This is a genomic window from Streptomyces sp. NPDC006529, assembly GCF_040611795.1.
In the GTDB taxonomy this organism is placed as follows: domain Bacteria; phylum Actinomycetota; class Actinomycetes; order Streptomycetales; family Streptomycetaceae; genus Streptomyces.
In genome coordinates, this window is record NZ_JBEXPB010000029.1 from 1 (window position 1) to 56055 (window position 56055).

Annotated in this window: 53 protein-coding genes, 1 rRNA gene, 1 pseudogene and 1 riboswitch; of the genes and pseudogenes, 35 read left to right on the plus strand and 20 right to left on the minus strand. The window is 71.2% G+C overall.

What is annotated here, in order from left to right; genetic code table 11:
* The 11 genes from rrf to ABZY31_RS20365 form a co-directional block, all read left to right on the plus strand.
* A 5S ribosomal RNA gene (gene rrf / locus ABZY31_RS20315) occupies positions 1-93 on the plus strand; the annotation flags it as partial.
* A gap of 127 nt (positions 94-220) precedes the next feature.
* Entirely contained in the window at positions 221-829 is a 609-nt protein-coding gene (locus tag ABZY31_RS20320) for a CDP-alcohol phosphatidyltransferase family protein (protein ID WP_356412305.1), read from the plus strand.
* A gap of 102 nt (positions 830-931) precedes the next feature.
* A complete protein-coding gene (locus ABZY31_RS20325; protein ID WP_356412307.1) occupies positions 932-3427 on the plus strand; it encodes a mannose-1-phosphate guanyltransferase in 2496 nt (831 codons plus the stop codon).
* 86 nt (positions 3428-3513) lie between these two features.
* Positions 3514-4416 carry a DUF881 domain-containing protein gene (locus ABZY31_RS20330; RefSeq protein ID WP_356412309.1) on the plus strand — a complete coding sequence of 301 codons (903 nt, stop codon included), beginning with the start codon at positions 3514-3516 and terminating at the stop codon, positions 4414-4416.
* A complete protein-coding gene (locus tag ABZY31_RS20335) occupies positions 4413-4745 on the plus strand; it encodes a small basic family protein (RefSeq protein ID WP_125651314.1) in 333 nt (110 codons plus the stop codon). Before ABZY31_RS20330 ends, ABZY31_RS20335 begins: the two co-directional genes overlap by 4 nt.
* Positions 4746-4749: 4 nt before the next feature.
* Positions 4750-5589: a DUF881 domain-containing protein gene (locus tag ABZY31_RS20340; RefSeq protein ID WP_356412311.1), complete on the plus strand. Its 840-nt coding sequence runs from the start codon at positions 4750-4752 to the stop codon at positions 5587-5589.
* A gap of 82 nt (positions 5590-5671) precedes the next feature.
* Positions 5672-6610, plus strand: coding sequence for an FHA domain-containing protein (locus ABZY31_RS20345; protein WP_356412439.1), 939 nt, complete (start codon positions 5672-5674; stop codon positions 6608-6610).
* Between the two features lie 44 nt (positions 6611-6654).
* Positions 6655-7422: a MerR family transcriptional regulator gene (locus ABZY31_RS20350; RefSeq protein ID WP_356412312.1), complete on the plus strand. Its 768-nt coding sequence runs from the start codon at positions 6655-6657 to the stop codon at positions 7420-7422.
* A gap of 52 nt (positions 7423-7474) precedes the next feature.
* The gene (locus ABZY31_RS20355; RefSeq protein ID WP_283461037.1) at positions 7475-7948 is read left to right on the plus strand and encodes a bifunctional nuclease family protein; all 474 of its coding nucleotides are present in this window, start codon (positions 7475-7477) and stop codon (positions 7946-7948) included.
* 180 nt (positions 7949-8128) lie between these two features.
* Positions 8129-8767, plus strand: coding sequence for a MerR family transcriptional regulator (locus ABZY31_RS20360; protein ID WP_356412313.1), 639 nt, complete (start codon positions 8129-8131; stop codon positions 8765-8767).
* 145 nt (positions 8768-8912) lie between these two features.
* A complete protein-coding gene (locus ABZY31_RS20365; RefSeq protein ID WP_356412315.1) occupies positions 8913-10424 on the plus strand; it encodes a DNA polymerase IV in 1512 nt (503 codons plus the stop codon).
* On the opposite strand, the gene ABZY31_RS20370 is transcribed toward ABZY31_RS20365, so the two are convergent.
* Positions 10425-10805 (minus strand): PRC-barrel domain-containing protein, encoded by a 381-nt coding sequence (locus tag ABZY31_RS20370; RefSeq protein ID WP_356412317.1) that lies wholly within the window; start codon positions 10803-10805, stop codon positions 10425-10427.
* A gap of 114 nt (positions 10806-10919) precedes the next feature.
* Positions 10920-11018, plus strand: a riboswitch (glycine riboswitch).
* 193 nt (positions 11019-11211) lie between these two features.
* On the opposite strand from ABZY31_RS20370, the gene gcvP reads away from it, so the two are divergent.
* On the plus strand, positions 11212-14097 hold the full coding sequence (gcvP, locus tag ABZY31_RS20375; protein WP_356412319.1) for an aminomethyl-transferring glycine dehydrogenase: 2886 nt from the start codon (positions 11212-11214) through the stop codon (positions 14095-14097).
* Between the two features lie 93 nt (positions 14098-14190).
* Here the strand turns inward: gcvP and ABZY31_RS20380 are convergent, their stop codons facing one another.
* Both ABZY31_RS20380 and ABZY31_RS20385 read right to left on the minus strand, forming a co-directional pair.
* Positions 14191-14397, minus strand: coding sequence for a DUF5999 family protein (locus tag ABZY31_RS20380; protein WP_356412321.1), 207 nt, complete (start codon positions 14395-14397; stop codon positions 14191-14193).
* Between the two features lie 264 nt (positions 14398-14661).
* A complete protein-coding gene (locus ABZY31_RS20385) occupies positions 14662-15297 on the minus strand; it encodes a hypothetical protein (protein WP_356412323.1) in 636 nt (211 codons plus the stop codon).
* A 493-nt stretch (positions 15298-15790) separates the two neighbouring features.
* On the opposite strand from ABZY31_RS20385, the gene ABZY31_RS20390 reads away from it, so the two are divergent.
* Together ABZY31_RS20390 and ABZY31_RS20395 are read left to right on the plus strand one after the other, a co-directional pair.
* Positions 15791-17326 carry a glutamate-cysteine ligase family protein gene (locus tag ABZY31_RS20390; protein ID WP_356412324.1) on the plus strand — a complete coding sequence of 512 codons (1536 nt, stop codon included), beginning with the start codon at positions 15791-15793 and terminating at the stop codon, positions 17324-17326.
* Positions 17327-17491: 165 nt separating this feature from the next.
* Positions 17492-18289, plus strand: coding sequence for a type II CAAX endopeptidase family protein (locus ABZY31_RS20395; protein ID WP_356412326.1), 798 nt, complete (start codon positions 17492-17494; stop codon positions 18287-18289).
* Positions 18290-18325: 36 nt separating this feature from the next.
* Here ABZY31_RS20395 and ABZY31_RS20400 read toward each other — a convergent pair whose 3' ends face one another.
* Positions 18326-19192, minus strand: a complete 867-nt coding sequence (locus ABZY31_RS20400) for a PhzF family phenazine biosynthesis isomerase (RefSeq protein ID WP_356412328.1) — start codon at positions 19190-19192, stop codon at positions 18326-18328.
* Positions 19193-19466: 274 nt separating this feature from the next.
* On the opposite strand from ABZY31_RS20400, the gene ABZY31_RS20405 reads away from it, so the two are divergent.
* The 6 genes and pseudogenes from ABZY31_RS20405 to ABZY31_RS20430 all read left to right on the plus strand — a co-directional run bounded on the left by ABZY31_RS20405 (position 19467) and on the right by ABZY31_RS20430 (position 25900).
* Positions 19467-20192 (plus strand): DUF2625 domain-containing protein, encoded by a 726-nt coding sequence (locus ABZY31_RS20405; RefSeq protein WP_356412330.1) that lies wholly within the window; start codon positions 19467-19469, stop codon positions 20190-20192.
* 99 nt (positions 20193-20291) lie between these two features.
* On the plus strand, positions 20292-20555 hold the full coding sequence (locus ABZY31_RS20410; protein WP_356412331.1) for a hypothetical protein: 264 nt from the start codon (positions 20292-20294) through the stop codon (positions 20553-20555).
* 53 nt (positions 20556-20608) lie between these two features.
* Positions 20609-21476: pseudogene (locus tag ABZY31_RS20415) on the plus strand (transposase); the annotation flags it as partial.
* A 505-nt stretch (positions 21477-21981) separates the two neighbouring features.
* Entirely contained in the window at positions 21982-22743 is a 762-nt protein-coding gene (locus ABZY31_RS20420) for a TnsA-like heteromeric transposase endonuclease subunit (protein WP_356412332.1), read from the plus strand.
* Positions 22731-24839 (plus strand): transposase, encoded by a 2109-nt coding sequence (locus tag ABZY31_RS20425; RefSeq protein ID WP_356412333.1) that lies wholly within the window; start codon positions 22731-22733, stop codon positions 24837-24839. Before ABZY31_RS20420 ends, ABZY31_RS20425 begins: the two co-directional genes overlap by 13 nt.
* Positions 24836-25900 carry an ATP-binding protein gene (locus ABZY31_RS20430; protein ID WP_356412335.1) on the plus strand — a complete coding sequence of 355 codons (1065 nt, stop codon included), beginning with the start codon at positions 24836-24838 and terminating at the stop codon, positions 25898-25900. The genes ABZY31_RS20425 and ABZY31_RS20430 overlap by 4 nt, the downstream gene beginning before the upstream one ends.
* Before the next feature lie 952 nt (positions 25901-26852).
* Here the strand turns inward: ABZY31_RS20430 and ABZY31_RS20435 are convergent.
* Positions 26853-27263 carry an Imm10 family immunity protein gene (locus tag ABZY31_RS20435; RefSeq protein ID WP_356412337.1) on the minus strand — a complete coding sequence of 137 codons (411 nt, stop codon included), beginning with the start codon at positions 27261-27263 and terminating at the stop codon, positions 26853-26855.
* A gap of 402 nt (positions 27264-27665) precedes the next feature.
* Between ABZY31_RS20435 and ABZY31_RS20440 the strand changes: the two genes are divergently transcribed.
* Entirely contained in the window at positions 27666-28280 is a 615-nt protein-coding gene (locus ABZY31_RS20440) for a PadR family transcriptional regulator (protein WP_356412339.1), read from the plus strand.
* Between the two features lie 86 nt (positions 28281-28366).
* On the opposite strand, the gene ABZY31_RS20445 is transcribed toward ABZY31_RS20440, so the two are convergent.
* Positions 28367-28798 carry an SRPBCC family protein gene (locus ABZY31_RS20445; RefSeq protein ID WP_356412341.1) on the minus strand — a complete coding sequence of 144 codons (432 nt, stop codon included), beginning with the start codon at positions 28796-28798 and terminating at the stop codon, positions 28367-28369.
* Between the two features lie 139 nt (positions 28799-28937).
* Between ABZY31_RS20445 and ABZY31_RS20450 the strand changes: the two genes are divergently transcribed.
* Together ABZY31_RS20450 and ABZY31_RS20455 are read left to right on the plus strand one after the other, a co-directional pair.
* Positions 28938-29972 carry a DMT family transporter gene (locus tag ABZY31_RS20450; RefSeq protein WP_356412343.1) on the plus strand — a complete coding sequence of 345 codons (1035 nt, stop codon included), beginning with the start codon at positions 28938-28940 and terminating at the stop codon, positions 29970-29972.
* A 206-nt stretch (positions 29973-30178) separates the two neighbouring features.
* The gene (locus ABZY31_RS20455) at positions 30179-31213 is read left to right on the plus strand and encodes an EamA family transporter (RefSeq protein ID WP_356412345.1); all 1035 of its coding nucleotides are present in this window, start codon (positions 30179-30181) and stop codon (positions 31211-31213) included.
* Here ABZY31_RS20455 and ABZY31_RS20460 read toward each other — a convergent pair.
* Positions 31195-31884, minus strand: coding sequence for a pyridoxamine 5'-phosphate oxidase family protein (locus tag ABZY31_RS20460; RefSeq protein WP_356412347.1), 690 nt, complete (start codon positions 31882-31884; stop codon positions 31195-31197). The two genes, ABZY31_RS20455 and ABZY31_RS20460, sit on opposite strands and share 19 nt — an antisense overlap.
* A 37-nt stretch (positions 31885-31921) precedes the next feature.
* Between ABZY31_RS20460 and ABZY31_RS20465 the strand changes: the two genes are divergently transcribed.
* Positions 31922-33253, plus strand: a complete 1332-nt coding sequence (locus ABZY31_RS20465) for an aminotransferase class I/II-fold pyridoxal phosphate-dependent enzyme (protein ID WP_356412349.1) — start codon at positions 31922-31924, stop codon at positions 33251-33253.
* Between the two features lie 137 nt (positions 33254-33390).
* On the opposite strand, the gene ABZY31_RS20470 is transcribed toward ABZY31_RS20465, so the two are convergent.
* The gene (locus tag ABZY31_RS20470; protein WP_356412351.1) at positions 33391-34371 is read right to left on the minus strand and encodes a DMT family transporter; all 981 of its coding nucleotides are present in this window, start codon (positions 34369-34371) and stop codon (positions 33391-33393) included.
* A 74-nt stretch (positions 34372-34445) separates the two neighbouring features.
* On the opposite strand from ABZY31_RS20470, the gene ABZY31_RS20475 reads away from it, so the two are divergent.
* The gene (locus ABZY31_RS20475; protein WP_356412353.1) at positions 34446-35345 is read left to right on the plus strand and encodes a LysR family transcriptional regulator; all 900 of its coding nucleotides are present in this window, start codon (positions 34446-34448) and stop codon (positions 35343-35345) included.
* 29 nt (positions 35346-35374) lie between these two features.
* On the opposite strand, the gene ABZY31_RS20480 is transcribed toward ABZY31_RS20475, so the two are convergent.
* Positions 35375-35833: a pyridoxamine 5'-phosphate oxidase family protein gene (locus tag ABZY31_RS20480; protein ID WP_356412355.1), complete on the minus strand. Its 459-nt coding sequence runs from the start codon at positions 35831-35833 to the stop codon at positions 35375-35377.
* Positions 35834-35909: 76 nt separating this feature from the next.
* Between ABZY31_RS20480 and ABZY31_RS20485 the strand changes: the two genes are divergently transcribed.
* Positions 35910-36554 (plus strand): cysteine hydrolase, encoded by a 645-nt coding sequence (locus ABZY31_RS20485; protein WP_356412357.1) that lies wholly within the window; start codon positions 35910-35912, stop codon positions 36552-36554.
* Positions 36555-36605: 51 nt separating this feature from the next.
* Here ABZY31_RS20485 and ABZY31_RS20490 read toward each other — a convergent pair whose 3' ends face one another.
* The 4 genes from ABZY31_RS20490 to ABZY31_RS20505 form a co-directional block, all read right to left on the minus strand.
* On the minus strand, positions 36606-36989 hold the full coding sequence (locus ABZY31_RS20490; RefSeq protein WP_356412359.1) for a hypothetical protein: 384 nt from the start codon (positions 36987-36989) through the stop codon (positions 36606-36608).
* A gap of 358 nt (positions 36990-37347) precedes the next feature.
* The gene (locus tag ABZY31_RS20495; protein WP_356412361.1) at positions 37348-38265 is read right to left on the minus strand and encodes a MurR/RpiR family transcriptional regulator; all 918 of its coding nucleotides are present in this window, start codon (positions 38263-38265) and stop codon (positions 37348-37350) included.
* 87 nt (positions 38266-38352) lie between these two features.
* The gene (locus tag ABZY31_RS20500; protein ID WP_356412363.1) at positions 38353-38715 is read right to left on the minus strand and encodes a DUF4190 domain-containing protein; all 363 of its coding nucleotides are present in this window, start codon (positions 38713-38715) and stop codon (positions 38353-38355) included.
* Positions 38712-38891, minus strand: a complete 180-nt coding sequence (locus ABZY31_RS20505; RefSeq protein ID WP_356412365.1) for a hypothetical protein — start codon at positions 38889-38891, stop codon at positions 38712-38714. The genes ABZY31_RS20500 and ABZY31_RS20505 overlap by 4 nt, the downstream gene beginning before the upstream one ends.
* A 105-nt stretch (positions 38892-38996) precedes the next feature.
* Here ABZY31_RS20505 and ABZY31_RS20510 point away from each other — a divergent pair, with 105 nt between their 5' ends.
* Positions 38997-39632: a TetR family transcriptional regulator gene (locus tag ABZY31_RS20510; protein ID WP_356412366.1), complete on the plus strand. Its 636-nt coding sequence runs from the start codon at positions 38997-38999 to the stop codon at positions 39630-39632.
* Here ABZY31_RS20510 and ABZY31_RS20515 read toward each other — a convergent pair.
* Together ABZY31_RS20515 and ABZY31_RS20520 are read right to left on the minus strand one after the other, a co-directional pair.
* Positions 39619-40815 (minus strand): cytochrome P450, encoded by a 1197-nt coding sequence (locus tag ABZY31_RS20515; RefSeq protein ID WP_356412368.1) that lies wholly within the window; start codon positions 40813-40815, stop codon positions 39619-39621. The two genes, ABZY31_RS20510 and ABZY31_RS20515, sit on opposite strands and share 14 nt — an antisense overlap.
* 174 nt (positions 40816-40989) lie before the next feature.
* Positions 40990-41211 carry a DUF6243 family protein gene (locus tag ABZY31_RS20520; RefSeq protein ID WP_356412370.1) on the minus strand — a complete coding sequence of 74 codons (222 nt, stop codon included), beginning with the start codon at positions 41209-41211 and terminating at the stop codon, positions 40990-40992.
* Positions 41212-41354: 143 nt separating this feature from the next.
* On the opposite strand from ABZY31_RS20520, the gene ABZY31_RS20525 reads away from it, so the two are divergent.
* Entirely contained in the window at positions 41355-42644 is a 1290-nt protein-coding gene (locus ABZY31_RS20525; RefSeq protein ID WP_356412372.1) for a low temperature requirement protein A, read from the plus strand.
* A gap of 57 nt (positions 42645-42701) precedes the next feature.
* Here the strand turns inward: ABZY31_RS20525 and ABZY31_RS20530 are convergent, their stop codons facing one another.
* The 4 genes from ABZY31_RS20530 to ABZY31_RS20545 are packed head-to-tail and all read right to left on the minus strand — an operon-like array spanning position 42702 to position 49150.
* Positions 42702-43433 (minus strand): hypothetical protein, encoded by a 732-nt coding sequence (locus ABZY31_RS20530; protein WP_356412374.1) that lies wholly within the window; start codon positions 43431-43433, stop codon positions 42702-42704.
* Entirely contained in the window at positions 43426-48156 is a 4731-nt protein-coding gene (locus ABZY31_RS20535) for a putative T7SS-secreted protein (RefSeq protein ID WP_356412376.1), read from the minus strand. The genes ABZY31_RS20530 and ABZY31_RS20535 overlap by 8 nt, the downstream gene beginning before the upstream one ends.
* Entirely contained in the window at positions 48156-48713 is a 558-nt protein-coding gene (locus tag ABZY31_RS20540) for a hypothetical protein (RefSeq protein ID WP_356412378.1), read from the minus strand. The genes ABZY31_RS20535 and ABZY31_RS20540 overlap by 1 nt, the downstream gene beginning before the upstream one ends.
* Entirely contained in the window at positions 48713-49150 is a 438-nt protein-coding gene (locus ABZY31_RS20545) for an SseB family protein (RefSeq protein WP_356412380.1), read from the minus strand. The genes ABZY31_RS20540 and ABZY31_RS20545 overlap by 1 nt, the downstream gene beginning before the upstream one ends.
* Positions 49151-49328: 178 nt before the next feature.
* Here ABZY31_RS20545 and ABZY31_RS20550 point away from each other — a divergent pair, with 178 nt between their 5' ends.
* The 7 genes from ABZY31_RS20550 to ABZY31_RS20580 all read left to right on the plus strand — a co-directional run bounded on the left by ABZY31_RS20550 (position 49329) and on the right by ABZY31_RS20580 (position 55399).
* Positions 49329-50168, plus strand: coding sequence for a HipA family kinase (locus ABZY31_RS20550; RefSeq protein ID WP_356412382.1), 840 nt, complete (start codon positions 49329-49331; stop codon positions 50166-50168).
* On the plus strand, positions 50165-50548 hold the full coding sequence (locus tag ABZY31_RS20555; protein WP_356412384.1) for a DUF3037 domain-containing protein: 384 nt from the start codon (positions 50165-50167) through the stop codon (positions 50546-50548). The genes ABZY31_RS20550 and ABZY31_RS20555 overlap by 4 nt, the downstream gene beginning before the upstream one ends.
* 178 nt (positions 50549-50726) lie before the next feature.
* Positions 50727-51488: a 3-oxoacyl-ACP reductase FabG gene (gene fabG, locus ABZY31_RS20560; protein ID WP_356412386.1), complete on the plus strand. Its 762-nt coding sequence runs from the start codon at positions 50727-50729 to the stop codon at positions 51486-51488.
* 20 nt (positions 51489-51508) lie between these two features.
* The gene (locus ABZY31_RS20565) at positions 51509-52270 is read left to right on the plus strand and encodes an SDR family oxidoreductase (protein ID WP_356412388.1); all 762 of its coding nucleotides are present in this window, start codon (positions 51509-51511) and stop codon (positions 52268-52270) included.
* 152 nt (positions 52271-52422) lie between these two features.
* The gene (locus tag ABZY31_RS20570; RefSeq protein ID WP_356412390.1) at positions 52423-54006 is read left to right on the plus strand and encodes an ABC transporter substrate-binding protein; all 1584 of its coding nucleotides are present in this window, start codon (positions 52423-52425) and stop codon (positions 54004-54006) included.
* 87 nt (positions 54007-54093) lie between these two features.
* Entirely contained in the window at positions 54094-54771 is a 678-nt protein-coding gene (locus ABZY31_RS20575) for a uracil-DNA glycosylase (protein ID WP_356412392.1), read from the plus strand.
* Between the two features lie 94 nt (positions 54772-54865).
* Positions 54866-55399 carry a hypothetical protein gene (locus ABZY31_RS20580; RefSeq protein WP_356412394.1) on the plus strand — a complete coding sequence of 178 codons (534 nt, stop codon included), beginning with the start codon at positions 54866-54868 and terminating at the stop codon, positions 55397-55399.
* A gap of 19 nt (positions 55400-55418) precedes the next feature.
* Here the strand turns inward: ABZY31_RS20580 and ABZY31_RS20585 are convergent, their stop codons facing one another.
* A complete protein-coding gene (locus tag ABZY31_RS20585) occupies positions 55419-55973 on the minus strand; it encodes a hypothetical protein (protein ID WP_356412396.1) in 555 nt (184 codons plus the stop codon).
* Positions 55974-56055 lie beyond the last annotated feature (82 nt).

Consider the following 56055-nt stretch of genomic DNA (forward strand, 5'->3'; position numbering starts at 1 on the left):
ACGCCCGGTTACATTTCGAACCCGGAAGCTAAGCCTTTCAGCGCCGATGGTACTGCAGGGGGGACCCTGTGGGAGAGTAGGACGCCGCCGAACAATTATTGTGGGAAAGCCCCGCACCTTATGGTGCGGGGCTTTTCTGCGTTCCGGGTCCGGATGGTCCGGTTGTTCTCCTGTAGGGTCAGGAGGCATCGTTCGTACGTTTCACAGTGGAGGCCCCCGGGTGGAGGTCCAGGAGACTCGGGTTCAGACGGACCGAATCCTCACCATCCCGAACATTCTGAGCATGGCTCGCCTCGTCGGCGTACCCGTGTTCCTCTGGCTCATCCTGATGCCGGTGTTCGGTGGCCCCAAGGCCGACGGGTGGGCGCTGCTGGTGCTCATGTTCAGCGGCGTCAGCGACTATCTCGACGGGAAGCTTGCGCGGCGCTGGAACCAGATCAGCAGTCTGGGCCGGCTTCTGGATCCCGCCGCGGACCGGCTGTACATCCTGTCCACGCTCGTCGGGCTCACCTGGCGCGAAATCCTGCCGTGGTGGGTCTCCGGAGCGCTCCTGGCCCGGGAACTGATGCTGCTGGTCATGGTGTGGATCCTGCGCCGCCACGGCTATCCGCCGCCGCAGGTGAACTTCCTCGGCAAGGCCGCCACCTTCAACCTGATGTACGCCTTCCCCTTGCTGCTGCTCAGCGACGGGACCGGTTGGCTCGCCTGGTTGGGTTCAGTTTTCGGATGGGCGTTCGCAGTTTGGGGTACAACCCTCTATTGGTGGGCAGGAGTGTTGTACGTGGTGCAGGTCCGCCGTCTCGTCAAGGCGGACGCCACGGCCGATTGAGTTCGGCTCGCCGGAAGAGTCACGCGGAAGAGTTGCGTAGCCACCGTCCGAGACGGGCGAGGTCGGCGCAGAACGCCGTCTCTCTAGGAGGACTCTTCCGACATGAAGGCCGTCGTGATGGCTGGTGGTGAGGGCACACGCCTTCGCCCCATGACCTCGAGCATGCCCAAGCCGCTCCTGCCGGTGGCAAACCGGCCGATCATGGAGCACGTGCTGAGGCTGCTCAAGCGGCATGGTCTCAGCGAAACCGTGGTCACCGTGCAGTTCCTGGCGTCACTCGTCAAGAACTATTTCGGTGACGGCGAAGAACTCGGCATGGAGCTGACCTATGCCAATGAGGAGAAGCCGCTCGGGACCGCCGGCAGCGTGAAGAACGCCGAGGAGGCCCTGAAGGACGATGCCTTCGTGGTGATCTCCGGTGACGCGCTCACCGACTTCGACCTCACCGACCTCATCAACTTCCACAAGGAGAAGGGCGCCCTCGTCACGGTGTGCCTGACCCGGGTCCCGAACCCGCTGGAATTCGGCATCACCATCGTGGACGAGGAGGGGAAGGTAGAACGCTTCCTCGAGAAGCCGACGTGGGGGCAGGTGTTCTCGGACACCGTCAACACCGGCATCTACGTGATGGAGCCCGAAGTCTTCAACTACGTGGAGCCGGATGTTCCGGTCGACTGGTCCGGTGATGTCTTCCCGCAGCTGATGAAGGAAGGCCGGCCGATCTACGGCTACATCGCCGAGGGCTACTGGGAGGACGTCGGCACCCACGAGAGCTACGTCAAGGCCCAGGCCGACGTCCTGGAGGGCAAGGTCCAGGTCGACATGGACGGCTTCGAGATCTCCCCCGGGGTGTGGATCGCCGAAGGCGCCGAAGTGCACCCCGACGCGGTGCTGCGCGGGCCGCTGTACATCGGTGACTACGCCAAGGTCGAGGCCGGGGTCGAGATCCGGGAGCACTCGGTCATCGGCTCGAACGTGGTCGTCAAGACCGGGGCGTTCCTGCACAAGGCCGTGATCCACGACAACGTGTACATCGGGCCGCACAGCAACCTGCGCGGCTGTGTCATCGGCAAGAACACCGACATCATGCGGGCCGCCCGGATCGAGGACGGCGCCGTCATCGGCGACGAGTGCCTGATCGGTGAAGAATCGATCGTCCAGGGCAACGTGCGCGTCTATCCCTTCAAGACGATCGAGGCGGGCGCCTTCGTCAACACCTCGGTCATCTGGGAGTCGCGGGGCCAGGCGCACCTCTTCGGTGCGCGCGGGGTCTCCGGGATCCTGAACGTGGAGATCACCCCCGAGCTGTGCGTCCGGCTCGCCGGTGCCTACGCGACCACGCTGAAGAAGGGGGCGATGGTCACCACCGCCCGAGACCACTCCCGCGGCGCGCGTGCGCTGAAACGCGCGATGATCTCGGCGCTGCAGGCCAGTGCCATCGACGTGCGGGACCTGGAGAACGTCCCCCTGCCGGTCGCGCGGCAGCAGACCGCGCGCGGCGGCGCGGGCGGGATCATGCTGCGCACCTCGCCCGGCGTGCCCGACTCGGTGGACATCATCTTCCTCGACGAGCGCGGGGCGGACCTCTCGCAGGGGCAGCAGCGCAAGCTCGACCGGGTGTACGCGCGCCAGGAGTACCGGCGTGCCTTCCCGGGCGAGATCGGCGACCTGCAGTTCCCGTCGAGCGTCTTCGACTCCTACACCGGCTCGCTGCTGCGGCACGTCGACACCTCCGGAGTCGCCGATTCCGGGCTCAAGGTGGTCGTGGATGCGGCCAACGGCAGCGCCGGACTCGTGCTGCCCAGCCTGCTGGGCCGGCTCGGGGTGGACGCGCTCACGGTCAATCCCGGTCTCGACGAGTCCCGGCCGACCGAGACCGCGGAGTCCCGGCGGGCCGGACTGGTGCGGCTGGGGGAGATCGTGGCCTCCTCGCGCGCGGCCTTCGGCGTGCGGTTCGACCCGGTCGGCGAGCGGATCTCGCTCGTCGACGAGCGGGGCCGGATCATCGAGGACGACCGGGCGCTGCTGGTGCTGCTGGACCTGGTCGCCGCGGAGCGGCGCAGTGGCCGGGTGGCGCTGCCGGTGACCACGACCCGCATCGCGGAGCAGGTGGCGGCGTACCACGGCACCCAGGTGGAGTGGACGACGACCTCGCCGGACGACCTGACCCGGGTGGGCCGGGCGGAGACCACGATCTTCGGCGGAGACGGCCGGGGCGGATACATCGTTCCGGAGTTCAGCAGCGTCTTCGACGGGTCGGCGGCCTTCGTCCAGCTGATCGGGCTGGTGGCGCGGACGCAGCTCACGCTGAGTCAGATCGACGCGCGGATCCCGCGGGCGCACGTCCTCAAGCGGGACGTGCCGACGCCGTGGGCGGTCAAGGGCCTGGTCATGCGGCGGGTCGTGGAGGCCGCCGGGGACCGGCAGGTGGACACGACCGACGGCGTCCGCGTGGTCGAGGCGGACGGGCGCTGGGCGCTCGTCCTGCCGGACCCGGCGGAGGCGGTGACGCACCTGTGGGCCGAAGGGCCCGATGACGCGTCGGCGCAGGCCCTGCTCGACGAGTGGGCGGCCGTCCTCGACGGCGCGGGCAACTAGCCCGATCCGCCGGGCCGGGGCCACGTGGCGTGGTTCCCGGCCCGGCGGACGGCAGCATTCGGTGTCGGCCGGTGTGACATGCGACGATGTGCGGCATGTCGCAGCCGCCCACCAACCGGAGTTCGGCGAAACCGCCCGCGCGCCCGGACGCCTCCATGTCGCTGCTGACGCACGTGATGGACCACGGTCTCGACGAGGGCTACGCGGAAGCCGCGGCCCGGCGCGAGGCGGACGGCACGGCGGGTCTGCCGCGCAACCTCAAGGCCAAACTGGCGCTGGCCGCCGGTCTCGTGCTCGCCGCCATGGTCGTGACCCTGGGCGCCGCGCAGGCGCGGATAGCCGCTCCGGTGCTGGCGAAGGAGCGGGAAGAGCTGATCGCCCGCGTCGAGCGGGCCGACGATCACGCGGACAGCCTGGAGAAGGACATCGAGCGGCTGCGCGGCGACGTCGCGGGCCGCCAGCGCGCGGCCCTCAAGCAGCACGGCGGTGAGCAGGGCGAGCTGCTGGCCCTGCTGTCCGGAGCGACCGAGGTCCGCGGCCCCGGCGTCAAGCTGACGGTGGACGACGCCAAGGGCGCCTCCTCGGGCGGCGGCGGGCCACGGGAGAGCGCGGGCTTCTCGGACACGGGCCGGCTGCGCGACCGGGACATGCAGCGGATCGTCAACGGCCTGTGGCAGGCCGGGGCCGAGGCCGTGGCGATCAACGGGCAGCGGCTGACGGCGCTGTCGGCGATCCGGGCCGCGGGTGACGCGATACTGGTCGACAACAGGCCGCTGGTGCCGCCGTACGAGATCCTCGCGATCGGCGACAAGAAGCGGTTGGACACGGACTTCCAGGACAGCGTGGACGGCCAGTACCTGCACGTGCTGCAGGAGAGCTACGGGATCCGCTACACCCTGTCCCCGCAGAACGAGGTATGGCTGCCGGCCGCGTCGAGCCTGACCGTACGGACAGCCACAGCACAAGAGCAGAAGAAGGGTGCATCGTGATCGCGGTCCTGGGCCTGGTGGCCGGAGTGGTGGCCGGACTTCTGGTCCGGCCCGAGGTGCCTGCCGTCGTCGAGCCGTATCTGCCGATCGCCGTCGTGGCGGCGCTCGACGCGGTGTTCGGCGGTCTGCGCGCGATGCTGGACGGCATCTTCGTGGACAAGGTCTTCGTGGTGTCGTTCCTCTCCAACGTGGTGGTCGCCGCGCTGATCGTCTTCCTCGGCGACAAGCTGGGCGTCGGCGCGCAGCTGTCCACCGGTGTCGTCGTGGTCCTGGGCATCCGGATCTTCTCCAACGCCGCGGCCATCCGCCGGCACGTCTTCCGGGCGTGAGGCGATGAGTACGGACGAGAACACGCCGCCCGAGCCCGACCGGCCGGCCGCCCCCGCCCCCACCCCGTCGGCAGAGCCCGGCCGCCCCGTGGAACCGGCGGCCGCCGCACCGGCGTCTGCCGAACAGACGGGACGCCAGCGGCTCGCCGCGGGGCTGTGGCCGCCACGGGTGAGCCGCGCCCAACTGATCGTCGCGCTGCTGCTGTTCGTCCTCGGGCTGGGGCTCGCCATCCAGGTGCGCCACAACAGTGACTCCAGCGCCCTGCGCGGGGCCCGCCAGGAGGACCTGGTGCGCATCCTCGACGAGCTGGACGGGCGCACCAAGCGCCTGGAGGACGAGAAGCAGAAGCTGGTGGACCAGCGCAAGGAGCTGGAGTCCAGTTCCAACCAGGCCGACGAGGCGCGCAAGCAGACGGTGGAGAAGGAACGGCAACTGGGCATCCTCGCGGGTACCGTGGCGGCTCAGGGACCGGGCATCACGCTCAAGGTCACCGACGCCAAGGGCCAGGTGCAGTCGGACAAGCTGCTGGACACCATCCAGGAGCTGCGGGCGGCCGGGGCCGAGGCGATCCAGATCAACGGCGTGCGCGTCGTGGCGGGCTCCTACTTCTCGGACGAGGGCGGAGGGGTTGCGATCGACGGCAAGAAGATCACACAACCCTATGAATTCCAGGTGATCGGCAAGCCGCAGGACCTGGAGCCGGCCCTCAACATCCCCGGCGGCGTCATCCAGACGCTGGAGAAGGAACAGGCCACCGCTACGGTCGTCCGATCGACCAAGATCGTTGTGGACGCCTTGCGGGCAGCGAAGCAGCCTGACTACGCTCGGTCGTCATCGTCATGAGACCGGGCGGGATGTGGAGCGGCTCACGTGGGGGAATGCCTGCGGGGGGTCGGCGCACCGAAGAAGCGGTGCGTGGTGGAAACTGTCTGGTGGTGACGGACGTTGTGAGAATGTCCGGGTCGGCAGGTGTGAGTATTCGGAGTTCGTCCTGCCCCACGGGCGGGTCTGTTTCGGTCAAGGGGAATCGCCCGTGAAGTTGTTTGAGAAGTTGTTCGGCAAGAAGAACCGCGAAGCAAGCGGTGCGCCCAAGCACCGCGCCGGGCACGGCGACGTGGAGGAGCAGGGCGACCGGCCGCTCTTCCGTGACGAGGTGGCGGGAGCGGGTGACCAAACGGGTGCGTACGGCGCGTCGGCTGTTGACCCTGCCGGTTCCGGACGCATAGGTTTCGGTGAACCATCAACCTCAAGTACGGGTGGAGGGTTTGACCCCGACCCGTATGCCACCAATGCCTCCGCGGGGCACCCGCGGCGCGAGGAGCCGTCCATGTCGGCCGAGCAGGTTTGCAGCAGGTGTGGTCACCGCAGCGATGCGGCCAGCCGCTTCTGTTCCAACTGCGGGGCGCCGCTGCGGCCGGGTCTGACGCCGGAGCGTGCTTCGGAGACCACGTCCACCATCTCGATCTCGGGCCTGGAGGCCTATGAGGCCGAGGTGTCCGGACAGCACGTGTCCTCGCTGTCCCCCGAGGCCCAGGCCGCGGTGGAAGCGCTGCCTCCGGGCTCCGCACTGCTCATCGTGCGGCGCGGCCCGAACTCCGGCAGCCGCTTCCTGCTGGACGGCGAGCTGACCACGGCGGGCCGCCACCCGCAGAGCGACATCTTCCTGGACGACGTCACCGTCTCCCGGCGGCATGTCGACTTCCGCAGGGGGCAGGACGGTCTCTTCACCGTCTCCGACGTGGGCAGCCTCAACGGCACGTACGTGAACCGCGAGCCCATCGACTCGGTCGCCCTGCACAACGGCGACGAGGTCCAGATCGGCAAGTACCGGTTGGTCTTCTACGCGAGCCAGCGGGGCATCTGACCGTCTCCCCGGGCACCGCTCCGGGGGGACCACAGGGAAGGTCCATGCTGCGTACCTCGACGGGCGGTGCCGGTCACGGCACCGCCGGCTCGGGCGGGCGGCTGGTGAGCATCGGCACGGTGCTGACCATGCTGCGCGACGAGTTTCCCGAAGTCACGATTTCCAAGATCCGGTTCCTGGAGGCCGAGGGGCTGGTCGAGCCCCGGCGCACACCGTCCGGATACCGCAAGTTCAGCGCCGACGACGTCGAGCGCCTCGCCCGCGTCCTGCGGCTGCAGCGTGATCACTACCTGCCGCTGAAGGTCATCAAGGACCAGCTCGACGCCCTGGAGCGGGGCGAGCAGATCCGCATCCCCGCGCCCGCCGCGCCCGGGGACGGGGACCCCGCCGGAGCGGCGGTCGTCGCCGCGGTCCTGGGCGAGATCGGCCGCGCCCGGCCCGCCGCGGCCCGGATCGGCCGTTCGGAGCTGCTGGCCGCCGCCCAGGTGGACGAGGCGCAGCTGGCCGAGTGGGAGTCCTACGGGCTCCTCGCCGAGGCCCCGGACGGCGGATTCGACGTCGAGGCGGTCACCGTGGCCAGGCTGGTGGCGGAACTGGGCCGGTTCGGCCTGGAGCCCCGGCACCTGCGGGCCATGAAGGCCGCGGCCGACCGGGAGGCCGGGCTGGTCGAGCAGGTGGTCGCACCGCTGCGACGGCACCGCAACCCCCAGACGAGGGCCCACGCCGAGGCCACCCTGAAAGAGCTGGCGGGCCTTTCCGTACGGCTCCACGAAGCGCTCGTGCAGACCGCGCTCGGCGTCCGTCTGCACTGACGAAGGGGGCCCCGACTACCCAAACCGGCCGGGCAGGTCCTAGGGTTGCTGTGTGAACGAGCTCGACGTTGTGGGTGTCCGGGTTGAAATGCCCTCCAACCAACCGATCGTGCTCCTGCGTGAAGTGGGAGGCGACCGGTACCTCCCCATCTGGATCGGTCCCGGGGAGGCTACTGCCATTGCCTTCGCCCAGCAGGGGATGGCCCCTGCCCGGCCGCTGACGCACGACCTGTTCAAGGACGTGCTGGAAGCGATCGGTGAGGAACTCACCGAGGTCCGGATCACGGATCTGCGGGAGGGCGTCTTCTACGCGGAGCTCGTCTTCGCCAGCGGGGTCGAGGTGAGCGCGCGGCCGTCCGACGCCATAGCGCTGGCCCTGCGCACCGGGACGCCGATCTACGGAAGCGACGGGGTGCTGGACGATGCCGGAATCGCGATTCCGGACGAGCAGGAGGACGAGGTGGAGAAGTTCCGCGAGTTCCTCGACCAGATCTCGCCGGAGGACTTCGGCAGCAGCAATCAGTGAGGTCTCGGCCGAGTCGTCCCCAGGGGATTGTCAGCCCATTCGAGTAGCCTTTCCCCGCAAAGGGATACGGGAAACCACTCTCAGGGTGATTATCACTCGGCGTGCCGAGTGTGGCGATCGTTGACGCACCCCTGGTGACTGCCTACCTTCGAGGTGGCAGGTCAAGGACGGAGGGTCGGCGTGAGGATCACGGGCGACGGTACGACCGGGGGCATCCCCGCACGGAGTGAGGGCGGACCGTACGCGCTGCACGGCGGTGCGGTGGGGCCCGCGCGCCGTCAGCCGGGATCCGTGCCGCCCGGTCCGGAGAGCGGCGAGCCGGAGACCGGAGAGATCGGCTACCGGGGGCCCACCGCGTGCGCCGCCGCGGGCATCACCTACCGGCAGCTCGACTACTGGGCGCGGACCGGGCTCGTCGAGCCCAGTGTGCGCGCGGCGGGCGGATCCGGCACGCAGCGGCTGTACAGCTTCCGGGACGTGGTCGTCCTGAAGATCGTCAAGCGCTTCCTGGACACCGGGGTGGCGCTGCAGAACATTCGCACCACCGTCCAGCACCTGCGCGACCGCGGCTTCCGGGACCTGGAGCGGATGACGCTCATGAGCGACGGCGCGACGGTGTACGAGTGCACCTCCCCGGACGAGGTCGTCAGCCTGCTCCAGGGCGGTCAGGGCGTCTTCGGGATCGCCGTGGGCGTGGTGTGGGGGGACGTGGACAAGGCGCTGTCCCAGCTGCACGGCGAGCGGGTCGAGACCGGCGAGACGCTGATCGGGCACAACCCGGCCGACGAGCTGGCCGCGCGCCGCAACCGGGCGGGCTGAGCCGCCGCACGCCGTGGTGCCGTGACCGCAGGCGTCACGGCCGCCCACCGCCGTGGACCGCCCTCCGGGCGCCGTGGCCGCCCCGAGGGGGCGCGCCGGACGCGCCCGGGGGGCGTTGTCAGTGGCATAGGGCAGCATCGGAGGCGTGAGAGCCGCCCCGACCATCCTGCACCTGGACATGGACGCCTTCTACGCCTCCGTGGAGCAGGCGGCGAAGCCGAGCCTGCGCGGGAAGGCGGTCATCGTCGGCGGGCTCGGGCCCCGCGGGGTGGTCGCCACCGCCTCCTACGAGGCGCGGCGCTTCGGGGTGCACTCGGCGATGCCCACCGCCCAGGCCCGGCGGCTGTGCCCGAACGGGGCGTACCTGGTGCCGCGCTTCACCCTGTACCGGGCGGTCAGCGACCTGGTGATGGCGCGGCTGCGGGCGATGTCGCCGCTGGTGGAGCCGCTCAGCCTGGACGAGGCCTTCGTGGACCTGGAGGCCGGTGGGGCCGCCTTCGACGCCGCGGGGGCCCGGGCGGCGGGGGAGCGGCTGCGGGAGGACATCCGGGCGGCGACGGGGCTCAGCGCCTCGGTGGGGCTGGCCGGGTCGAAGATGCTGGCCAAGGTGGCCTCCGAGGGCGCCAAGCCGGACGGGCTGCTGCTGATCGAGCCGGGGACCGAGCGGGAGCTGCTGGCACCCATGTCGGTACGGACCCTGCCCGGGGTGGGGCCGGCCACGGGGGAGCACCTGCGCCGGGCCGGGATCACCACGGTGGGGGAGCTGGCCGAGGCGGGGGAGGACGAGCTGGTCCGGATGACGGGGCGGGCGCACGGGGTGGCCCTGTACCGGATGGCGCTGGGGCTGGACGACCGGCCGGTGGTCGCGGAGCGGGACGCGAAGTCCGTGTCCGTCGAGGACACCTTCGACGTGGACCTGCACGACCGGGTGCGGATCCGGGGCGAGGTCCAGCGGCTCGCGGAGCGGTGCGTGGTCCGGCTGAGGGCCTCGGGGCACTCCGGCCGCACGATCGTGCTCAAGGTGCGCCGCTACGACTTCTCCACGCTGACCCGGTCGGAGACCCTGCGGGGGCCGACGGACGACCCCGCGGTGGTCCGGGAGGCGGCGGCGCGGCTGCTGGAGGGGGTCGACACCACGGGCGGGGTGCGGCTGCTGGGCGTCGGAGTGTCCGGGCTGGCCGACTTCACCCAGGAGGACCTGTTCGCCCAGGCCGAAGCACAGGCGGAGGCGGAGGCGCGGGCGGAAGCGGAGGCTCAGGCGGAAGCGGAGGCGCGCACCCAGGCGGACGCCCGGGCAGATGCCCCGGCGGATCCCGGCGGGGGCCCGGCGAGGGCGGGAGTGGATGCGCAGGGGCCGGCCGCGGGTGCGCCGGGGCCGGGTGGGGGCGCCGACGCGGTGGCCTCCGTAGGCGCCGTCACCCAGGACGCCCCCGCTCCGGAGCGGAGCTGGTCGGCGGGGATCGACGTACGGCACGCGGTGTACGGGCCCGGCTGGGTGCAGGGCAGCGGGGTGGGGAGGGTGACCGTCCGCTTCGAGCAGCCGGGATCGGCCCCGGGCCGGGTGCGGACCTTCCGGGTGGACGATCCCGAACTGGAGTCGTCCGATCCGCTGCCGCTGGCCGGGGAACATGCCAAAGAAGACGAAGAAACGGAGTGATCAGCTTTCGTCGCCCGCCAGGCGGCCGAAGTCGCGCTCGCGGTCGCCGTGGTGGAAGTCACTCGGCAAGGTCACGTCCAGGCCGTAGTGGTGGTAGAGCTGGAGCTCCTGCTCCGGCGAGAGGTGGCGGCCGACCCCGAAGTCCGGGGCTTCTTTGATCAGGGAGCGTTCGAAGGGAACCCGCAGGGTGTCGCCCACCACCTCGCTCGGTTCCAGGGGGACGAAGGCGTCCCGGCTGAAGAGTCCGGTCCGTACGGCGGCCCATTCGGGGACGCCCGTGGCATCGTCGAGGTAGACCTCGTCCACGGTGCCGATCTTGGTGCCATTGCGGTCGAACGCCTTGCGGCCGATCAGGCTGCGCGGATCGATGTCGGTCTGCACGGTCGCCTCCTTTTGGTCGCAACTCCTCCGTAATGACTACAAAAGTGCATTTCCGCGGTGGGGGCCACTCGAGGAAGGGCCCAGATCCTCGCTGGTAGGCTGGGGAACGGCTGCTGACCCTGTGCGGGAGAGTCCTCCGATCGAGTTCGCCGGAGGCGCCGAAGGAGCAACTCCTCCCCGGAATCTCTCAGGCAGACGTACCGCACGGACGAGGCCACTCTGGAAAGCAGGGCGGGTGACGGACAGCAGTTCCGCCACCCCTCCTCACCGACGGTGAAAGCCGGACCCGCGGGCGACCCCCGCAGGCCCGGTGAAGCTCTCAGGTTGACATGACAGAGGGGGAGGCCGTCCGGGTGCCCGCGCCGTGGTGCCCCTCGCAGGTCGTACGACCAGGAGGCCTCCGTACATGACCGCCAACCGCATTCCGCTCTCCCAGCTGGAGCGAGGCATCCCCTTCGAGCAGCGCCACATCGGCCCGGATGCCGAGGCGCAGGCGAAGATGCTGGCCCAGGTGGGCTACGGCTCCCTGGACGAGCTGACCGCCGCCGCGGTGCCGGACGTCATCAAGAGCGCCGAGGCGCTGGACCTCCCCGAGGCCCGCACCGAGGCCGAGGTGCTCGCCGAGCTGCGTCTCCTCGCCGACCGCAACCAGGTCCTGAGGCCGATGATCGGCCTCGGGTACTACGGCACCTTCACGCCGCCGGTCATCCTGCGCAACGTCATGGAGAACCCGGCCTGGTACACGGCGTACACGCCCTACCAGCCCGAGATCTCGCAGGGGCGCCTCGAAGCCCTGCTGAACTTCCAGACCGTCGTGGCCGACCTGACCGGTCTGCCGACCTCCGGCGCCTCCCTGCTCGACGAGGGCACCGCGGCCGCCGAGGCCATGCAGCTCGCCCGCCGCGTGGGCAAGGTCAAGGACGGCGTCTTCCTCATCGACGCCGACACGCTGCCGCAGACGATCGCGGTCATCCAGACGCGCGCCGAGCCCACCGGGGTCGAGGTCGTCGTCGCCGACCTGTCCGGGGGCATCCCGGCCGAGGTCGCCGAGCGCGGCGTCTTCGGAGTGCTGCTCCAGTACCCGGGCGCCTCCGGCGCGGTCCGCGACATCAAGCCGGTCATCGACCAGGCGCACGAGCTGGGCGCGATCGTCACCGTCGCCGCCGACCTGCTCGCGCTGACCCTGCTCACTTCCCCGGGCGCGCTCGGCGCGGACATCGCCATCGGCACCACCCAGCGCTTCGGCGTCCCGATGGGCTTCGGCGGTCCGCACGCCGGTTACATGGCCGTCCAGGACAAGCACGCCCGCTCGCTGCCCGGCCGCCTGGTCGGCGTCTCGGTGGACGCCGACGGGAACAAGGCCTACCGCCTGGCCCTGCAGACCCGCGAGCAGCACATCCGCCGCGAGAAGGCCACCAGCAACATCTGTACCGCGCAGGTGCTGCTCGCCGTCATGGCCGCCATGTACGCCGTCTACCACGGCCCCGACGGCCTGCGGACGATCGCCCGCCGCACCCACCGCTACGCCGCCCTGCTCGCCGCGGGCCTGACGGCCGGCGGAGTCGAGCTGGTCCACGGCTCGTACTTCGACACCGTCACCGCGCGGGTGCCCGGCAAGGCCGCCGACGTCGTGGCCGCCGCCCGCGCGGCCGGGGTCAACCTGCACCTGGTCGACGGCGACCACGTCTCCGTCTCCTGCGACGAGACGACCCTGCGCGCCGACATCGACGCCGTGTGGGCCGCCTTCGGCGTCACCGCGGACATCGAGGCCCTGGACGAGACCACCGCGGACGCGCTGCCCGAGGGGCTGCTGCGCTCCGACGCGTACCTGAGCCACCCGGTCTTCCACCAGCACCGCTCCGAGACCGCGATGCTGCGCTACCTGCGCAAGCTCTCGGACAAGGACTACGCGCTGGACCGCGGCATGATCCCGCTGGGCTCCTGCACCATGAAGCTCAACGCGACCACCGAGATGGAGTCGGTCACCTGGCCCGAGTTCGGCCAGCTGCACCCCTTCGCCCCGGTCGAGCAGGCCGAGGGCTACCTCACGCTCATCACCGAGCTGGAGGAACGTCTCTGCGAGGTCACCGGCTACGACAAGGTCTCCCTCCAGCCCAACGCCGGATCCCAGGGCGAGCTGGCCGGTCTCCTCGCCGTCCGGGCGTACCACCGGGCCAACGGCGACGAGCAGCGCACCGTCTGCCTGATCCCCTCCTCCGCGCACGGCACCAACGCCGCCAGCGCCGTGATGGCGGGCATGAAGGTCGTCGTCGTCAAGACGGCGGACGACGGCGAGGTCGACGCCGCCGACCTGCGGGCCAAGATCGAGCAGTACCGCGACGAGCTCGCCGTGCTGATGATCACCTACCCGTCCACCCACGGCGTCTTCGAGGAGCACGTCGCCGACATCTGCGCCCAGGTGCACGACGCGGGCGGCCAGGTCTACGTGGACGGCGCCAACCTCAACGCCCTGGTCGGCCTTGCCAAGCCGGGTCACTTCGGCGGCGACGTCTCGCACCTGAACCTGCACAAGACCTTCTGCATCCCGCATGGCGGCGGCGGCCCGGGCGTCGGCCCGGTCGGTGTCCGGGCGCACCTGGCCCCGTACCTGCCGAACCACCCGCTCCAGCCCACCGCGGGCCCGGAAACGGGCGTCGGCCCGATCTCGGCCGCTCCGTGGGGTTCGGCGGGCATCCTGCCGATCTCGTGGTCGTACGTGCGCCTGATGGGCGGCGAGGGCCTCAAGCGCGCCACCCAGGTGGCGGTGCTCGGTGCGAACTACATCGCCAAGCGCCTGGAGCCGCACTACCCCGTGCTCTACACCGGTCCGGGCAACCTGGTCGCGCACGAGTGCATCATCGACCTGCGCCCGCTGTCGAAGTCCACCGGCGTGAGCGTCGACGACATCGCCAAGCGCCTGATCGACTACGGCTTCCACGCGCCGACGATGTCCTTCCCCGTGGCCGGCACGCTGATGATCGAGCCGACCGAGTCCGAGGACCTCGCCGAGATCGACCGGTTCTGCGACGCGATGATCGCGATCCGCGGAGAGATCGAGCGGGTCGCGGCGGGCGAGTGGCCGTCGGCGGACAACCCGCTGGCCAACGCCCCGCACACGGCGGCGGCGCTGGGCGGCGAGTGGAACCACCCCTACAGCCGTGACGAGGCCGTCTTCCCGGGCGGGCTGAGCCCCGCCGAGAAGTACTGGCCGCCGGTCCGCCGCATCGACGGCGCGTTCGGCGACCGCAACCTCGTCTGCTCGTGCCCTCCGCTGGACGAGTACGACAACTGAGGGTCGTTGATCACCCCAGCTGACATGTGAGAGGGGCCGGTCCGGGAGTGCGTCTCCCGGACCGGCCCCTCTCGTGTTCCCGTGGCGCTTTCCCTAGGCGGCCTTCACCCCGTGCGCCGCCGCGAGGGGGCGGTGCGGGTCGATGATCCGGCCGTCCGGCAGCAGCTCACCGGTGTCCTCGAAGAGCAGGACGCCGTTGCACAGCAGGCTCCAGCCCTGTTCCGGGTGGTGGGCCACCGGGTGCGCGGCCTCCCGGTCGGCGGAGTCGGCTGACGGGCACGGTGGCTGATGCTGGCACATGGATACGTTCTTTCGCTGCGGTGTGGTCTGTGTGCTGCGGCTCGATGCGTCGTTCATGGCCGCCCCCCGTATCAATCGGTGTGGTCAGGGTCCAGTGTTGCCCTACGGAGTGACGTCCGCAGGGATTTCCGGCAGCTGTCCTCATAGATTGATGACGCATCACCCGTGCGGGCGGTTCAGCTCAACTCCCCTGTCATTTCGGGTGGTTCGCAGGGGGCCCCAGCGGGCTAGGCCGAATGGGCAAACCCGGCCGGGGCGCGGGCGTCAGGCCGCGGGCGCCGCCATCGTCGGCGGCACCGGCGGGCTCTCGGGGCGCGGCGCGTTCTGCCGGGTGAGCCGGTGGGTCAGCACGGGCAGCAGTTCCGAGACCGGGTGCGGGCGGTAGGGGGCGATGCCGGGCGGGGCGGGTGCCAGCGGCACGAGCAGGTCCGCGGCGGCGGGCAGTCCGGCGGCGGGGTCGGCCCCGACCCCCTCGTGCAGCCACAGCGTCAGCATGTACAGCTCCGGTACGGACAGCAGCCGGGGCTGGTAGTTCTTGCCGAGGGATTCCGCCTGACGCAGGGCGCGTTCGGTGGCGGCGACGTAAGGTCCCTCGAAGAAGTGGGAGAAGACCCAGCCGTCCGCCGTCAGCCGGGTGTCCGCGGCCGCCACGAAGCGGTCGCCGCCGCGGATCAGGAACCGCCAGCCGGTGAGCCGGGTGCGGGGCGGCCGGCCCGCCGCCGAGGGCAGGAACTGGAGCCGGTCCAGGACGTGCACCGGGAGGGGGAGTTCGGGCGTCAGCGGTCCCGGGAGGGCCCGCAGCGCCGGAGTGAGTGCCTCGTGGACGGCGGTGGGGGAACCGAGTGCCGCGAGGACGCTGCGCACGGCGGGCGCGGGGGCCGGAGGGACATGCAGCGGCATGGTGGGTCGCCTCTCACTTGGGAGACCTGGGGAACGGGGGAGGTGCGGACGGCGCTGTCGCATTCTGGGGCCAGAGAGGGGCTGAGGGGCAATGGCCGCGCGCCAACTCTCTGCCTCGTTTGCGGAGTTTATACGACCTGTGTTCACGCAATGTTTCGGCTAGCTGTCCCGGCCATTGCGGACAAGGCGCATACCGGTCTGGCTGCGGAGGATTCGGAGCTGCGCGCACGCGTACATCTCGCGCTGACCTCGGAGGTTACCCGACGGGTGCTCGGCTGGAAAGTGCCGGTATTGCGACGGCCGAAAATGCGAAGGGGGCTTCGCAGGATGCCCCTTGCCAGATGAATGTGCCATAGCGCCCGTCGGCCAAACCGGCGCGCGCTGTCCGCCAGTCGTGACCCCGCCGCGTTATCGATCACCGGGCCGGGGCATCATCGACCGTAACGCGCGCCTGGGTGGACCGGGCCAGGCCCACTCGTGGAGGGACGCTTCGATGGGGGAGAAGGTCGTGGCAGGCGGATTCGACCTGTCCGATCGGCAACGGTATCGGAGGAAGCTTCACGAGTGCCTGGAGGGACTGGAGCGGCTTCTGGCGGAGAAGAGGTTCGATCGCCCCAAGAACATGATGGGGCTGGAGATCGAGTTGAATCTCGCGGGTTCCGACGGTTTGCCGAGAATGGTGAATGCACAGGTACTGGAGCGGATTGCGAGCCCCGATTTCCAGACCGAACTGGGAATGTTCAACCTGGAGGTCAACATACTTCCGCACCGGCTCGACGGCCGGGTATTCGACCAGCTCGCCGAGGAACTCAGCGCGAGTCTCGCCTATGCCAACCGGCAGGCCGCGGAGATCGACGCCGGGGTGGTGATGATCGGCATCCTGCCGACGATCTCGCGCCGCGACCTCGTCGCCGCCAACCTCTCGGCGGTGGACCGGTACTCCCTGCTGAACGAGCAGATCCTCTCGATGCGGGGGGAGGACTTCGTCCTCGACATCGACGGGGTGGAGCGGCTGACCTGGACCGCGGGGTCGATCGTGCCGGAGGCGGCCTGTACCTCGGTGCAACTGCACCTCCAGGTCACCCCGGGCCGGTTCGCGGACGTGTGGAACGCGGCGCAGGCGGTGGCGGCCGTGCAGATCGCCGTCGGCGCCAACTCCCCCTTCCTGTTCGGCCGCGAGCTGTGGCGCGAGTCGCGGCCACCGCTCTTCCAGCAGGCCACCGACACCCGGCCGCCCGAACTCCAGGCGCAGGGCGTGCGCCCCCGGACCTGGTTCGGCGAGCGTTGGGTCGATTCGGCGTACGAGCTGTTCGCCGAGAACGTCCGCTACTTCCCGGCGCTGCTGCCGATCTGCGACGAGGAGGAACCGCTGCGGGTGCTCGCCGAGGGCGGGGTGCCAGGGCTGCGGGAACTCGTCCTGCACAACGGCACCGTCTACCGCTGGAACCGGCCCGTGTACGGGGTGGCCGACGGGGTGCCGCACCTGCGGGTGGAGAACCGGGTGCTGCCCGCGGGGCCCACCGTCACGGACGTGGTGGCCAACGCCGCCTTCTACTACGGGCTGGTGCGCACCCTCGCCGACGAACCGCGCCCCGTCTGGGGTCGGCTGCCGTTCGCCGAGGCGGAAGCCAACTTCGACGCCGCCTGCCGGTACGGGATCGACGCGCGGTTGCGCTGGCCGCGCCGGGGCCGGGGCGGCGGACTGGCGAGCGTGCCGGCGGTCCGGCTGGTGCTCGACGAACTGCTGCCGATGGCGGCGGCCGGGCTGGACGCCTGGGGGATCGAACCCGCGGACCGCGACCACTACCTGGGGATCATCGAGGAACGGTGCCGCAGGCGCGTCAACGGCTCGACCTGGCAGGTGGACACCTACCACCGGGCGCTGGCCGCCGGGCTGGAGCGGGAGGCGGCGCTCGCGGCGACCACTCGCCGCTACACCGAGCTGATGTACAAGGGGGACCCGGTGCACACCTGGCCCGCCGGGCTGCCGGAGGAGGAGGTGAGCGCCGCGGTGACCGCCGGACGCTGAGGACCGCCCGCGCCGCCCGGTGCTCCCGTACCGCCCGGTCCCGTACCGCCGGGTGGTCCGGTACCGCCGGGTGGTCCGGTACCGCCCGATGATCCGCTTCCGCCGTCGAAGGGGCAGTATGGGGGCGTCGGAGCGGGATGGCGGGTTGGCGGGACGGAGTCAGGCGTGCGTGCGGATCCGGAGCCGGTGGTCGGGACGTCGAGCGAGGACGGGCGGCGGGTCCTCGGGACCGAGACGCTGCTGGTCCTCGCCCTGTCGCTGGGCGCGAGCGGGGTCTCGGCGCTGATCAGCTTCATCGGCTCGCTCACCAAACCGGGCGGCCTGAAGGACCAGGCCGCCACGCTCAACGGCTCCTACGCGCCCGGCCGCCCCTGGCTCGACCTGTCCTGGCAGCTCTTCGGAATCGCGACCGCCCTCGTCCCCGTTCTCCTCGTCGCCCACCTGCTCACCCGCGAGGGCGCGCCCGGGCTGCGGGTGCTGGGCTTCGACCGCACCCGGCCCGGCGGGGACCTGGGGCGCGGGGCGCTCGTCGCGGCCGGGATCGGGAGCGCGGGACTCGCCTTCTACCTGGCGGCGCGCGCCTCCGGCTTCAACCTGACGGTGGTGCCGGAGGCGCTGCCCGACGTGTGGTGGAAGTTCCCCGTACTGATCCTCTCCGCGGTGCAGAACGCCGTGGTCGAGGAGGTCATCGTGCTGGCCTACCTGCTGCGCCGGCTGGACGGCCTGGGGTGGTCGCCGTGGGCCGCCCTGTCGGCCAGTGCGCTGCTGCGCGGTTCGTACCACCTCTACCAGGGGATCGGCGGGTTCGTCGGCAACGCGGTGATGGGCGTCGTCTTCGTCCTGCTCTACCGGCGCTGGGGGCGGGTCGGGCCGCTGGTGGCCGCCCACGCCCTGCTCGACATCGTGGCCTTCGGGGGCTACGCGCTGCTGGCGGGCAAGGTCGGCTGGCTGCCGATGCCCTGACGGGCGGGTGGCTGGGCGGGCCGGGTACGGGGGCGGTCAGGGGGCGGTGAGAAGTTCGCCGTCGATGACCGTGACGGCGTGCCCGGTGAGGAACGTACGGTCCCCCGCGAGCCGGACCTTGACCAGGCCGGTGCGCGCCGCGCCCTGGAGGCCGGTCAGCTCGTCGCGGCCCAGGCGCGCGGCCCAGAAGGGCGCGAGCGCGGTGTGGGCGCTGCCGGTGACGGGGTCCTCGGGCACGCCGACGGCGGGAAAGAAGCCGCGGGACACGAAGTCGTACCCCCGGGCGGGGTCCTCGGCGGCCGCGGTGACGATGATGCCGCGGCGGGCGTAGGCGGCGAGCGCCGCGAGGTCGGGGCGGAGTTCGCGCACGGCGCGCTCGTCGGCCAGTTCGACCAGGAGGTCGCCGATGTGGGGGGAGGTGTCGTGGACGGAGCGGATCTGCGGGGCGGGGGTGTCGCTGCTGCTGTTGGCGTTGCCGCTGCTGCCGGTCAGGGCGTGGGCCAGGGAGGGAGGCAGGTCGTGCGGGGTCAGGGTTGAGGTCGGGAAGTCCATCGTCACCGAGCCGTCCGGAGCCGCCTCGGTGGTGAGGATCCCGCAGCGAGCGGCGAACCGGACCGGGCCGGTGGCCAGGCCGGCGCCGGCCAGGACGTGCGCGGTGGCGAGGGTGGCGTGACCGCACATGTCGACCTCGGCGGTGGGCGTGAACCAGCGCAGGGCCCAGTCGGTGGGGCCGCCGGGGGGCAGGGGGTGGGCGAAGGCGGTCTCGGAGAGGTTCACCTCGGCGGCGACGCGCTGGAGCCAGGGGTCGGGCGGGAACCCGGTGGCCGCGTCGAGGAGGAGGACTCCGGCCGGGTTGCCCTGGAAGGGGCGGGTGGTGAAGGCGTCGACGATTCGGATGCGCATGGCTTTGACCGTAGGGGGGGTCGGGGGGTGCGGCCCAATGCCAATCCGGGGGGACTGGCATCCCTGGGGGCGGGGGGCGGGGGCAGGTCGGCCTTGGGGTGCGGGTGGGGTCCCGTGGGGTGTGCACCTGCGGCTGGGCGTTCTGGGCTCCGCCCAGACCGGTCCTCAAACGCCGGACGGGCTGGGAGGGGGTCGGATTCATCGATCCGGCTTCCAGCCCAGCGTGGTCCAGCCCGCTTGATGAGGCGATGAGGGAGGGTGCGACCATCCTCGGATGCGAGAGATCGACGAGTTGGTCAATGCGGATGACCCAGCGTGGCCGGAGCTTCGCGAGATGCTTTCGGCGGGCTCCGTACCGGTTCAGGTGCTGTCCGCCGACGTTGACGAGGGTCGCCGATGTCTTCTGCAAATGCAGGTCACGGCACGATCGATGCTGGGTGCTCTGGCGTTGAACACCGGCGGTCTGCTCGTGGACAACGGATGGGTGCGTGTGTTCGGCGGGGGTTCGGTCACGGGTGGGGGGCTCCCGAGTCTGGCGCAGGTCAACCGTTTCCCTGCGGATTTCGACCCGGTCTGGCATCCCGCGACGGGTCTGATCGTTGGCCACGACGTCGTCGGCGGGGTCTTCGCGCTGAACGGTGGCGATCCTGCGGCTGTGGGCCGGCCTGGGGCACCTGGGCAGATGACGTACTTCGCTCCCGACACTCTTGAGTGGGAAGCGATGGAAATGAGCCACTCCGGGTGGGTCTCCTGGTTGTTCTCGGGCCAGTTGGAAACGTTCTATGACGGGCTGCGATGGCCTGGCTGGCGTGAGGAAGCTGCGGCCCTGGCCTTCCCGCAGGGCATTTCTGTGTATCCGTTCTTGTGGTCCAAGGAGGCCCATGCCGATCTCGCGGCGACAAGTCGTCGGCCTGTGCCGATGCGCGAGGTCATCGGAGTCGCTGCGGACTTCGCCCGGCAGATGGGGCCGTCCGATCCTGGGTTCCTCGGCGACGTGTGACCGGGTTCGCTGCCGCTCGTCAATGCTGTCACCGAAGTTCGGCTTCCCATGCTAATGCCGTGTCAGGCAACGTTCGCCTGTCGCGGGTACGGTGCGTCCATGAGTGGTGGCCAGCCGGACCTGGACGAGATCGAGGCGTGCTGCGCTGCCTTGGTCAAGGGGCGCATGAGTCGTGATGCGGCCGACCGGTGGGCCGGGCGCTGGGTCGTCGACGACACGCTTGAGTGGGACGAACTGTCTTGGTGGGCACTGCGCCTCCTTTACGGCATCGATCTGCGGCACGGACCCGAGGAGCCGTACCTGAATGACGACGAGCAGGTACGGGGATGGCTTGAGGAGTTCCGGCGGCGCCGCGCCGGGTGACGCACCGTGAAGGTCCTTCCCGGTCGCACATCGCGGCCAGGCTGTTGGCCTAGCCTGAACGCCGCGAGATCAAGAAGATTGCGAAGTCGAAGCCGACCGAGCACGACCTGCCGTTCTCGACCTGGAGCCTGACCAAAGTTGGCGGGCTTCCTGGTTGCCGAGGGGGTGGTCGACGACATCAGCCACGAGGGCCTGTGCATCCTGCTCCGCGAGGAGGGCGTCTCCTTTCAACGCCTAAAGACCTGGAAAATCTCCCGTGACCCGGACTACGCGGCCAAGAAGGCTCGCGTCGAGCACCTCGCGCGATAGCTAGCGGGCGACGAGGACATACCCGAGGAGGGCGAGCCGGAAGTCGTCTTCTACATGGACGGGTTCGAGCCCCTCAATCTGATGCCGCACCCGGGCCGGCAGTGGGTCGAATGCGGAGGCAAGCACAAGGACCCCGACCGTGAACCGCGCCGCAGGCGGCGGGCGACCTACAACCGCTATGGCGGGGTTCGGCACCTCTTCGCCGCCCTGGACCTGGCCAAGGACAAGTTCTACGGCCACATCAAGCCGATCAAGAGGCGGACGCAGTTCCTGGAGTTCTGCCGCTACCTGCGCACGCTCTACCCGCGAGAGGTCCGGATCGCGATCGTCAGTGACAACTTCTCCCCGTACCTGACCACGAAGAAGTGCCAGCGCGTCGGCACCGGGGCTGCGGCGAACAACGTCGAGATGGCCTACACCCCGACCAACAGTTCCTGGCTGAGCCGCATCGAGGCCCAGCTCACCGCCCTGCGCTACTTCACCCTCGACGGCACCGACCATGCCGACCACAAGGAGCAGGGCAGCATGATCCGCCGCTACATCATCTGGCGAAACCGCCGCGCCGACGACCGGCGCCTACGCGCCGTCGTCGACAGGGCAAACGTTGCCTGACACGGCACTAGTGCCGCCTTTCGTTGATGGCAGGCCTTCTGCCGGCAGCGGTCTGAGCACGTTCGATGCAGGATCTGGCCTGGGTCTGGCGGCAGCAGTCCGTGACAAACCGCGCAGGCGACCACTCAGGACCAGCCGATCCCGTTCCAGCGACGACTCGTGTCCCACATGGTCAGCCGTCGTCGCGGCGTAGTACCAGCCCGGAAAGCTCTCGTCACCCTTCGCCCCTACCGGAAACTGCGAACCGGCTCAGCGTCCTCGAAGCTAACGCTCCAAGCCTCTCCAAGAGGCAGCCGACGGCGACCTGCGGCACCGCAAAATTCCAGCTCGAAGGCTGATAACGCGGAGTCTACGTAGAGCCGAGCAATCGAACGAGACTCGCTGCCACAGGACGTCAGGGGACCTGTCTCAGCGAAGATTCCGCGAATCTCAGCGAAGTTGCTGAAACGGTCGTTAGTCTCACCGAAGGTTGAGGATTTGCTCGGCCTGCCGGGTTGGGGGTGCGGTGGAGGCACTGTCGCGTGCGTACGGCGATGAAGCGTTAACGGCGTTTGAGCTGGACTTTCTCAGTAACGGTGAGCGTCGCAAGCACGCTCTGGGGTCGAGTTGGCAGGTTCCGTTCGAGGCGGTCGAACCTGTCCGACCGTTCCGTTGGGACAAGGGAACGCCGGGTTTCGCAGGCTGGTACTACTCGGCGACCATGCGGGATCACGTGGGCTATGAGTCCTGGCTCGAGCGAGACCGGTTGATCCTGCTCGATCGAGATCCACAGGTCAGAGCGATGTCGTCGCAGCCGTTCTGGTTGCACTGGCACGACGGCGAGCGGCGTCGCCGCCACGCCCCTGACTACTTTGTCCGGTTGGCTACAGGGCAGGCGCGGATTGTGGATGTCCGTGCTGAGGACGATATGGACGAGGTCACTCGGGAGGCCTTCGCGGCGACTCAGCGGGCCTGCTCTGCGGTGGGCTGGGAGTTCGAGTGGGCGGGCCGTCCCGAGCCGATCTTCATGGCGAACGTTCGGTGGCTGGCGCGGTATCGCCGGGCACGCTGCGGCCGACCGGGGGCGATAGTCGAGCGACTCCTGGAGGTCTTCAGCCAACCGAAGAGCCTGTGGGACGGGGCTGAGCTGGTCGGCGACCGGATCCAGGTGTTGCCGGTGCTGTTCCACCTGTTGTGGTTGGGAAAGCTGAAGGTGGATCTCTCGGGAGGGTTGCTGGAGACCGGAAGCCTGGTCTGGGCGGATGGGCGGCGGCAATGGGTCGGCTGAGGCGTCCGCCGGTTCTGGCAGTTGGCGAGCGGGTTCGGTTCGACGGGCAGGTCCGCGGAGTACTCGAAGTGACCGCGCAGGCCGCAGTCCTGGAGGACGCGGAGGCCCCGCATCGCGTGGTGGCTCTGCTCGAACTGTTCGCAGCGGAGGACTTCGAGGTCCTGTTCCGCCCGGAGCGGATGCCAGTGCCTGCCTCATCCGGCTTGGACCTGCTGCCTGCCGCAGCGGCTCAGCAGGCTCTGTGGTGGGAGGGCCACATTCTGGAAGTCGTACATGGACTTCCGCCCGACGCGGAGCCCGGCGCTACGCCGCGCGAGGAATACCGCGCCGGCACATCGTTGGCCGCACGGGAAGAGGCCAAGGCGGCCGAGCTGTCCCGGTCCGGTCGCCCCGTGACGGCTTACACAGTCGCCCGGCTGCGTCGCCGCTACCTCAAGGAAGGGGTTGCCGGGCTGGCCGATCGCCGAGCGGCCCGCAAGCGGCCGGAGTTCGGCACGGTGGACATCAGAGTGGTCGAGGCGATGCGCCAGGCCATCAAGGAAGGTGTCGACCCCTCTACTCGGACCGCGTCCTACCTGATCTGGCGGACGAAAGAGATCCTCACGCAGACCGAGGACGAAGACGAGACGGAGACCGAAGACGGACAAGCGGAGCCCCGGTGGCCTTCCCGGGCCACGCTCTACCGGTTGGTGGAGAAACTGACGGCCGGTACTCACACCCTGGGATCGGCGGTGACGCGCCGTTCGAAGGCTCATACGGCGGGCACGACCTTGGGAGAGCTGACGGTGAGCGCTCCGGGCGAGGTCATGCAGATCGACTCCACCCCGCTGGACGTGATGGTCCGCCTCGACAACGGAGTGGTTGGCAAAGTCGAGCTCACAGGCATGATCGATGTCGCGACCCGGACCCCGACGGCGCTTGTCCTGCGGCCGTCGACGAAGTCCGTCGATGCCAGCGTGCTGCTGGCGAGGACCGTCACGCCCGAGTTGATGCGGCCGGGCTGGGTGGAAGCCCTCAAGATGTCCCGCTCTGTGTTGCCTCACCGCAGGCTGCTGACACTGGATGAGCGTCTGGAGCATGTGGCTGCCAAGCCGGTGATCGTCCCGGAGATGATCGTCTGCGATCACGGAAAGGCGTTCATCTCGCACAACTTCCGGGCCTCGTGCAGATTTCTGGAGATCGAGTTCCAGCCGACCCACAAGGGCTCGCCCTTCGAGAAGGGCCACATCGAGAAGATGCTGGGCTCGGTTGCCACGATGTTCGTGCAGTTCCTTCCCGGATACACTGGCCGCAACACTGACCGTCGCGGCCGACACCCGGAGAAGGAAAACCTGTGGTCACTGCCCGAGTTGCAGGATCTCCTTGATGAATGGGTGATCGCCAAGTGGCAGAACCGCCCGCATGACGGGCTGCGAGACCCTGACCACCCGGGGCGGCTGTTCACTCCGAACCAGAAGTATGCCGCGCTGGTCGAGTCCAGCGGCTATGTCCCGGTCGCGCTCAGCGCAGACGACTACACCGAGCTTTTGCCCGCTGCCTGGCGGGCCGTCAACTCCTATGGCATTCGCATCAATAACCGCACCTACGACGCTCCCGGACTCGGGCCCATGCGTCGGCGTGATTCAGGTGTCACGGCCAAGCGGGGGCTCTGGGAGGTCCATCGCGACCCCTACGACGTCTCTCGCGTCTGGGTACGTAACCATCGCGGTGAAGACGAGTGGGTCCAGGCGACGTGGAAGTACTTGAAGCGGACGCCTGTTCCTTTCGGTGATCTCGCCTGGGACCACGTCAGTCACCAGCTTCCCAAGGCCACCGAGGAAGAACTCGCCGAGGCCGTGGCCGCTTTGCTGACCCGTGCGAACGCCGGACCGGATCCGGCTGAGCCCGGCCAGAAGAGGAAGAAGCAGAGGCCCTCCAAGCGCGACCGCCAAGTGGTGGCCCGGACCAAGGTGACGGCTCCTGCCCCTGTCGTCCTCCCCGAGCCGCAGCCCGCAGACGCGCCAGCTGCCGAGGAACCCATGGACGAAGACGAGATGGCTGAGGTGATCCCGCTGGGGCTCTTCGACCCGCTTGAGGACCCCTGGAGACGTTCGTGATCACGCTGCTACCCGGCCAGGCTGGCGACGACTTCGGCCGGCATCTGACCACCCTGCTCGGATGGCGCGAGTTCATCGCGACATCCCTGGGTCAGCCGATGGTCATCATGAGCGAGGCCGAGTACGAGGCACTCGTTGCGGCGGCTGAGTCGGATCCGTCGGCGCAGGAGAAGAAGAGCGCCTACGACGACCATCGGCTGAACCATCACGCGCGCCTGCAAGTCATCGCCACGTCCACGGTCCGGCACACCGTGACCTGCGGACGTCGCCTGATCATCCTGAACCGCGGCGCGGTGAGTGCCCGCCGCGGCCTGCTCGTCTCCGGGCCCGCGAACACAGGCAAGACGATCGCACTTACTCAGCTCGGCCTGGCCCACGAACTCGTGGACCGGCGCCGGCACCCAGGCCAGGACGAGCGCATTCCGGTCATCTACATCACCATCCCGCCAGCCGCGACATCCCGCATGATCGCCGCCGAGTTCGCTCGCTTCCTCGGCCTCCCCGTCACCCGCAGTCTGAACTTCACCGACCTGACCGAAGCCGTGGTCGGCGTCTGCACCACCGCCCGCACCGGCCTGGTCCTGGTCGACGAGATCCATAACATCTCCCTGCACACCCGCACGGGAGGCGAGGCGTCCGACACCCTCAAATACTTCTCCGAGCGCATCCCAGCTACGTTCGCCTACGCCGGAATCGACATCGAGTCCGGAGGGCTCCTCTCTGGCACCCGCGGGGACCAGATTGCAGGACGCTTCACCTCTGTGATCACCCACCAGTTCCCCTACAACAAGGAATGGAAAGGACTCGTGGCGCAGATGGAGGAAACTCTCCTCCTGCACCAGCACGAACACGGAACCCTGGCCCGACTCGACCGCTTCCTCCACACTCGCACCGGCGGCATGATCGGCACCCTCGCCCACCAAATCCGCGGGGCTGCCGTCGACGCCATCCTGAGCGGCGCCGAGAAGATCGCTAAGAGCGGACTGCTGGCCGTTGACTTGGACATCGCCTCCGGGCGCGATCGCCCGAACAACCCGCCAACAGCGGGCGGCAAAGAGTGACAGCACTCGCCGACGCCGATCCGCAGCTCGTTCCACTTCCCTTTCAGGTCCGGCCGAAGGCGGGAGAGGGCGGTCCCATGTTCATCCGGCGTCTCGCACAGGCCAACCACCTCCCACCCCCCTACCTGCGGAAATTCCTCACGCCTGGCCCCAGGGGCAAGCCGTCGTGGGCCCGCCTCGCCGCAATCACCGGACGTGATCCTGACCTCCTGCGAACAACGCTCGAGACGAAGAAATGCGTGGAATGCAGCACGGATATTCCACCCAGCGATACCTTCGGCCGACGGGCAATCCTCTGTTCCATGCGCTGCAGGACCCGGGCCCACCGCCGACGGCAAACCACGGCGCCCTGCCGGATCTGCCAGAAGCCGATGAAGATCCAGATCGGGCAGCGCCACCGGCTCTGTTCATCGACATGCCGCCGCACCGCCTACCTCCAACGCCAGCAGGGACGCGCTTCCTCGACGGCTTCCAGCGTCGACGATGATCCTTCCCACCAAGAAGACCGTCGCTGCATAGCCTGCGAAAAACCTCTGCCCCCCGGCTCTCGATCGCACCGCCAGACGTGCTCAGCGGCCTGCCGGCAGCACACCCGCCGCTGGAGTCGACTCAATTCGCCCGAACAGTTCCTCCGCTCGCCGGCCGAGACCTGTGAGTTCTGCGAGGACCCGCTCCCGAAAGCGAAGCCGAGTGCTGGCCAGCGGCGCTGGTGCTCGGGTCGTTGCAGGCAACGAGCTCACCGAGGACTCGACCCAGCTCCTTACAGGATCCGGACCTGCGAGCACTGTCAGGACCCCGTCGAGAGGGACAGTTTCGGACGAGCCCGACAATGGTGCTCAAGGAGCTGCCGGGAGAAAGCCCAGCGCCGCCGTCGCAAACTTGCTGTTGGCGGCAGCTAAGCGCGGGTCCTCATCTTCGCCTTCATGCCTGGGCAGTCGGCGGGGACAGCGGCTCAGATGGCGAGGCGGCCGGGCACAGCGTCCGCGCGCCCGTAGTTGAGCACCTGCGCAAGGACTTCGCGGAACTGGACGACGTCTTCGGCTGGTGCTTCGATGACGGCCTCGATCTCGCTGTCATCCAATCGCAGGTCTTCCAGAGCGTCGGGGTCCAGTGAGACGTGGAGGACGTTGCCCGTCAGAACGGCTTCACGCACACATCCGTATGCGGTCCCCTGGCCGGCTGTGACCAGGCAGTGCGTGTCCATCCCCAGAGCTATCTCCTGGACGTCGGGATCGTCCTCACCCGCCATGAACATCAGGATGAAGCCGCTGCCATCCTCTCGCTCGGCAAGCGCTGCTTCAGTGAAGTAGCCGTCGGGATCGATCTCGGTTCTGGCGGCGCGGGCGGTGAATCGGTACGTCATGACGGCGTTCTATCAGTGCGTCTCTCTGAGCTTCCAGACAGGGGGCAAGACTGAGTAGAGGAATGGGCGGAAAGTGCGTCACCACCGTCACCCCAACAAGGATCCGCAGGTCAAGGTGCTGGTGCGGGTCTGAGACTGCGTCACCCAGAATCGCTCGACAGAGCAGATTCACTGAGACGAACAGCCGACGCGGCACATTCGCTGAGACGAAGCAGGATCCGAGCACCTTCGTTGAGACCTGAGCAACCTTCGCTGAGACAGGTCATCAGGGGTGTTGTTGCAGCGTTCCCGAAAGAACGCTCCCGATATATCGTTGACACATCGCGAGCGATCAGCGATCGTAGTGGTGTCGGACAGCGACAGCGGTATATCCGAGGAAATGCAGACGAAAGGAGCGCAGCCATGCGTTCACATGGACACGAACACGGTCACGGACACGGTCACGGTCGTGGGCACGGACACTGCGGGCCGGACCGTCAGGGGGACTTCGAGGGCCGGCGCGCCGCCTTCGGCCCGTTCGGGCCGCCGTTCGGCGGGCCCTTCGGCGGGCGCGGCGGGCGGGGCGGACCGCACCGGCGGGCCCGGCGGGGCGATGTCAGGGCGTCGATCCTGGCGCTGCTCGCCGACCGGCCGATGCACGGCTACGAGATGATCCAGGAGATTGGCGAGCGCAGCGGCGGGGCCTGGAAGCCCAGCCCCGGTTCCGTCTACCCGACCCTCCAGATGCTGGAGGACGAGGGGCTGATCACCAGCGTCAGCGAGGGCGGCAAGAAGCTGTTCACGCTCACCGACGCGGGCCGCACCGAGGCCGAGGCGGGCCCTTCGGCCCCGTGGGAAGAGGCCGGGCGCGGATTCGACCGCGAGGCGATGGACGAGATCCGTACGGCCGGGTTCGGCCTGATGGAGGCCTTCGGCCAGGTCTGGAAGACCGGCTCGTCCGAGCAGCGGGAGAAGGCCGTCGCGGTCATCAACGAGGCCCGCAAGAAGCTCTACCTGATCCTTGCCGGCGAGCACTGAGTACCGACGGCCGACAGGTCCGGCGCCCCGCGCGCGATGAACGTCCCTGACGTCATCGCGCGCGGGGCGCTTCGGCACGGGTGGGGTCAGGCGGCCACGAGGGCGGCCAGCTTGCGCAGGGACTCGTTCAGCGCGGCGGTGGCCGAGTCCTTCAGCTTGCCCGCCATGAGCGAGACGGCCGCGCCCTGGAAGTCGCCGTCTATGCGCACGGTGGTCGCGTCCCCGTCGGGGACCAGGGTGTAGCGGGTGCCGACGATCACGCCCATGGGGCCCTTGCCGCGGATGGCGAAGACGCGCTCGGTCTCCAGTTCCTCGATGGTCCAGACGACCTCGGCCGGGAAGCCCATCATCTTCATGTTCTCGGCGAAGGTGGATCCGACGGCCAGCGTCTGCGGACCGCCCTTGGGGAATCCGGTGTGGGTCGCGCTCCACTCGCCGTACGCGTCCCAGTCCGTGAGCTGCGACCAGAGCGCGGAGGCGGAGGCCTCGATGCGTGATTCCGCGGTGACTTCGGCCATGGGACCGCCCCTTCTCGTCGGCTGTGTCCGGCGGAAGGTAGCCCCGGCGACCGGAACATTCAAGGCTGACGGCCAGTCAGGAAATCTCAACAGGCGTCACGCTCGTGACGGTCCTGACGACGGCTGTCATGATGTGCCGATGCAAGCGTCAGGGAGAAATGCCGGACTGGGCCTCGCCCTCGTCTCGGCGTGCGCGTTCGGTGGTTCCGGGGTGGCGGCGAAGCCGCTGATCGAGGCGGGTCTGGACCCGTTGCACGTGGTCTGGCTGAGGGTGGCCGGGGCGGCGCTCGTGCTGTCTCCGCTGGCCTGGCGCCACCGTGGGCTGTTGCTCCGCAAACCCGCGCTGCTCGCCGGCTTCGGCCTGGTGGCCGTGGCCGGGGTGCAGGCCTTCTACTTCGCCTCCCTGTCCCGGATTCCGGTCGGCGTGGCCCTGTTGCTGGAGTACCTCGGCCCCGCGCTGCTCCTCGGCTGGATCCGTTTCGTGCAGCGCAAGCCGGTGACCCGGGCGGCCGCCGCCGGGGCCGCCGTGGCCGTGGTCGGACTGGCCTGCGTGGTCGAAATCTGGGCCGGGCTGCGGCTCGACCTGCTCGGCGTGCTGCTCGGGGTGGCCGCCGCCTGCTGCCAGGCCTTTTACTTCGTCCTGGCCGACCAGGGTGCGGACGGCGAGGACGCGCCGGATCCGCTCGGCGTGATCGCGTACGGCATGATCATCGGAACCCTTTTGATGACGGTGATCGCCCGTCCCTGGGAGATGGAGTGGGGGATCCTCGGCCGCGACGCGGCGGTGGGCGACCTCCTCGTCCCCGCGGCGGTGCTCATCGGCTGGGTGGTGCTGATCGCGACCGTCGCCGCCTATCTCACCGGCGTGGTGTCGGTGCGGATGCTCTCGCCGCAGGTCGCGGGCGTGGTCGCCTGCCTCGAAGCGGTCGTGGCCACCGTGCTCGCGTGGGTGCTTCTCGGGGAGCACCTCTCGACCCCGCAGGTCATCGGCGGCGCTCTGGTGCTGGGCGGCGCCTTCATCGCACAGACCTCGCGGCCCGCCCCGCCCGCACCGCCCGCCCCGCCGGAGGTCCCGGACCCGGCGGCCCTGGGCCCGGGCGCGCTGGACCGGGGGGCATTGGAGCGCGGGGCGCTGGAGCACGGCGCGCTGGACCGGACGGCGACGACGGCCTAGTGCCGGGCGCCGTGACTTGGTGAAACTTTCCGGTCGCGGCGCTAAGCTCGCGGCATGCCGATGACCGTGCTTCCGCCTCCCGCCGCCTGACGCGGGCGGCCTCGCCTCCCTGCGCGACCGAACCGTGCCCGGAGTCCCCGGGCGGTTCCGTGCTGCCCGCGAAGCGATGACCTTTTCCCTCATCCTTCACGTCACGCGGAGCACACGTGTCGCAGCATTCGAAGCACCTGTACCTCGTCGTCGCCGGAGCCGCCTGGGGCACCGCCGGGGCGGCCGCCTCCCTCCTCTTCCTGGCCAGCGACCTCGGCCCGCTCTCCCTGTCCTTCTGGCGCTGCGCGGGCGCCCTCGTCCTGCTGCTCTGCGCACTGGCCGTCCGCCGTCCGCGGCGCCGCCGCGCGGAGGTCGCGTCCCGGCCCCCGGTGGTCTCGCTGATCGGTACCGGGCTGCTCTTCACCCTGTTCCAGGCCGCCTACTTCGCCGCGGTGCGCGAGACCGGGCTCGCGGTGGGCACGGTCGTCACCCTGGGCGCGGGACCGGTGCTCATCGCGCTGGGGGCGCGGTACTGGATGGGCGAGCGGCTCGGGCGGGGCGGGGCGGCCGCCGTCTGCGGGGCGCTGGCGGGGCTCGCCGCCCTGACGCTGGGCGGCGGGGGCGCCGAGGTACGGCCCGCCGGGGTGGGCTGGGCGCTGCTCTCGGCGGGCGGGTACGCGGCGATGACCCTGCGGACGCGTTCCCTCGGGCGGCGCGGGGCGGGCGGGGATCCGCTGGTGACCACCGCGTGGTCGCTGGCGGTGGGGACCGTCTGCCTGCTGCCGCTCGCGGCCCTGGAAGGGCTGCTTCCGCACACCGCGCAGCCCGGCCGGGTGCTGTGGCTGCTGGTGTACGTGGCGACGGTGCCGACCGCGCTCGCGTACGTCCTCTACTTCACCGGCGCCGCGGCGGTGCGGGCCGCCACCGTGTCCGTGATCATGCTGATCGAGCCGGTGAGCGCGGCGGTGATCGCGGTGCTGGTGCTGGGGGAGCGGCTGACCGGTCCGGTGGTGCTCGGCACGGTGCTCCTGCTGACGGCGGTCCTCGCGCTGATCGTCGCGGAGGGCCGCCGTCCGGCGGAGAGCGGCGCCGCCCAGGCGGGCGCCACCGGAGCCGAAGCCGGGAGCGGAGCTGCGGCCGGCGGAGCCGCGGGCGGCGGGGCGGGCGGGCCCGAGGTGGGGCCCGTACCCGTTCAGAGCGCCGCGAGGTAGTCCGGTACGCCGATTCCGGGGGCCAGGTCGGCCGCCGGGACGGGGGCGCCGTAGGCCCGGGCGACCGGGACCACGCCCGTCCAGAACGGCAGGCCGAGGTCTTCGGCCTCGTCGTTGGGGCCGCCGGTGCGGAGCTTGGCGGAGACCTGTTCGAGGTCGAGGCGGATGACGGCGGTGGCCGCCAGCTCCTTGGCGTTCGCCGGACGGGAATCCGCCGAGCGGCCCGCCACCACCTGGTCGACGAGGGCGTCGAGGGCGGTGCGGCGCTCGGCTTCGTCGGTGACCTCGTACGCCGTGCCGTGCACCACGACCGAGCGGTAGTTGATCGAGTGGTGGAAGGCCGACCGGGCGAGCACCAGCCCGTCGAGGTGCGTGACGGTGACGCAGACCGGCAGGCCCGGGTCGGCCTTGCCCGCGGCGAGCAGCGGGCGCGAACCGGTGGAACCGTGGAGGTAGAGGGCCTCGCCGACCCGGCCGTAGAGGGTCGGCAGGACCACCGGCGTGCCGTCGCGGACGAAGCCGAGGTGGCAGACGTAGCCCTCGTCGAGGATCGCGTGCACCGTCTCGCGGTCGTAGCGGGCGCGGTCGCGCGAGCGGGACGGGACGGTCAGGTCGGTGGGCTCGTAGGCGCCGGGCGCGGGGATCCGCGGGGCGGTGGGCGTGGCGGTCATGATGCGGACTCCATTGCACTAGTGCATACTGTTTTTTGTGCTAGGAGAATACGTGATCGTGGGACGTCGTGCATCTGAGATCGCGGCCAGCGTCGAGGCGGGCGTGGCCGCGGGCCGGCTGGCGCCCGGCGCCCTGCTGCCGCCGATGCGGGAACTGGCGGGGGAGCTGGGGGTCAATCCGAACACCGTCGCCGCCGCCTACCGGACCCTGCGCGACCGCGGGGTCATCGAGACGGACGGGCGGCGCGGCAGCCGGGTGCGGGCCCGCCCCGCCAGCACCCCGCGAGACGCCCTGCGGGTTGCGGTGCCGCCCGGCGGGCGGGACCTGGCCAGCGGAAACCCCGACCCGGCCGTGCTGCCCGACCTGACCGCAGCGCTGGCGGCGGCCGCCCGGCGCTACGCGCGGGCGCCCACCCGGTACGGCGACGACCCCGTCGTCCCCGAGCTGGCCCGGCTCGCCCGGGCCGGGCTCGACGCCGACGGCGTACCGGCCGGGCCCGTCGGGCTGACGGGGGGAGCGCTGGACGCGATCGAACGGGTCCTCTCGGCGCACCTGCGCCCCGGCGACGCGGTGGCCGTCGAGGACCCGGGGTGGGGCAGCGTGCTGGATCTGGTTCCGGCCCTGGGGCTGCGGATCGCGCCGGTGGCGGTGGACGACGACGGGCCGGTGCCCGAAGCCGTCGAACGGGCCCTCGCCGAGGGGGCGCGGGCCCTGGTGGTGACCGCGCGGGCGCAGAACCCCACGGGCGCGCTGCTGGGCGCGGGGCGGGCGGCCGAGCTGCGGCGGCTGCTGGCCCGCTACCCGCACGTCCTCGTGGTGGACGACGACCACGGGCACGGCATGGTGGACCTGCCGCTGGAATCCCTGGGCGGGGTCACCCGGCACTGGGCGCTGGTGCGGTCCACCGCCAAGGCCTACGGGCCGGACCTGCGGCTCGGGGTGCTCACGGGGGACCCGGTCACGGTGGACCGGGTGCTGGGGCGCCAGCGGCTGGGGCCGGGCTGGGTGAGCCGGCTGCTCCAGTACGCGGTCATCGACCTGTGGACCTCGGGGGCCGTGGACCCGCGCGTGGTGGCGCGGGCGTACGGGGAGCGCCGCGACGCTCTGGTGGCGGCGCTCGGCGAGCGGGGCGTGGCCGCGCACGGCCGCAGCGGCATGAACGCGTGGGTGCCGGTGACGGACGAGACCGGCGTGGTGACCCGGCTGCTGTCGGCGGGCTGGGCGGTGGCGCCGGGGGCGCGCTTCCGGGTGGACAGCGGGCCCGGCGTACGGATCACCGTGTCACCGGTGGCCCGGGAGGAGATCCCGGCGCTGGCCGACGCGGTGGCGGAGGCGGTGCGTCCGGCGCGGGGGGCCCGCTACGACTGAGCGGGCGGGGCCCGCTGCGGCGCGAGCGGCCGGGCTCCGCCGGGGTGCGGCCGGGCCGGGATCCGCTGCACGGCGACCGGCCGGGGTCCGGCTGGTCCGGATCCCGGCCGGTCGGCGCGCGGGCCGCCCGGCGGCGGTCAGCGGGGTGTGCGCGCGCCGGGGCGGGTCTGGGTCAGAGCTGCTCCCGCCAGGACGATCGCGGCGCCCACCGGGGTGTTCCAGTGCAGGTGTTCGCCCAGCACCAGGACGCCGGCCGTGGTCGCGATGACGGGGATGAAGTACGTGACCATCTGGGCCGTGGTCGGGCCGATCTCGGAGACCAGGCGGTACTGCATCTGCAGGGTCATCCCCGTCCCGAGGACGCCCAGGGCGATCACCGACAGGGTCGGCCACAGCGGAAAGGACGTCGGCGCGGTGGTGAACAGGGCGCTCATCGCGGCCAGTTGGAGCGTGGCGACGATCAGCTGGGCGCCGGTCAAGGCGACGGGGGAGCCGGGGACGCCGGCCAGGGTGCGCCGGACGTAGATCCAGCCGATGGGGTAGCAGAGTGCGGCCAGCAGCGCGAGGGCCGTGCCCTTCGCGTCGACTCCCGCGAAGCCCTGCCAGGCGCCGAGGACGGTCAGGACCCCGAGGAAGCCGAGGCCGAGGCCCGCGAAGCGGCGCCGGGTCGGACGGTCCTCGGAGAGGGCGACCAGGGAGAGCGCCATGCCCCACAGCGGAGAGGTGGCGTTGCAGATGCCCGCCAGGCCGGAGGGGATGCTCAGCTCGGCGTAGGCGAAGAGGGAGAAGGGGGCGCTGTTGAGCAGCAGGGCCGCCACCGAGAGGTGGGCCCAGGTCCGCAGGCCCCGGGGGAGCGGTTCGCGGCGCACGAGCAGCACGCTGACCAGGGCGAGCGCGCCGAAGAAGACCCGGCCCAGGGAGACGTGGAAGGGGGCGTACCCCTCGGTGCCCACCTTGACGAAGAGGAAGCTGAACCCCCAGACCACCGAGAGGATCGCGAAGCGGATCCGCCAGTCGAGGCCGGGGCGGGGGGTGGCGGTCGAGGTGGACGAGGGGGCGGAGGCGGTCGGGTCGGCGGAGGCGGGGAGGGCCGGGCGGGCGGGTGCGGATGCGCTCATGGAGATCACTCTGCTGGCTGCGACGTCGTAGGACAAGCGAGACTTCGTGCGCCTGACGCCGTAGCATCGCTTACATGTTGAACCTGGAGCGCCTGCGCACGCTCGACGCCCTCGCCCGCCACGGGTCGGTCAGCGGAGCCGCCGACGGCCTGCACGTCACCACCTCCGCCGTCTCCCAGCAGATGGCCAAACTGGAACGCGAGGTCGGCCAGCCCCTGTTGTCCAAGAACGGCCGCGGAGTCCGGCTCACCGACGCGGGGCGGCTCCTGGCCGACCACGCGGCGCGGATCATCTCCCAGGTGGAGCTGGCCCAGTCCGATGTGGAGGCCCGGCGCGGCTGCGCCGTCGGGGACCTGCGGATCGGCGCCTTCCCCACCGCGATGCGCGGGCTGCTGCCGGGCACCCTGCGCACGCTGCGCGCCGAACACCCCGAATTGCGGACCCGGGTGACGGAGCAGGAGCCCGAGCAGAGCATGCGCGCCGTGGTGCGCGGCGACCTCGACCTCGCGGTGGCCATCGACTGGCACAACCGGCGGATGCCGGTGCCCGCCGAACTCTCCCGCGCCCATCTGCTCGACGACTCCGTCGACATCGCCATGCCCGCGGGGCACCCGATGGCCGACCGGAGCCGGATCTCCCTCGCCGATTTCGCCGGCGACGACTGGATCTCCTGGAACGAGGGCCAGTTCTGCCACGAGTGGCTGGTCTTCACACTGCGCGGGCTGGGCGTCGAGCCGCGCATCGCGCACATCGCCGAGGAGCACCACACCCAGCTGGCATTCGTCGAAGCCGGGCTCGGGGTGTGCGTGGCCCCGCGGCTGGGGCGGGGGCCGGTGCCGGCCGGGGTGCGGCTGCTGCCGGTGTGCGACAGCCTGCGCCGGCACGTGTACGTCGTCTGGCGGGCGGACGCCGACCGGCGGCCCTCGATCCGGGCCGCCGTGTCGGCGCTGCGGGAGACCGCGGCCCTCCTCTGAACCCGCTGCGGATCGCGGGCCGCGGAGGGTCACAGCTTGCGGAAGTCCCAGGACACCACCGAGTCCGGGGTGAGGCGGATCCAGGCGTGCCGCCCGTCGTGCGGCATCTCGGTCATGCCGAAGTTCTTCACCGGGAAGAGCCGTTCGGGCTCCTCCAGTTCGGGGCACGGCTCGCCGGTGCGGGGCGCCTCGCCCACGAAGACCGCGTCGCCCGAGAGTTCGACGCCGCGCAGCTCGTCGTACTCCTCGCCCGCGTCCACGACCACCGAGAGCCGCGAGTCCTTGCGCAGGTCGGCCCAGCGGCGGCTGCGGGTGATCGAGTACAGCCACAGGGAGGCGCCGTCCCAGACGAACCAGAGGGCGCCGACGTGCGGGCGGCCGTCGGCGGAGACGGTGGCGACCCGGCAGGTGCGCTGGGTGCGCAGGAAGGCGTCCACCTCCTCCCCGGTCATCATGATCCGGCGGCCACGCCGCTGTGCGCCGTCCATCTGCCCCACGCCCCTTCACATCTGACTATGTGTCAGGAATCATGAGGGCTCTTCCGCCATCACGCCAGGGGGATGCATGTCCCAGGACGCCGCCGGCCGCGACCGGCTCAGGGCGCAACTCGCACCCGCCACCACCGCGCTGCTGACCGTCGAGTGCCAGAACGGCGTCGTCGGCGAGGACGGCGCGCTGCCCGAACTGGCCGCGCAGGCGCGGGAGTCGGGGATGCTGGGGCGGGTGGCCGCGCTGGTGGACGCCGCGCATCTGGCCGGCGTACAGGTCCTGCACGCGGTGGCCGAGCGGCGGCCGGACGGGCTCGGGGCCAACTCCAACGCGCGGCTGTTCCGGGCGGCGGACAGGCTCCCGGTGCGGCAGCTGTCCGGCACCGCGGCCGTCGAGGTCGCCGCACCCATCGAGGTGGCCGACCGGGACATCGTCGTACGCCGCCTGCACGGGCTGTCCCCCATGGCCGGGACCAGCCTGGACGCCCTGCTGCGCAACCTCGGCTGCCGCACCCTCGTCGTCACCGGGGTCTCCGCCAACGTCGCGATACCGAACACGGTCTTCGACGCCGTCAACCTCGGCTACACCGTCGTGGTCCCGGCCGACGCGATCGCCGGGGTGCCCGCCGCCTATACGCCGCAGCTGATCCGCAACTCGCTGGCGCTGGTGGCGACCGTCACCACCGCCGAGGACGTCATCGGGACGTGGGCCGGGCCCTGAGCGCGGGCCGAACGGTACGGGCGGGCCGCCCGGGGCGGGTGCGGCCCCAGGTCAGGCGCGGCGGCCGGCGCCGTGGGACAGGAGGGCGTCGCCGACCAGGCGGACCCCCCGGGCCAGGCGGCTCAGCTGCTGGAGTTCGACGGCGTACATCCTGATGGAGTTCTCGATCACGGACGCCGCCACGCCCATCGCCGGCAGTTCCGCCCGGCTGGTCTCCAGGGCGATCCGCATCGTCCGCACCTCGTGCCGCAGCTGGAGCTGTGCGTGCCGCGCGAGGAGGGCGGGGTGCCGGACCAGGGTCGGGTAGGTGCCGTACCGGGCGGGGAGCAGATCGCGCAGCCAGCGCGTCGCGGTGCGTTCCCAGTCCTGGGTGCCGGGCGCGGTGACCTGGCAGGGCCAGTCGGGGCTGTGCGTGATGGAGGCAGTCTGGCGCATTCTCGTCGCTTCCGAGTGGTGTCGAACTCTGATCGAGACGTTGCTCGGCGGCCCCGGCCCAGGGGTTGACCGGGGCCGCCGTGAGCGCTCCGGTGGATCCGAAAGCCGGGACCGGGCACGGTCGTGACGTGAGGAGGAGCCGTCACGACCGTGTCTGTTTCCGGGAGGACGTGGGGTCGCCCTCCCTGGCGTCTGGTGGATCCGGGCGCGCTGGGCAAGTAAACATATATACCGTGGAGTAAGCAAGGGAATGAAAAATTACATGCGCCGCCGTGGCTGAAAGTCATCGCCGCGCGAGAGGGTGTCGAGCCGGGCGGGACCGGCCCGAAGGGGGATGGGCGGCGCGCAGGGCGAACGGTTACAGGAAGAAACCGTGCTGGTCGGCGACCTGCTCGTAGCTTTCGAGGCGCGCCTGGGTCCGCTCGGGATCCGCGTCGGCCATCGCCTGCAGCAGGGCCGCCGAGAGCATGCCGGGCGCCGCGTAGGAGTCGAAGACGAGCCGGGAGCCGGTGCCCGCGGTCAGCGTCACGTCCGCCGCGTCCGCCAGCGGCCCCAGCGTGGGATCGGTGATGAGCGCCGTCCGCAGGCCCGCGCTCCGCGCGGCCTGGAGCGCGCCGAGGGTCTCCTTGGCGTGCCGGGGCATGGCGTAGGCCAGTACCCAGGTCCCGCCGGCCGCCCGGGACTGGAGCAGGGCGTCGTAGGCCACGCTGCCGCCGCGGGTCACCAGTCGCACGTCGGGGTGGATGCGCCGGGCGGCGTAGGCGAAGTACTCCGCCAGCGACACGGAGATCCGCAGGCCCAGCACCGTCAGCGGCACGGAGCCGGCCAGCTCGCGGCCGATGTCCAGCACCTGGTCGGTGTCGGCCAGCAGTCGGCGCAGGTGGTGCAGGTTCTCGATCTCGGCGTCCACGGCCGCCTGCAGTTCATTGTGGCGGAACTGCCCGCTGCCGGCGGGGGAGCCTGCGACCGCGCTCAGGGCGATCGGCTGGAGCGCGTCGCGCAGGGCGGGATAGCCGCTGAAGCCGAGGGAAACGGCGAAGCGGGTCACGGACGGCTGGCTGACGCCGACCCGTTCCGCCAGCTCGGTGATGGAGAGGAAGGCGGCCTCGGTGAGGTGGTCGATCAGGTACTGGGCGATGCGCCGCTGCCCCGGGGAGAGCCGGTGGCCGTCGAACAGCGCCCGGACCCGCTCGCCGGGGGCGCGCTCACGGTCGGGCGACGGGCCGCCCGGCGTGATGGCGGCGGCCTGGGCGCGTGCCTGCTGCCCGGATGACACCGGCGGGCCTCCCTCTCATGTCACTCGTCACCCAACATAGCTCACACCCTGTGCCCACCTCTCCGCTGTCCACCGCCGCGACGGACGTCAGCCGATGCTCCACGACCACGTGTGGTCCGCGCTGACCAGAAAGGCCAGGACGGCGAGGTCGGCGATGCCGAGGACCAGCCCCAGGCGGGCGCGGCCGGGGCGGGTCGTGCCGCGCAGCAGGGCGAGACCGGCGAGGACGATCGCGACCGGCCCGAGCACGAGGTTCATCACCAGGAGTCCGACCAGGCCGCAGACGAAGGAGGCGACGGCCATGGCGTCGGCGTCGCGGCGTCCGGGAGCGGGGCGGTCGGAGGCGGGAGGGCCGGGGTGGGACTCCGGTGCGGGGGGAGTGGGTTGCTCGCTGGTGGTGCTGGGGCGGGCCGGGTGGTGGTCACGGACGGAGGGCCGGAGCGCGGTCATGAGGTACCTCCCCGGCGGTCGGCGCGGTGGTGCCGACCGGTCCGCTCCCGTACGGCGAAGATCATCAGCCAGGCGGCGATCGCGGCCGTGGCGACGAGCGTGACCGTCGCCGGAACGTGCGCCACGGTCCCCAGCAGGATCCCCAAGAGCATGAGGGCCGCTACGAGGAAGAGCATCGTGCATCCTCCTTCAGATTCCTAGAATCGGTGACAGTTGTTCACTGACTACCCAGTCTAAATGATGGCAAGCGCCTCCCGCGGGTCCGGGGTTTACTTTCCGTCATGAACCAGACTGTCGGGGCCCGTCAGGCCCAACGCCTCCGCACCCGCCGCGCCTTGCTGGACGCCGCGCTCTCGCTCCTGGAGGAGCGGAGCCTCGGCAGCCTGGGCCTGCGGGAGGTGACCCGCGCGGCGGGAGTGGCGACGACGGCCTTCTACCGGCACTTCCCCGACGTCGAGGAACTCGGGATCGCGCTGGTGGACGAGGCGCTGGAGAACCTGCACGAGGGCATCTCCTCGATCTTCGACGGCTCGGGCATCGCCGCCCGACGCATCGACTCGGCGGTCGACTTGATGGCCGGACTCGTCCGCGCCTACCCCGCGCACCTGCGTTTCATCGTCCGGGAACGGCACGGCGGCGTGCGCCGGGTACGGGAAGCGGTCGCCGGCCGACTGGACGGTTTCGCCCGGGGTATGGCCGAAAACCTCGCCGCCGACCCGCTCGGCGCCGGCTGGAGCCACGAGGACCTGCTGATGCTCGCCCGCCTCTACGTCGACCACATGGTGATGACGGCGTCCGCCTACCTGGCGGCGTCCCTGGAGGGCAACGCGTGGGCTGATGTCACCGACACCGCGCGGCGCCAGCTGTGGCTGATCCACGCGGGCCGGCTCAACTGGGAGGACGTCAGGCCAGGTTGAGGGGCAGGGCGGTCAGCCCGCGGGTGAGGCGGGTACGGCGCCAGGCCAGGGATTGCTCGGGGACGGCCAGGCGCGTGTCCGGGAAGCGGGTCACCAGCATGCGCAGGGCGGCCTCCGCCTCGGCCCGGGCCAGCGGGGCCCCCGCGCAGCGGTGGATGCCGTGGCCGAAGGCGAGGTGGCCGCCGGCGTCGCGGTCGAGGTCGAGGCGGTGCGGATCGGCGAACGCCGCCGGGTCGCGGTTCGCCGCCCCGGGGGCGATGAGCACCGGGAAGCCCGCCGGGATGTCGACCCCGCCCATCCGCAGGTCCCGCGTGCTGTACCGGAAGGTGGCGACGCCCACCGGCGAGTCGAAGCGGAGGAGTTCGTCGAGGGCGCCGGGGATCAGGTCCGGATCCCGGCGCAGCCGGTCGAACGCCTCCGGGTGCCGGAGCAGGGCCAGGACGGCGTTGCCGATGAACCCGGTGGTGGTCTCGTGCCCGGCGACCAGGAGCAGGGCGGCCAGGGAGACGGCCTCGTCGCCGTCGAGGCCGCCCTCGTCGCAGTCGCGCAGGAGGGAGTGGAGCGGACCGTCGCCGGGGGTGGCGCGAGCCGCGCCGACGAGGTCGGTCAGATAGGCGCCGATCCGGTGGGACGCGGCGTCGACGCGGCCGGTGTCGGTCGCGTCGAAGAGGTCGTGGGACCACCCGGCGAGCGGGGCGCGGTCGGATTCCGGCACGCCCAGCAGCTCGCAGACGACGGTCACCGGCAGGGGTACCGCCAGCTCCGCCACCAGGTCGACCTCGCCGCCCGGCCGCCACGCGGCCGTGAGGCGGTCGACGACGCGCGTGATGTACGGGCGCAGCGCCCGTACCCGCCCGGTGGTGAACAGCGGCGTCGCCACCCGCCGTTGGCGGGTGTGCTCGGGCGGATCGCTCGCCAGCATGGTGCGGGAGAGCGCCGGGTGCAGGTCGCGGTCCGAGGGGCGGTCGGCGAAGAAGCGGGCCGTGTCCTTGGACAGGCCGGGATCGGTGAACGCCTCGCGGGCCTCGGCATACCCGGTGATCAGGTACGCGGGGCGCCCGCCGGAGCCGGTGGGGATCCGCCGCACCGGGCAGCCTTCGCGCAGCCGGTCGTAGGTGGGGTAGGGGTCGGTGAAGAACCGCGGGTCGCGCAGCGGGTCCGGGTCCTGCCGCGGGGCGCTCACGCGGTGGCGCGCAGCTGCTCGAGGTCCATGTCGTCACTCTAGTGACGCCGGACCGGTCCGGGCCGGTGCGAGGCCGTCCCGTACGGCAGCAGGGCCCGGACCGCTCATCGCGGTCCGGGCCCTGCCCCGTGCGCTCGCCGCCCCGCGGCGGCGGTGCGTCGGTCGTGTGCCGCGTCAGTCCTGCGCCGCCGCCGCGTCGTCGTCCGCCTGTCCGGCGTCCTCGCCGGTGCCCGCCTTCTCGCGCATCTTGCGCACCAGCTCCGCCTTCTGGTCGGCCGCGCCCTGGCGGTCGAGGTTGCGGTGCGGACCGTTGTTCTGCCGCTCGGCGCGGGACAGCCGCTTGCGCTGGCCGCCGCCCTGGCCCACGGGGTTGTTGATGTTCTTGCTCACGGTCATCGGTTCTCCCGGTCATGATGTGGAGTGTTCTGGAAGAACATGACAATGACGGTACCCGGTTCCGCCGACTGCGCACACCAACCCTCCCGCCGCCCCGTGAGGCGGGAGCGGTTCGAGCGGCGGCGTCGGAAATGATGGTGCGCATGAACGATCACCAGCACGCCGACGAGCCCGACGGACCCGGCGGGCGCACCCTCTCACGTCGGCTGATCCCCATGACCGGCCGGGACCCGCACGAGCACGGACGGGTCTCCTCCCCCCTGGAGCTGCTGTTCGACCTGACCTTTGTGGTCGCCGTCGGCACCGCGGCGTTCCAGTTCGCCGAAATGGTCGCCAAGGGGCACGCCGGGCAGGCCGTCATCGCGTTCGTCCTGGCCATGTTCGCGATCAGCGTCGCCTGGATCAGCTTCAGCTGGTTCGCGTCCGCCTTCGCCACCGACGACTGGCTCTACCGCGCCATGACCATGCTCCAGATGATCGGCGTCGTCGTCTTCTCGCTCGGCCTGCCCGCGATGTTCCACTCCGTCGAGGAGGGCGGCCACCTCGAACTGCGCGCCATGGTCATCGGCTACGTCGTCATGCGGATCGCGATGGTCTTCCAGTGGGGGCGCGCCGCCCGGCAGTCCCCGTCCTTCCACGACGTCGGCGTGGCCAACATCCGCTGGACGGTCATCGTCCAGGCCGGCTGGATCGTCGTGGCCTTCGTCCACATGCCGATCGCCGTCTCCTTCGTGGCGTTCGGCGTCCTGGGCGCGCTCGAACTCGTCCTGCCGGTGCTCACCCAGGGACCCGCGGGCGGCACCCCCTGGCACCCGCACCACGTCGCGGAACGGTACGGGCTCTTCGCGATCATCACGCTCGGCGAGGGCGTCGTCGGCACGGTCGCCTCCTCCGGCGACCTCCTGGGCGGCAGCGACGGCACGCACTGGACGGGGAACGCGGTCGCCGTCGTCGTCGCCGGCGTGGGTCTCACCTTCGGCATGTGGTGGACGTACTTCATGACCCCGTTCGGCGACATCCTGACGCACCGCCGCGGGCGCGGGTACCTCTTCGGCTACGGCCACATCCCCCTCTTCATCGGCATCGCCGGAGCGGGCGCGGGGCTGCACGTGGCGGGCCTGTACATGGAGCACCACGCCGAGGTCTCCGGCACGGCCGTGGTGCTCTCCCTGGCGCTCCCGGTCGGCCTCTTCCTCGTCATGGTCTACGCCCTGCACACCCTGCTGCTGTCCGCGGCCGACGGCTTCCACCTGCTCCTGGTCTCCCTCACCCTCGCGGTGCTGCTCGCCGCCGTCCTGCTCGCCGCCGCGGGCGCGCCCATCGCGGTGTGCCTGCTCGTGGTCATGCTCGCGCCGTTCGTCACCGTGATCGGGTACGAGACGGTCGGCCACCGCCACCAGCAGCGCATGCTGGCGGAACTCGCCAGGCGTTAGGGCCCGGGCTGCGTCGCTCCGGCTGCTGCGCGGGGCCGTCGCTGCGCCTCCCCGCGGTCAGCCGGCCGCGCGGTCCAGCAGGGGGGCCGCCCAGGCCGGGAGGCCGGCCGCGTCCGGGCGGGCCGGGCGGGGGTCGGCCGTGATGCCGATCCCGCCCGCCGGGTCGCCGTACGCGAAACGGTCGGCCCACCCCAGCCAGGAGCGCACGAACAGGGCGGAGCTCCACGCCAGGGCGAGGCCGCCCCGCTGCTCCGGGGTCTCGTACCAGTAGCTGGTGAGCACCACCGCGCGGGAGACCGCCTCGTCCGTGTCGGCCGGACACGAATCGGCGCTGAGCCCGGCGGCCACGACGGACGCGGCGAAGCGGTTGTCCGCGAGCAGCCCTCCGGCGTCGCTGACGACCGCGTCCACGAGGTCCGGCGGCAGGTCCAGGGCGTACTCCTGCAGCCGCGCCAGGAGTGCGGGCAGCGCCGGATCGGCGGCCGTCTCCTGCCCCGGGACCGCCCGCAGGTCGTCCAGCAGCCCGGCGGCCTCCACGGGCCGGGCGGCCAGCAGGTGTACGCAGGCCAGCGCGCGCAGGGTCTGCCAGCGGCACAGGGTGTCCAGCAGGGCGATCCGCGAGGCGCGGAAGGCCAGCCGCACCGGCCAGTCCGCCGCCCGCACCCGCTGCCCGAGCGCCCGCAGGTCCGCGGGCACCGGGGCCGGGAAGACCAGGGCGCGGCCGGGATCGTAGGACGGCCGTGATCGGTAGCCCGGCCATTGCCGCGCCCCGGGTTCCTCGCTACTCATTGACCTCATCCGGTGTGGGGGTCCGCCACTTCGCCGCGTCTTTGCCGTCGCGCGGAGTGATGTAGTTCGAGAGGTCCTTCTCCTCGATGTGGTACGCGTGGATCATATGGTCCTGGCGGATGATCACCACCGGATTGCCGGCGGCGTCCCGCAGCCCCCGGTCGATGATGATCCGCGCTCCGGACACGTCGTCGACGTAGTTGGCCGGCGCGTGCAGCTGGCGGTTCAGGTACTTCTCCAGCTTCGCCTCGTCGCCCGCGATGCCCGACAGGTAGTGGTTCGCCTTGCCGCCCTCCGCCTCGTTGAGCTGGTGGTCGACGCCCTGCGCCGTCCGGGTGCTGTCCGAGTACGGGGCCAGCCCGAACGGGTCGCACCACTGGAGCGGGTTGTGGACGTACGCCGCCGGGTTCTGCGCCGGGGCCAGGCCCATCGGGTCCGGGCTCAGGTAGCGGGCGGTCTCGGGGTCGTAGGTGCGGAAGTAGTTGTAGTGCAGGCCCGATTCGGGGTCGAAGTACTGGCCGGGGAAACGCAGCGGGGTGTAGGCGGTGGAGTCCCGGCTCCAGGCCGTGGAGCCCCACAGGGTCGACCGGCCGCGCCAGGCGAGCGCCCCCCGTTCGTCGACGAGTTCGGTGGGTGCGCCCACCAGGTCGGTGACGATGCCGTAGAACCGCTCGTCCACCACCTCCTGGGCCGCCGTCAGGATGCGCTCGGTCTGCGCCAGCGGCCGCGCGCCCCGGTGGTCCCAGGTCAGGGCGACCGCGCGGCCGCCGTCCGCGCCGGTGGTGACCTGCTCGCACAGCAGGTTCCCGTCCCAGGTGAAGACCGTGCGCTCGGCCACGGCCAGGCCGTCGGCCGTCAGCCGCTCCTTGGCCGTGCGCCGGCCCAGCGCGTCGTACGCGTACCGCCAGCGCGTGCCGTCGGGGGTGGTCACCGCCGTGATGCGGTCGTCGGCGTCCCACTCGTAGCGCCAGGTGTCGGGCTTGCGCGAGAGCCGGGCCTTCTGCCGCAGCACGACCCGTCCCAGGGCGTCGTACTCGTGGCGCACCCGGCCCGCGGTGAGCAGCCGGGTGCCCGCGTGGACGCGGGGGCCGGTGGCGTCCTGGCCGCCGGGGTGGGAGGCGGGCCAGGAGGCGGAGGCCTGGTTGCCCGCCTCGTCGTAGGCGTACCGCTCCGTCCAGTTCTCGGCGTTCACGGCCGTCACCCGGCCGCGCCGGTCGAGGTCGAAGGTGCGCGGGCCGGCCGGCAAGTCGTCGATCCCGGTCAGCGCCCCGTCGTCCCGGTAGGTGTACCCGCGGCGCTGCAGGACGTGCTCGCCGGGGCCGGTCAGCACCTGGTCCGTCAGTCGGCCCGCCGCGTCCCGGCCGCTGTTCAGGGTGACCACGTCGCCGTAGGTACGGACGTGCTCGCGGCCCGCCGCGTCGTGGGTGAAGCCGATCCGGCGCCCCGCCGTGGTCAGGGCGTCCGGGCGGCCCGCGGCGTCGAGCGACCAGGCGGCGGTGGCACCCGTCGGCGTGGTGCGGCCGGTGCGGCGGCCCGCGGCGTCGTAGGTGTGGACGAGCCTGCGCCCGTCCACCGTCTCCTCCAGCAGCCGGCCCGACCGGTCGCGCAGCCGGGTCAGCACGCAGTCCCCGCGCGCCGCGACCGCGAGCTGGTCGAAGACGTCGTACTCGTAGGTGGTCACCGTGCCCGCGGCGTCCTTGCGGACGGTCCGGCCCAGCGCGTCGCGCTCGTAGGTGACGCGCTGCCCGAGCGCGTCGGTACGGCTGACGAGTTGGCCCGCCGCGTCGTGGGCGTACCGCAGCGTCCGGCCGTCGAAGTCCGTCTCCGCGACGAGCTGCCCCGTCGCGTCGTACACGTACTCCCAGGTCAGGCCCTGGGGGTTGCGCACCCCCGTGAGGCGCAGCTCCGCGTCGTAGGTGTACTCGTGGCGCGTGCCGTCGGCGTCGGTGCGCGCCGAGACCGCGTCGAAGTGCGTGTACTCGAAGCGCACCGGCCCGCGGCTCGAACCGTCCGTGAACGTCAGGCAGTTGCCCTCGCCGTCGTAGGTCCAGGAGCGCTCGCCGCCGCCCGGGGCGCTGTGGTGCAGCGGTTTGCCCTCCACCGACCACCGCGTGCGCGTGACCGCCCCGAGCGGGTCGCGGACGGCGGTGGTCCGCCCGAAGTCGTCGCGCTCGTACGTCGTGGTGGCGCCGAGCCGGTCGGTGACCGTGACGGGCAGCCCCGCCCCGTCGGTGCGGACGCGGGTCACCGCGCCCAGCGGGTCCGTGACCGCGGTGACGTGGCCGCGCTCGTCGTACTCCATGCGGGTGACGGACCCGTCGGGCCGGGTGACCGAGGTGCGGTTGCCGCGCTCGTCGTAGGTCTGGCGGACGACGGTGCCGTCGGGAGCGGTCACCTTCACCGGGCAGCCGAGTGCGTCGTACTCCGCCCTCGCCTCCCTGCCGTCGGGGCGGATCACCGAGACGAGCAGGCCCCGGTCGTCGTACGTGCTGTGCGTGGTGCGGCCGAGCGGGTCGGTGACCGACGTCCGCCGGCCCCGGGCGTCGTACCCGTAGCGGGTGACCGCGCCCAGCGGGTCGCTCTCGGCGACCACCCGGTAGCGCGCGTCGAACAGGTAGCGCCTGGTGTGGCCCTCGGCGGTGGTCATGCGCGTCACGCGCAGGCCGGTCGCCGCGTCCACCTCGTCGTACGCGAAGGTGAGGGCGATGTGGCCCGCCTCGCCGGCCTCCGCGACGCAGCGGTCCGCGTCGTCGTAGGCGTACGCGTAGCGGCGGCCGTTGGTGTCGGTCCAGGAGGTGATGCGGGCCCGGTCGTCGTAGGTGAGGCGCAGGGGCAGACCGGAGGAGTTGGTGATCTCGGTCAGGTGTCCTGCGGTGTAGCCGTACGCGAGGATCCGCGGGCCGCCGGCCAGGTGGAGGGCGGTGATCCGGCCGTCCGCGGTCTCGAAGCGCAGGCGCCGGCCGCCGGAGTGGGTGATGCCGAGGGGGGCGCCGTCGGCGTCGTACTCGAAGGTGATCAGGTTGCCGTTGCGGTCCTCCAGCTGAGTGATCACGGCGAGGGCGTAGGAGTCGCCGGGGGCGCGGGTGCGGGCGGGGGCGCCGGCGTCCTCGTCCGTGCCTCCGGGCGCGCCGACCGCCCGGTCGTCGGCCGTGCTCCCGGCCGGCAGGGCGAAGCGGCGGACGTGGCCCGTCGCCGGGTCGGTCAGCGTCCAGTCGCCGTCCGGGGTCCGTTCCAGCGGGTGGGGCGGGGCCGAAGCGGACACCGGGAGGACCGGCAGTCCCGGCGCCGGGTGCGGGTAGGCGACCACGAGACCGTCCTGCGTCACCAGGACGACACCCTCGGCGTCGACCTCCAGGTGCTGGTCGATCGTCGACGCCCAGCTCGGCCCGAACCAACGGCCCGCCGAATAGCCGGACTCGGCACGGCGCGTGAAGACGAGCGGGAGGGCCCCCGGCAGGACCACGTCGGTCTGCGGCAGGTACATCCGGCCGGTGGCGAGGTCGACGGGGTCGGTGTACTTGCTGGGCTTCTCCAGGTCCGGCCGCTCGCCCGGGTGCGGGCCGTGCTCGCCCAGGCCGCCCCGCCCCGGGCCCTTCTTGACGTCGTCGAGGTGATCGAGGTCCCGGAGGCCCTTGGCACCCGCGCCCAGCTCGCCCAGGCCCTTGTCGGCGAGGAGCTGGGGGATCAGCTTGCCGATGCCCTCGGCGGGGTCCTTCATGAACTCGTCCAGCATCTGCTTGCCGGCGCCCCACGGGTCGTTGACCGCGACGACCAGACCCGCGGCCGTGGAGTTCAGCTGCGTCAGGTACTCGGCGGGGTGGGTGAGGTTGTACGGGTCCGTCGGGTTCAGGGAACGCGCGAAGTTCACCATGTCGGCGGCGCCCTTGTAGACACCGCCCGCCAAGTGCGTTTTGGCGAGGGCGAGATAGTCCATGCCGTCGCCGAGCTGTTCGGCGTACGAGGGCTTCGGCGGCGCCGCGTCACGGGCCGCGCGGACCGCCGCACGGGCCGTCTCGGCGACCTCGTTGCGCTGCCTGCGCGCGTCGTCGAGCTTGTCCTGGGCGGCCTTCGCCAGGGCGGTGCCCGGATCGGTGAAGTCCTCGGGAGGCCGCGGCGGCAGCGGGTCCTTCTTCGCCTTGACCGCGTCGTTGTAGGTGTCGACCAGCTTGTTGTGGGCGGTACGGGCGTCGGTCGAGACCTTCTTCGCGTGCTCGTAGTCCGCCAGGGCCTCCTTGGCCCGGCCCTGCGCCCACTCCACCGTCTCCGCGAACCGCGCCATCGCGTCCGCGGCCTTCCCGAAGGACTGCGCCGCCTTGAACCACTGCGGAGGTTCCTTGGCCACCGACTCCCGGAAGGCGTCGGCCGTCCTGCCCTTGAGGCCGTCGGGGTCCGTCATGCCTTTGAGGCCGTTGCCGACCAGGGTGAAGGAGCGCTCGAAATCGCTCAGGTGCGCCACCTGCGTCCGTATCTCGGCGACGCTCCCGTAGACCAGCCTCTTGGGATCGTCGGTCTGCCCGAGCTCCAGCTCGGCGACGTCGGCGCCCAGTTGGTTGGCGGCCGAGCGGCTCTTGTCGCGGATCCAGTCGCCCGCGTCGTCCAGACCGACCTTGTCGGCGAGTCCGGCCACCTTGTCGCCGGTCCACTCGATGGCGTCGCCGACGTCCTCGGTGCGGTCCTCGACCCAGTCCTCGACCGAATCCGGAATGAAGTCCCCGAGCCCCATCAGCCGTTGCCCCCGTCGACCTGGTCCAGCAGGTCCTTCAACGAGCCGATCTTGCCCGTGGACGTCACCTTGTCGCCGGTGTCGGACCAGGTCTTCCCGATGTCCTTCGCGCCCTTCTCGAACGACTCGGGGCTGTAGTCCGGCTTGTAGACGTCGCCCCGGAAGATGTCACCCCAGCCCTTCTCCGCCACCTCCTCGTCGGAAGCGTGCGGATTGCCGTACGCGGCGTTCGCCACCACCTTGAAGGCGCCCTGCACGTAGTGGTCCTCCTCCCAGATCGTGCCGGCGGCGATACCGAGGGAGCGCGCGAGGACGCTGGCGTTCTGCACGAGGCTCCGTACGCCCCATTCCCAGCGCTCGCAGAATTCCTCGAAGTCCTTGGCCAGGCCCATGTGGCCCGCCTCCATCCCGGTCAGGGCCAGGGCGCTGAAGCCCGCGCCCTGCGCGGCCCCCGCGGCGTCACCGGACTCGCGCAGCTCCGCGATGGCCGCGCGCAGCCCGTCCTGGACCGCTTTGACCGCCTCGGGGGAGACGACGAGGTCCCCGTCGCCCGCCATCAGAAGGCACCCGAGCGCTCGGCGTCCACGGCGTCCACCGCGTACGCGTCGGGGACGATGCCGCAGACCGGCGGGAAGAGCATCGAACCGTCCGCGTCGGCCACGTTGACCACCACGCCCGCCGGTCCGCCGACCATCGGCACGAGGGCGTCGGTGAGCCGGGCGCCGAGGACCGAGAGGTACGCCCACTCCCGGCCGGCGTCCCCGCGCTCCGCCGCGAACCGCGCCAGGGCGTCCTCGTCGGTGAAGGCGTAGAGCCAGCGGACCCCGCCCGTGACGGCCGACATCAGACCGCTGGGCGCTCCGTCGGCGTCCCCCGTGCCCTCGGGACCGACGGCGAACGGGACCAGCAGGACGGACCGGCGGAATTCGCCCACCAGTCGCGCCGGATCACCCCCGCCCCCGCGGATCGCGGCGATCTCTGCGGTCAGTTCCACGATGCAAAACCCCCTTGGGAGGACCGGCTGCGCAGCAAGATACGCCCACCGCCCCCGAACGGTTCCGCATTCCCGGCCCGGGCCCGGTCGGACGGGACGAGGTTCCGGGAGCGAGGAGCGGGCGATGGCGCGGCACATCTCCCGGATGTGCGGGCCGGGCGCCGGATAGCCTGGGAAAATGCTCACAGAAGTGATCGCGACCCGTTACGTCACGCCCTTGCGCGAAGGCGGCTCGCTGCCCGGGATCGTCGAGGCCGACGATCTCGGCACGTACGTCATGAAGTTCACCGGTGCCGGTCAGGGGCGCAAGACCTTGGTCGCCGAGGTCATCTGCGGGCGCCTCGCCCAGCGGCTCGGGTTGCGGGTGCCGCCGCTGGTGCGGATGCAGCTCGACCCGGTGATCGGACTCGGCGAACCCGATCAGGAGGTCCAGGAGCTGCTCAAGGCCAGCGGCGGGCTCAACCTCGGGATGGACTACCTGCCCGGGTCGATCGGGTTCGACCCGCTCGCCTACCAGGTGGATCCGGCCGAGGCGGGCCGGGTGGTCTGGTTCGACGCCCTGATCAACAACGTGGACCGGTCCTGGCGCAACCCCAACATGCTGGTCTGGCACGGGGACCTGTGGCTCATCGACCACGGCGCGACCATGATCTGGCACCACAACTGGCCCACCGCCGCGGCCGCCGCGGCGAAGCCCTACAACGCCTCCGACCACGTCCTGGCCCCCGTCGGCCCGGACATCGCCGCGGCCGCCGCCGAACTGGCGCCGCTGGTCACGCGGGAGCTGCTCACCGAGGTCGCCGCCGACGTCCCGGACGAGTGGCTGGCCGGCGAGCCCGGCTTCGACTCCACCGACGCGCTGCGCCGCGCCTATGTGGACGCGCTGCTGCCGCGCGCCGCCACGATCCACGAGCGGATCACGATGGAGGCCGAGGTGAAGGCCCGCAGCGGCCCTCCCGGCTGGCTCGCCGAGCGCCTGACCCCCCTGCCCCACAAGAAGAAGAGCGACAGCCGGTGACCAAGCGGGACGTGTTCGAATACGCGCTGGTGCGCGTGGTGCCGCGGATGGAACGCGGGGAGTGCTTCAACGCCGGGGTGATCCTCTACTGCCGGGCGCACGCGTACGTCGCCGCGCGCATCCACCTCGACGAGGGCAAGCTCCTCGCCCTGGACCCCGGGGCCGACGTCGCCGGGGTGCGGGCGGCCCTGCGCGGGGTCGAGGGCCTGTGCGCGGGCGGGGCCGCCGCCGGACAGGCGGCGGGCGACGACGCCGGGCGGCGCTTCCGCTGGCTGATCGCCCCGCGCAGCACCGTCGTACAGCCGGGACCGGTGCACACCGGACTGACGGCCGACCCGGAGGCGGAGCTGGGCCGGCTGCTGGAGCTCCTCGTGCACTGACGCGGTGCGCGCCCCGCCCGGGGCGCACGGGCGCGGGCGACCCCGAGCCCTGGCCGCCCGGTGGCGTTGACACCGGGTGCCAGGGCTCCTAGCGTCTCTTCAGCCGAAGCTACTAAGCGGTTGCTCACCTTTTCGGGGGCGCCGTCGACAGGGCATTCCCAGCGCGAGGAGAACCAGCATGTCCACCACCGAGCAGCGCGTCGCGATCGTCACCGGGGCGGCCCGGGGCATCGGCGCCGCCACCGCCCTGCGCCTGGCCGCCGAGGGCCGCGCCGTCGCCGTACTCGACCTCGACGAGGGCTCCTGCAAGGACACCGTCGAGGCGATCACCGCGGCGGGCGGCACGGCCCTCGCGGTCGGCTGCGACGTATCGGACAGCGCCCAGGTGGAGGCGGCGGTGGAGCGGGTCGCGAGCACCCTCGGCGCGCCGACCGTCCTGGTCAACAACGCGGGCGTGCTCCGTGACAACCTGCTGTTCAAGATGAGCGACACCGACTGGGACACGGTCATGAACGTGCACCTGCGCGGCGCGTTCCTGATGTCCCGCGCCTGCCAGAAGTACATGGTGGAGGCGAAGTTCGGCCGCATCGTGAACCTCTCCAGCAGCTCCGCCCTCGGCAACCGCGGCCAGGCCAACTACGCGGCCGCCAAGGCGGGTCTCCAGGGGTTCACCAAGACCCTCGCCTTCGAGCTGGGCAAGTTCGGCGTCACGGCCAACGCCGTGGCCCCCGGGTTCATCGTCACCGAGATGACCGCGCAGACCGCCGCCCGCATCGGCATGGGCTTCGAGGAGTTCCAGGCCGCCGCCGCCACCCAGATCCCCGTGCAGCGCGTCGGCCGTCCGGAGGACATCGCCAACGCCATCGCCTTCTTCACCGGCGAGGCCGCGGGCTTCGTCTCGGGCCAGGTCATGTACGTGGCCGGCGGCCCCCTCAACTGACGAGAGGCAGGGCGTACGTCATGACGTACAACGGCATCGACAGCGGCAAGGTGGCGCTGATCACCGGAGCCAGCCGCGGCATCGGCTACGGCGTCGCGGAGGCCCTGGTCGCCCGCGGCGACCGGGTCTGCATCACCGGCCGCAACGAGGACTCCCTCAAGGAGGCGGTGGAGCGGCTCGGCGCGGACCGGGTGATCGGGGTCGCGGGCAAGGCGCACGACGAGGCCCACCAGGCGGTCGCCGTCGAGCGGACGATGGAGGCCTTCGGGCGGGTCGACTTCCTCGTGAACAACGCGGGGACCAATCCGGTCTTCGGGCCGATCGCGGACCTCGACCTCGGGGTCGCCCGCAAGGTCTTCGAGACGAACGTGGTCTCGGCGCTCGGCTTCGCCCAGCGGACCTGGCACGCCTGGCAGAAGGACCACGGCGGCGCCATCGTGAACATCGCCTCCATCGCGGGCGTCTCCGCCTCGCCGTTCATCGGCGCGTACGGGATGAGCAAGGCCGCGATGATCAACCTCACCCTCCAGCTCGCCCACGAGATGGCGCCGGGGGTCCGGGTCAACGCCATCGCGCCCGCCGTGGTCAAGACCAAGTTCGCGCAGGCCCTCTACGAGGGGCGCGAGCAGGAGGCGGCCGCGGCGTATCCGCTCGGCAGGCTCGGGGTGCCCTCGGACATCGGCGGAGCCGCCGCATTCCTCACTTCCGCGCAAGCGGAATGGATTACCGGGCAAACGCTGGTCGTCGACGGAGGAATTTTTCTGAATGCCGGAGTCGGCTGACCGATAACCGGACGGATCGGCCGCCGACCGGGTGGTAAATGCATAACGAATATGCACGGAACCGGTCAAGTGCCCCACGGAACCTGCTCCTTGGATCCGTGGGGCGCTGCGGTAGGGTCTGCCGCACCCCTGGCCGATCGAGGAGCGTGCACGTGTTCAACCGGACCAGATGCCTGCAGATCACTGCGGCCCTTGCGTCCATATCCCTGCTCGCCGGTTGCGGGGTGATATCGGATTCGAGCGCAGACCAGGCGAAAAAGATCGTCGTGGGTACGACGAGCGCGCCCAGCACCCTCGATCCCGCCGCGGCCTGGGACGGCTCGTGGGAGCTTTACCGGAACGTTTATCAGACACTTCTGGCATTTCCCACGGGAAGTACCAAACCGCAGCCGGACGCCGCGCAGAGCTGTGAGTTCACCGACTCCGCCAACGAGGCCTACCGCTGCACCCTGCGCAAGGGCCTGAAGTTCTCGGACGGCGAGCCCCTCGACTCCAAGGCCGTCAAGCACTCGCTCGACCGGATCCGCACCATCGGTTCCAAGGTCGGCCCCAAGGACCTCTTCGGCAGCCTGGAGCGCATCGAGACCCCGGACCCGCTGACGGTCGTCTTCCAGCTGAAGACCCCGGACGCGACCTTCCCCTTCGTGCTCGGCTCGCCCGCCGCCTCGCTCGTGGCCCCCAACGAGTACCCGGCCGACAAGGTCCGCAAGGACGGCAAGGTCACCGGCTCGGGACCGTACGTGCTCGACTCCTACAAGGAGGGCGACGAGGCGGTCCTCGCGAGCTACGGCAACTACCAGGGCTTCGCGCAGCGCCACAACAACGCGGTGACCATCCGCTACTTCATGGACTCCCAGAAGATGATCGCGGCCCTCAAGAACAAGGAGATCGACGCGACCTACCGCGGTCTCTCCGCGGCCGAGATCAAGGACCTGCAGAGCCCCGCCTCGCACGCGGCGGGCATCCAGGTCGTCGACAACGTCGGCGCCGAGATCCGCTACCTGGTCTTCAACCCCAAGGACCCGGCGGTCGCCAAGCCCGCCGTCCGCCAGGCCGTGGCCCAGGTGGTCGACCGCGGAGCACTCGTCGCGAAGGTCTACCAGGGCACCGCGGAACCCCTGTACTCGATGGTCCCCAAGGGGGTCGTGGGCCACAAGACGCCCTTCTACGACCGCTTCGGCCAGCCGGACGTGGAGAAGGCGAAGAAGATCCTCCAGAAGGCGGACGTCGCCTTCCCGGTGGAGCTGACTTTCTGGTACACCACCGACCGGTACGGCTCCTCCACCGCGCCGGAGTTCGAGGAGCTGAAGCGCCAGCTGGACGCGAGCGGCCTGTTCAGGATCACCCTGCGGAACAAGCCCTGGAAGCCCTACCAGGAGGGCTACAAGAACGGCGAGTACCCGGTCTTCGGGCGCGGCTGGTTCCCCGACTTCCCGGACCCCGACAACTTCATCGCGCCGTTCGTCGGCAAGGAGAACGCGGTCGGCACCCCCTACGAGAACCCCGAGATCCTCACCGACCTGCTGCCCAAGTCCCGCCGCGAGAGCGACCGCTCGGCCGTCACGCGCGAGTTCGAGCGGGCGCAGCAGATCTTCTCCGAGGACGTCCGGCTGCTGCCCCTGTGGCAGGGCAAGCTGTACGTCGCCGCGCGCGACGACATCGCGGGCGGGGAGCGTTCCCTGGACCCGCAGACGGCCATGCAGATGTGGGAGCTGTACCGCAAGACCAGCTGGTAGCCGGGGAACGGGGCGGCCGGGTCCGTTGTCAGTGGGTGCCGGTAGGTTCTGGAGCAGTTGCACGAACGCGTACCGGAGGTTGTCGACGTGACCCAGCTGCTGCCCGAATCCTGGCTGCCCGTCCTCGGTGAGGAACTGGAGAAGCCCTACTTCCACGAGCTCCTGGAGTTCGTGGAGAAGGAACGGGCCGGTGGACCGGTCTACCCGCCCCGCGAGCAGGTCTTCGCGGCACTGGAGGCCACGCCGTTCGACCGGGTCAAGGTGCTGGTCCTCGGCCAGGACCCCTACCACGGCGCCGGCCAGGGCCACGGGCTGTGCTTCTCGGTGCGGCCCGGGGTCCGCACCCCGCCCTCCCTGCGCAACATCTACAAGGAGATGAAGGAGGAGCTGGGCCTGCCCGTCCCGGACAACGGCTACCTGATGCCGTGGGCCGAGCAGGGCGTCCTGCTGCTCAACGCGGTGCTCACCGTCCGCGAGGCCGAGCCCAACTCCCACAAGGGCAAGGGCTGGGAGAAGTTCACGGACGCCGTGATCCGCGCGGTCGCCGCCCGCCCGGACCCGGCCGTCTTCGTCCTGTGGGGGGCGTACGCGCAGAAGAAGCTCCCGCTGATCGACGAGGAGCGCCACGTGGTCGTCAAGGGCGCCCACCCCTCGCCGCTCTCGGCCAAGAAGTTCTTCGGCTCCCGGCCCTTCACGCAGATCAACGAGGCCGTCGCCGCCCAGGGCCATGAGCCGATCGACTGGCGGATCCCGGACCTGGGCTGACCTCCGACCGCGCCTCGTCGGCAATGCGGGCGGCTCCGGCTAGCGTCAGGGTGATCGGACCGCAGTGCGTCCGACCAGAAAGCCGGAGGCCGCATTGACCGAGCAGCAGCGGGAGGCGTCGCAGGACGCCGTCATGACCAGGATCGGACAGGCGGTCATCCTGCTGCACGCCGGGGACCGGGAAGAGGCGCGCAACCGCCTCGGGGACATCTGGACCGAGATCGGCGAGAACGGCGAGGCCCTGCACCGCTGCACCCTCGCGCACTACATGGCCGACGCCCAGGACGACCCGGCCGAGGAACTCGCCTGGGACCTGCGGGCGCTGCAAGCGGCCGACGGGCTGCGGCAGGAGCACATCACCCTGCCGCTGCCCCAGCCGCACGCGGCCGTGCGCGTCTTCTACCCGTCCCTGCACCTGAACCTCGCCGCCGACTACGTCAAGCTGCGCCGCCCCGACGCGGCCCGGATCCACCTGGCCCGGGCCCGGGCGGCGGCCGGCGCGCTCTCCGACGACGGGTACGGGGACGGCGTACGGGCGGCCCTCTCGCGGCTCGAACTGCGGCTCGGGGCGGGACCGGACCGGGGGAGCCGCCCCGCGCCCTTCCCCGGCCAGCAGGAGAGCCCGTAGCGCTCGCGCCGCCGGCGGGTCAGCCGCCGTGCACGCCCGCGCAGATCCTGGCCTCCGGGCTGTCCGGCCGCCAGTGGCCGTGCCTGCGGCCCAGCGCGCACACATCGGCCGGCCGCACCGGCAAGGCCGGCGACAGCTGCCGCTCCAGCTCCGCCTGCGGCCCCCGCGCCGCATCCCCGTGGCCGTGCCCGTGGTGGCGTACGACCGGCCCGGACGGCAGCCGGGGCGGCTCCGGGATCTCCGGCACCGGCGGCGCCGCCTCGCCGGGCGCCGACCGCTGCCGGTCCGCCCCGGCCGCCGCGCCGCGCTGCGCGGCGCCTCCCGCGGCGCCCTGCGGCTTCCCGCGCTCCGCGGGTACGGCCTTCAGCGCCTCCAGGGCCGGGGCCGTCACCGTCACCGGCGCCGCACCGGGGCCGCCGTGCGGGTCGTGCTGCTGCTGGGGCGGCGGCGGCTCGGCGGACGCGGCCCCCGCGGGCAGCGGCGCATGAGGGTTCACACTCACGCAGCCGGAGACGGCCGAGACCGCACAGGCGACTCCGAGCAGCAGTTTCGTCGTGGTTCGGGTTGGATGCACCCGCGCAACTCTGCTGTGCGAACACCCGGTTGCGAAAACCCGCGGGCGATATTCACCCCGCACGGGTGACGGCCACTGGCCG

Coding starts and splice junctions, on each gene's coding strand:
- ABZY31_RS20490 (WP_356412359.1), bottom strand. CDS start 36,989: ATGCGCCAGACTGCCTCCATCACGCACAGCCCCGACTGGCCCTGCCAG.
- ABZY31_RS20400 (WP_356412328.1), bottom strand. CDS start 19,192: ATGCGCATCCGAATCGTCGACGCCTTCACCACCCGCCCCTTCCAGGGC.
- ABZY31_RS20540 (WP_356412378.1), bottom strand. CDS start 48,713: ATGGCGGGCGACGGGGACCTCGTCGTCTCCCCCGAGGCGGTCAAAGCG.
- ABZY31_RS20565 (WP_356412388.1), top strand. CDS start 51,509: ATGACGTACAACGGCATCGACAGCGGCAAGGTGGCGCTGATCACCGGA.
- ABZY31_RS20510 (WP_356412366.1), top strand. CDS start 38,997: ATGAACCAGACTGTCGGGGCCCGTCAGGCCCAACGCCTCCGCACCCGC.
- gcvP (WP_356412319.1), top strand. CDS start 11,212: ATGACCGCCAACCGCATTCCGCTCTCCCAGCTGGAGCGAGGCATCCCC.
- ABZY31_RS20325 (WP_356412307.1), top strand. CDS start 932: ATGAAGGCCGTCGTGATGGCTGGTGGTGAGGGCACACGCCTTCGCCCC.
- ABZY31_RS20530 (WP_356412374.1), bottom strand. CDS start 43,433: ATGAGTAGCGAGGAACCCGGGGCGCGGCAATGGCCGGGCTACCGATCA.
- ABZY31_RS20440 (WP_356412339.1), top strand. CDS start 27,666: ATGCGTTCACATGGACACGAACACGGTCACGGACACGGTCACGGTCGT.
- ABZY31_RS20380 (WP_356412321.1), bottom strand. CDS start 14,397: ATGTGCCAGCATCAGCCACCGTGCCCGTCAGCCGACTCCGCCGACCGG.
- ABZY31_RS20385 (WP_356412323.1), bottom strand. CDS start 15,297: ATGCCGCTGCATGTCCCTCCGGCCCCCGCGCCCGCCGTGCGCAGCGTC.
- ABZY31_RS20475 (WP_356412353.1), top strand. CDS start 34,446: ATGTTGAACCTGGAGCGCCTGCGCACGCTCGACGCCCTCGCCCGCCAC.
- ABZY31_RS20445 (WP_356412341.1), bottom strand. CDS start 28,798: ATGGCCGAAGTCACCGCGGAATCACGCATCGAGGCCTCCGCCTCCGCG.
- ABZY31_RS20350 (WP_356412312.1), top strand. CDS start 6,655: ATGCTGCGTACCTCGACGGGCGGTGCCGGTCACGGCACCGCCGGCTCG.
- ABZY31_RS20425 (WP_356412333.1), top strand. CDS start 22,731: ATGGGTCGGCTGAGGCGTCCGCCGGTTCTGGCAGTTGGCGAGCGGGTT.
- ABZY31_RS20505 (WP_356412365.1), bottom strand. CDS start 38,891: ATGCTCTTCCTCGTAGCGGCCCTCATGCTCTTGGGGATCCTGCTGGGG.
- ABZY31_RS20550 (WP_356412382.1), top strand. CDS start 49,329: ATGCTCACAGAAGTGATCGCGACCCGTTACGTCACGCCCTTGCGCGAA.
- ABZY31_RS20405 (WP_356412330.1), top strand. CDS start 19,467: ATGCGAGAGATCGACGAGTTGGTCAATGCGGATGACCCAGCGTGGCCG.
- ABZY31_RS20460 (WP_356412347.1), bottom strand. CDS start 31,884: ATGACCGCCACGCCCACCGCCCCGCGGATCCCCGCGCCCGGCGCCTAC.
- ABZY31_RS20390 (WP_356412324.1), top strand. CDS start 15,791: ATGGGGGAGAAGGTCGTGGCAGGCGGATTCGACCTGTCCGATCGGCAA.
- ABZY31_RS20330 (WP_356412309.1), top strand. CDS start 3,514: ATGTGCGGCATGTCGCAGCCGCCCACCAACCGGAGTTCGGCGAAACCG.
- ABZY31_RS20535 (WP_356412376.1), bottom strand. CDS start 48,156: ATGGGGCTCGGGGACTTCATTCCGGATTCGGTCGAGGACTGGGTCGAG.
- ABZY31_RS20470 (WP_356412351.1), bottom strand. CDS start 34,371: ATGAGCGCATCCGCACCCGCCCGCCCGGCCCTCCCCGCCTCCGCCGAC.
- ABZY31_RS20450 (WP_356412343.1), top strand. CDS start 28,938: ATGCAAGCGTCAGGGAGAAATGCCGGACTGGGCCTCGCCCTCGTCTCG.
- ABZY31_RS20435 (WP_356412337.1), bottom strand. CDS start 27,263: ATGACGTACCGATTCACCGCCCGCGCCGCCAGAACCGAGATCGATCCC.
- ABZY31_RS20500 (WP_356412363.1), bottom strand. CDS start 38,715: ATGACCGCGCTCCGGCCCTCCGTCCGTGACCACCACCCGGCCCGCCCC.
- ABZY31_RS20340 (WP_356412311.1), top strand. CDS start 4,750: ATGAGTACGGACGAGAACACGCCGCCCGAGCCCGACCGGCCGGCCGCC.
- fabG (WP_356412386.1), top strand. CDS start 50,727: ATGTCCACCACCGAGCAGCGCGTCGCGATCGTCACCGGGGCGGCCCGG.
- ABZY31_RS20525 (WP_356412372.1), top strand. CDS start 41,355: ATGAACGATCACCAGCACGCCGACGAGCCCGACGGACCCGGCGGGCGC.
- ABZY31_RS20520 (WP_356412370.1), bottom strand. CDS start 41,211: ATGACCGTGAGCAAGAACATCAACAACCCCGTGGGCCAGGGCGGCGGC.
- ABZY31_RS20480 (WP_356412355.1), bottom strand. CDS start 35,833: ATGGACGGCGCACAGCGGCGTGGCCGCCGGATCATGATGACCGGGGAG.
- ABZY31_RS20410 (WP_356412331.1), top strand. CDS start 20,292: ATGAGTGGTGGCCAGCCGGACCTGGACGAGATCGAGGCGTGCTGCGCT.
- ABZY31_RS20485 (WP_356412357.1), top strand. CDS start 35,910: ATGTCCCAGGACGCCGCCGGCCGCGACCGGCTCAGGGCGCAACTCGCA.